Raw genomic sequence first — 53,093 nt, forward strand, 5'->3', positions numbered from 1 at the left:
GCGCGAAAAGCGGCATCTGATCGTGGTAATTTTTGACGTTCTTCGCGTGGGACGGCATGATCATCTTCATGAAGTCCTTGGCCACGCGATAACCAGCATCGCCCTCGACAAGCACCTCGTCGATATCGCGATTATAGAGGTCGCGGATCGAGCGCTTGATGAGGTTGCCTTCCTCGTAGATCGGAGCTGGCGCGATCGATCTCAGCGTCAGCGCGCGGATCTCTTCCCACATGCGCTGAAGGTATTCGTAGTCGCGCTTGATCTCGGTCTTGGTGCGCTTTGCCCCAGCCGTCCGGACGATGAGCCCGGCACCGCGCGGCACCTCGATCGAGTTTGCAATCTCCTTGAGCTTCTTGCGGTCGGCCGCATTGGTAATCTTGCGGCTGATCCCGCCGCCACGCGCCGTGTTGGGCATGAGCACGCAATAGCGACCTGCGAGCGACAGATAGGTCGTCAGCGCCGCTCCCTTGTTGCCTCGCTCTTCCTTGACGACCTGCACCAGAAGGATCTGGCGAACCTTGATGACTTCTTGGATCTTGTACTTCTTCGCGCGTGGCTTCCGGCGCGGGCGAACCTCATCGACGACGTCGTCGTCCGCAACGGACTCGATCGAGGAATCCCGCTCGGATGCGTCGTCTGCCGCGTCATAGGGCTTCTCGTCCTCATCGCCATGACGCGATTCATCGTCATCTTCCTCGCCCTGCACAAGATCGACGACATCCATGCCGGGGATCCCTTCGACCACGGCCATCGTGCGCGCTGCCGCATCGATATCTGCCTCGCTGGCCGCGATGTCGTCGGACACGGCCTCCGCGTCGGTTGACGACGCTTCGGTCGAGGTCTTGGCATCGTCGGAGACAGTTTCGGCGGCCTTCGACCGGTTCCGCGAGCGCGAACGCTTTCGCGGTTGCTCCTCTTCCTCGCGCTCAGCTTCGGCCTCGGCAGCCTCTTCGGCAAGCAGCGCCTCGCGATCCGCGATCGGGATTTGATAATAATCGGGGTGGATTTCCGAGAAAGCCAAAAAGCCGTGGCGGTTGCCGCCGTAATCGACGAAGGCTGCCTGGAGCGAGGGTTCGACCCGCGTCACCTTGGCGAGGTAGATGTTCCCCGCAAGCTGACGCCGGTTCTCGGATTCGAAGTCGAATTCCTCGACCTTGTTTCCATCAACGACGACCACGCGAGTCTCCTCCGCGTGGGTGGCGTCGATAAGCATCTTCTTTGCCATATATCCAATTTCCGCAATCCTGGCGGTGCGGCGCAGCCAATTGGCGGCGCGGTCGATCCGGCGAATTGTCTTATTGCGGCGACGGCGCTCGGTCGTCCGACGCTGCACGCGCAGCCGAGGCTGTCCAACGTTTGCAGGTCTGTCAACGGCATGCGGCGCATCGCATTTCATCTCCGACAGGCAGGCCGCGCCCGACTGTCTCTAAGGGTCCGGACAGGCATAGCCTTTGCCGGATTTGGAAGGGGCCTCGGCCCCGATCTGCATGACCGGCACATCCCTGAGGTGCGGCCGACCAGCGAAATCAAGCAGCCGAAGCTCTATCCTTTCGGATCCTCACCCCGGCTCCGCCCAGCATAGAGGAGTTTGCGATCCCATTACAATCGGATTATGTCTTCGGTATGACGCAACCTTGGATTGATTCCGAGGCCTGCGTTCGTCAGCCGCCGAGATAGTCCGACCTGCTCAAGCCGTATTTTGCCATCTTCTCGTTCAGTGTACGACGTGGAAGGCAAAGCTCGTCCATGACAGCAACGATGGAGCCGCGATGACGTCGCATCGTATTGTCGATCAGCATCCTTTCGAACGCCTCGACATATTCCTTGAGCGGCTTGCCCTCTGTCGTCATGCCGGGTTCGTCCGTTTCTTCGTCGGCCATCAGAAGCGACGAGATCTTGCCCGACCCTCGGCGGTTCTGCATCACCGCGCGTTCGGCCACGTTGGTGAGCTGCCGGATATTGCCGGGCCACGGTGCCTGGAGAAGCTGCGCGGCCTCCTGCGCACTGATTTCGGGCGCGTCGCAGCCATATTCCTCTGCCGCCTGCTCCGAGAACCGTGCAAAAAGGGTCAAGATATCCTCACCCCGCGCCCTCAATGGTGGCAGAGTGATCTTCATCGCGGCAAGGCGGTAATAGAGGTCCGGCCGAAGTACGTCCTCGACGGTGCGCCCCTGGGCCGAGAGGTTCGAGATGGCAATAATGCGCGTTTCGGCAGGCGTACCCTGCTCGTTCATCCAGGTCAGCAGCCGCGCCTGAAGAGCACCCGGCAGCGCGTCGATATCCTCGAGGACGAGCGTCCCCCCACGGGCCTGCTCGAGCAGCGGTATATCCTCACCGCCTGCACCAAAAAGCCGTCCCGACAACGTTTCCTCATCCTGACCGGCGCAGGAGAAAAGCACGAACTTGCGACCCGTTTTGGCACCCACGGCGTGCAGCGCGTGGGCGACAAGCGTCTTTCCGGTGCCCGTTTCGCCATCGATGAGGACATGACCATCCGCCTGGCCGAGATCGAGAATATCCTCCCGCAGGCGTTCCATGACAGGCGAGGACCCGACCAGCTTTCGCATGATGCCCGTGCCGTCGCTGAGTTCGCGGCGAAGCGCACGGTTGTCGAGCGTCAGCCGCCGGCGCGAGATCGCGCGCTTCACGAGATCGGTCATCCGCTCGGGGTTAAAGGGTTTCTCCAAAAAATCGAACGCACCGACACGCATTGCCTCGACCGCCATCGGCACGTCGCCGTGCCCGGTGATCATGATGACCGGCAACGCGGAATCAGCTGCCATGAGCCGCTTGAGAAACGCCATTCCGTCCATACCCGGCATCTTGATGTCGCTGACCACCACGCCGGCATAGTCAGTCGGCAACGTCTTCAGCGCCTCTTCGGCCGAGCCAAAGGTTTCGGTTTCATAACCCGACAGGGCCAGCCACTGGCTGATCGACTGCCGCATGTCGTGTTCGTCATCAACGATCGCGATCTTCATCTGTGCTGCCATCCACTCTTCCCCCTCATTCCGCAGCCTCCTGCATATCGCTTCGGATCGGCAGGGACATCTCGAAAACGGCACCGCCGTCACGGGCGTTCCGCGCGGTCAGCCGTCCGCCTAGATCCGCAACGATGCCTGACGAGATTGCGAGCCCAAGCCCTGTGCCGTCGCCCGCAGCCTTCGTCGTGTAGAACGGCTCGAAGAGGGATTCGAGATCCTTGATGCCCGTGCCGTTGTCACGGACGGTCAGCACTGCGTTATCACCCGCCGACAGGATCAGTTCGATCCGGGGATCCGGCGTGTCCTTCGTCGCGTCGATCGCGTTCCTGAGAAGGTTGACGATGACCTGCTCGACCCGGATGCGGTCGGCCACCACTGGAACCGGAGCACCCGGAACGGAGCGCGAAATCGCCACGTCACGCGCCTTGAGCTGCGGTTCCATCATGGCAAGCGCAGCACTCAGCGAATTGCGCAGGTCGAGCGTTTCGAACGCATCGCCCCCCTTGCGCGCATAGCTTTTGAGCTGACGGGTGATCGCACCCATCCGTTCGATCAGGTCGTCGATCCGGTGGAACGAAGCCAACGCCTCGTCGGGACGCTTGCGCTGGACGAGAAGCCGGGCACCCGCAAGGTAGGTCTTCATCGCCGCGAGCGGCTGGTTCAGTTCATGGCTGACCGAAGCCGACATCTCTCCCAGAACAGCAAGCTTCGATGTTTGTGCGACGGTCTGCTCGGCCACTTCTAGGTTCTTTTCGGCCTTTTCACGCTCGGCAATTTCCCGCTGCAAGGCCACATTGAGGGCGCGAAGATCCGCCGACTCCCGCTGGAAAAAATTCGACCTGCTCGCTGCACGACGGCTGGCCCAGAACGACCCGGCCGCAATCAGCAACGCGAATCCCATGATCTCCAGCGCGAGCACTCCGTTCACGCGCTCCCGCACGGAAGCCGAAGTCGTGAAACTGGTCATACGCCAGCCTTGGAACGGGATCCGGGTAGATTGCCGCATCACCGCCTCGCCTGCGACATAGGCGTCAGCCGGAAGCGCAGTCCAGTCGTTGGTGGCTTGGATCGCCCGCTCGATCGCACCTGTGGCCGAACGACGGGCAAGAGCCTCGTCCTCGCTCAGGCCGCGCCATCTCGATTCAGTGGCGAGAATGATCTGACCCTCGCTGTTCGTCACCAGTACGGCGTCCGAGAACCCCGCCCAGCTGCTTTCGAACTGACGCAAATCGACACCCACGACGATGACACCCGTCAGCGCGCCGCCGACCTCGATCCGGCGGGAATACGAAAATGCGAAGGCCCCGCTTTCGCGCTGAACAAGCGAAAAGACCGTCCCGTCATTTCGCAAGGCATCTACGAAATACGGCTCTTGCCTGTGGTTCGACCCCAACCGCTCCCGGTCGGTGGCGGCCACGGCGCGTCCGTCACGGTCAAGCAGCATCAGGGATTGCGCGCCGATCTCGTCGAGATACGAAATCAGCCGTTGTGTCGTCTGGGAATATTCCTGGGACGTCAGCGCGCCGATCAACGCCGGGTCGCGGCTCAGCAGAAGCGGTACGACACTCGCGCGCTGAAGGGCACTCATCAGGTTGCCGGAATACAGGGCGAGACGCACCTCGGCCCGGTTACGTGTGCTTTCGGTGAAACGCTCGGTTAGCAGGGTGTTCGTCACCCAGACGACGCTCAGCGCCACGATCACGGCGAAAGCCGCGGCGACACGCCAGGGCCATCGCCGCGGAGGCGACGGATCGGGGATGATCGGCGGCTTCATGCGCAGAGGCTAAGCGCGGCAGGCCCTTCCGACAAGTTCATGCATCCGCAAAGCTCTGACAAAGCGCATCGAACAAGATGCGGCCGTCGGTGCCACCAAGGGCGGGATCAGCCGCGCGTTCGGGATGCGGCATCATGCCGAGTATGCGCCCGTTCTCGCTGAGCACGCCGGCAATGTCGTTCTGCGATCCATTCGGATTTGCAGCATAGGCGAACGCAATGCGGCCGTCCCGCTCGAGTCGGTCGAGCGTGTCGCGGTCGGCCACATAATTGCCGTCGTGATGGGCGATCGGAATGTCGATGATCTGCCGCTCGCGATAGCCTCGCGTGAAATCGCTTTCGTGATTGCGCACGACGAGCGGCACAGTCCGACAGATGTATTTGAGCTGCCGGTTACGCATCAGCGCGCCCGGCAGCAGACCGGTCTCGGTAAGGATCTGAAAGCCGTTACAGATGCCTAGGACATAACCACCCGCCGCCCCGTGAGCCACGACGGCGTCGACGACAGGAGACCGTGCCGCGATCGCCCCGCAACGCAGGTAATCCCCGAAGGAGAAGCCTCCCGGAAGGCAGACGAGATCGACCCCGGAGGGCAGTTCGCGATCCTTGTGCCAGACCATCTCGACAGATGCGCCCGCCTGCCGCAGTGCCACCGCAAGATCGCGGTCGCAGTTCGACCCGGGAAAGACAATGACGGCTGCCTTCATGGCGAAGCTCTCCTCAAGCGAAACCCGAGACCATCGCCTCGGCATCTGCCCAGTTGGTCAAGCGATGAGAGACCTGATCGCCACGATTGTGCGGAGCGTCAAAGCAGATGCCAGTACCGCCGAAGCCCGTGAAATGGCGCGGTGAATCGTCGATGAGAAGGTCGGCGGCGATTACGCTCTTGTCGCCGCAGAGCACGATGTTCATCGGCGAAATATCAGGAAAGTGCCGTGCGAGCCAAGCGATCTTGTGCGGGCAGGATGCAGGATATTCCATCGCGGCAGTCGCGACGAAAATTTCGTGGTCCTGCGCCAATGCGGCGATTCCCTCTTGCGCACCCTGCACAACGGCCAGATCCGCGAAGAAGAGCCCCCGCTGCATCTCGCTTTCGACCTGGGCCGCATCTTCGCTGCCCGCGAGATCCGAAAGATGCCGCCCCGCGATCTCCTCCTCGCTCCACGTGTAACCGCGTGCGGCGAAAAGCGCGAGCTTCGCGGCATGAGTGTCGGCCATGACCTCATCCATATCGATGGCAATCCGCATTTCAAAGGATCTCCACGCGATAGCTCTCGATGACGGTATTGGCGAGAAGGCGCTCGCACATCTCATCGATGCGGGCGGTATCTGTCCCATCCTCAAGATCGAGTTCGATGACCTTGCCCTGCCGCACACCGCGCGCCTCGGTGAAACCGAGCGCGCCCAGCGCATGGCGTACGGCCTCGCCCTGTGGATCGAGAACGCCGTCTTTCAGCATGACGTGCACACGTGCCTTCATCGCGCGGCCCCCTGCTTCATCTGTCAAAAAATACTCAAATCCCGCGGCCGAACGACCGCAGGCCGTCAGTTGATCAAGGTGGGCTTCGTCGCGTGAGTGACGTTCGAGGGCAGAACGCCCAGCCGCCGCGCCACCTCCGTATAAGCATCGGCAAGATTTCCGAGGTCGCGACGGAAGACATCCTTGTCTAGCTTCTGTCCCGTCTCGAGATCCCAGAGCCTGCACGAATCGGGGCTGATCTCGTCGGCGATGACGAGACGCTGGAAATCACCGTCCCAGATACGCCCGATCTCGATCTTGAAATCAACGAGCTTGATGCCGACGCCGAGCATGATGCCCGACATGAAATCGTTCACCCGAAGCGCGAGCGAAATCATGTCGTCGAGATCCTGCTGCGAGGCCCAGCCAAAAGCCAGGATATGCTCCTCGCTCACCAGCGGATCCCCGAGCTTGTCATCCTTGAGACAGAATTCCACGATCGGCCGCGGCAGCGCCGTCCCTTCGGCAAGTCCAAGGCGCGTCGACATGGAGCCGGCGGCGAAGTTGCGCACGATGACCTCGAGCGGGATGATCTCGACCTGTCGGATCAGTTGCTCGCGCATGTTGATCCGCTTGATGAAGTGCGTGGGCACTCCGATCTGGGCAAGGCCCTTCATGAAGAACTCGCTCAGGCGGTTGTTCAGCACGCCCTTGCCGTCGATCGTTGCCTTCTTCTCGGCATTGAAGGCCGTGGCGTCGTCCTTGAAATACTGGACGAACGTACCGGGCTCGGGACCCTCGTAGAGGATCTTGGCCTTGCCTTCGTAGATTTTCTTGCGCCGTGCCATGATGTCTCCTGACGGGCGCGACCGCGCGCGCCTTCTCGTCCCGCCTATAGGCGAAAGCCCTGCCCTTGCCAAGAAGGCCCTCTTGGCGGGCCGGACCCCACGCCACATATCAGTAACGAACCAGCAAGGAGAATCTCGCGATATGAGCGACATGAAAGACAGGCGCGACGCCTTCGAAAGCAAGTACGCCCATGATGCGGAAATGCAGTTCCGTGCAGAGGCGCGGCGCAACCGCCTTCTCGGAGTCTGGGCTGCCGAGAAGCTCGGCAAGAACGGAGCCGAAGCCGAGGCCTACGCGAAAGAGGTCGTAAAGGCCGATTTCGAAGAGGCAGGTGAGGAAGACGTCTACCGCAAGGTGAAGGGCGATCTGGACGACAAGGTCTCGGAGGCGGAACTGCGCGAGAAGATGGACGCGCTCATGATTCAGGCCAAGGCCGAACTCGCCGACATGGCCTGACGCCGGCGCGCGATGGCGCATGATGATCATGAAACATCCGCATTTGCGCGCATGATAGAGACGTGGCAGACCCCGCGCGACCGAAGGAGACCCAAAGAGATGCCCCAAGACGCACTGACGAAGATGCTCGAGGCCCGAGAATGGATTCTAGCCGACGGCGCGACCGGGACCAATCTCTTCAATATGGGGCTGCAATCCGGCGATGCGCCGGAGCTCTGGAATGTCGATCATCCCGAGCGGATCCGCGATCTCTACCGCGGTCCGGTGGAGGCAGGAAGCGACCTGTTTCTTACCAACACGTTCGGCGGCAATGCCTCGCGGTTGAAACTGCACGACGCGCAGGATCGCGTCCGCGAACTCAATCGCGCAGGTGCGGAGATCGCACGCGAGGTCGCGGATGCGCAGTCGCGTCCGGTCGTCGTAGCGGGCAGCGTCGGACCCACCGGTGACATCTTCGTCCCGATGGGAACACTGACCCACGAAGTTGCGGTCGAGATGTTTCACGAACAGGCCGAGGGGCTGAAGGAGGGCGGGGCTGATATTCTCTGGGTCGAGACGGTCTCGTCACCGGAAGAGTACCGTGCGGCCTCGGAAGGGGCGGCGCTTGCGGACATGCCATGGTGCGGCACGATGAGCTTCGACACGGCCGGCCGCACGATGATGGGTGTGACGAGCGCGGACATGGTCACGCTCGTCGGCAAGATGAAGGAGCACCCTCCGGTGGCCTTCGGAGCGAATTGCGGTGTCGGGGCCTCCGACCTGCTGCGCACAGTTCTGGGTTTTGCCGCGCAATCGCCCGACCGGCCGATCATCGCGAAGGGCAATGCGGGTATCCCTAAATACGTGGATGGTCACATTCACTATAACGGCACGCCCGAACTCATGGCCGATTACGCCGTGATGGCGCGGGATGCCGGCGCGCGTATCATCGGCGGTTGTTGCGGCACAACTTCCGAACATCTGCGCCATATGCGCGAGGCGCTCGAGACTAAGGCAAAGGGGCCCGCCCCAGACCTTGCCGAGATCGAAGCGAAGATGGGCGGATTTTCCTCTCCCAGCGATGGCACCGGTGACGTTGCAGGTCCGGTACGTCAACGCCGGGGGCGCAGGCGCGGTTGACGCGTCAGGAGATGCGGAAGGACGCGGTGAAGGGCAAATGGTCCGAAACGCGATCTCGAAACGCCTCCCGGCCCATCTCCATCGTCCAGTGCATCGGAAAGAGACGGAGCGTTCCACGGATATAACGCGTGGAATATGTCCGGCTGATCGCGAAACCGTCCAGAAGGTTGGCCCGCCCGAGATCGAGAATATGAGAGAACCTGTCCTGCAGATCCCAGCTCGATACGAAATCCATCACGTCGTCGCCGCCGAGATGATGGAAATTGCTGACGTCCTGCCCGGGGATCATGTTGAAGTCGCCCATCATCAGAATAGCTCGGCGGGACTGACCCTCCGCAGTGCGATAGGCTTCGACATAAGCGCCGATCGCGCGGCATTGCGTGTCGCGCAGCGCCTGTTCGGCCGCGCCGCGACCGGATTTGAGATGCAATCCCAGCACATGAGCCGAAAAGCCCCCGATACGTGTATCAAACGCAAGGGCGCGGCGCCCCTTCTCGTACTTTCCCTCGGTGCCAGGGATCAGCCTTGCATTCTCGACGGTCACGCCCGATTTGGCCAGAATTCCGATATGCAGCCCATGGGGCTGCGCCACGAAGACGGGGAGGTAATCGACCCCCTGCTCTGCGAGGCCTTTGGCGAGCGCATCGAGATGGCTTTCGCCATAGAGTTCGACGAGCACGACCATCTCAGCATCGAGGAACGCGAGCCCCGCCACCTGCCGAGCAAGGCGGTCGGGCGAGACGTACTGGTACCCGGCGAGATTCCAGACCGCGACGCGGGCCACGCTGTGGGCAAAGCTGACCATGTCGTTGCCTATCATAAAGCACACCGCGCGGCACCGAATATCTGCTCAGAACAGCGAGGGCTGGCGTTCCGTACCGAGCGGCACCTCGAAGAGGTCGCATCTGAGCGGATCCAGATGTTCATCGAGGCCGAGACGCCGGACGGCGAGGTCGAAGCGCTTGGCCAGAAGCGCGGCATAGACCCCTTCCCCGCGCATCCTCAATCCCCATTCCGCGGAATACGTTTTGCCGCCATGCATCTCGCGCAGGCGGGCGAGCACCTTTTCCTTTCGGTGCGGTGCGTGCCGTTCGAGCCATTCCTCGAAAAGTCCCGCGACCTCGTAGGGCAAACGAAGCATGACCCAAGACGCGGCGACCGCCCCTGCATCGCGCGCGGCCTCGAGGATACGTTCGAGTTCGGAGTCAGTCAGGCCCGGGATCATCGGCGACGCCATGACCCGGACCTGGATGCCCGCTCGGGCAAGACGCTCGATCGTCTTCAATCGACGCACCGGAGATGGGACTCGGGGCTCGAGGTTGCGCGCGAGCTGCGCGTCGAGCGTCGTCACCGAGATGCCGACGCGTACGAGTTCTCTCTCCGCCAGTTCCGACAAGATATCGATATCACGCTCGACCAACGATCCCTTGGTCGCGATGGTCAGCGGATGTCGGTGGGCCTGCAACACCTCCAGGATGCCGCGCATGATGCGCCGTTCGCGCTCAATCGGTTGGTAGGGATCGGTGTTCGTCCCAAGGGCGATCGGCGCGACTTTGTACCCCTTTTGGCCAAGCTCCCGCGCAAGGATGCGTGGCGCGTCGGGCCGTGCGACGAGCTTCGTCTCGAAGTCGAGTCCCGGAGAAAGTCCCAGAAAACCATGGGTCGGCCGCGCGAAACAGTAGATGCAGCCATGCTCGCAACCGCGATATGGATTTATCGAACGGTCGAAGCCGATATCCGGCGAGGTGTTTCGCGTGATGACGCTGCGCGGAACGTCCTCCCGCACCTCGGTCCTGAGAAGCGGCAGATCCGCATCGGGCGACCAACCGTCATCCTCGGCCACGCGGACAAGCGTATCGAACCGCGTTTCCGGGTTCGAGGCGGCGGCACGGGCGCGGCTGCGATGTCTGGGCGGGGCGGGTCGGTCCATACCCGAAGAATAGAACGAATTGAGAACATTTGCCAAGTCCGCCATCGGCACCATCTCGGTGGGAAGTCGCGGACGAAATCCGGCGCGCGGAACCCGCGCGCCCAAGAAGGAGTGCAAGTCCATGTCCGATGATCAGGACGACATCATCCTGTCGGAGCTCGATGACGACGAGCTCGTCCAGCAGATGCAGGACGACCTTTACGACGGCATGAAGGAAGAGATCGAGGAATCCGTGAACATCCTGCTCGAACGCGGGTGGCAGCCATACGATATCCTGACAAAGGCGCTCGTCTCCGGCATGACGATCGTCGGCAACGATTTCCGCGACGGCATCCTCTTCGTGCCGGAAGTTCTTCTCGCTGCGGGGGCGATGAAGGGCGGAATGGGGATCTTGAAGCCTCTTCTGACCGAGACCGGCGCGCCCAAGATGGGCAAGATGGTGATCGGCACCGTGAAGGGCGATATCCACGATATCGGCAAGAACCTCGTCGGAATGATGATGGAAGGAGCGGGCTTCGAGATCGTCGATCTGGGCATCAACAATCCCGCCGAAGATTACATCGAGGCGCTGAAGCGCGAGAAGGCAGAGATCCTCGGCATGTCTGCGCTACTGACGACCACGATGCCATACATGAAAGTGGTCATAGACTTGCTCAAAGAGCAGGGGATCCGCGACGATTACATCGTGCTGGTGGGCGGGGCACCTCTCAATGAGGAATTCGGCCGTGCGATCGGTGCCGATGCCTATTGCCGAGACGCGGCCGTCGCGGTGGAAACTGCAAAGGCGCAGGTGGCACGTCGACACAACAAGGTCGGGGGCGAGGCGGCCACTTGATGCCGCCCTTCCCCGCGCCGACATGATGGATACCCTTAAGGAGACGGGACATGCCCCTCGACAAGTTCGTTATGATTCTCGTCATCGTGATTATCGGGGGCGGCATTACTGTTGCGATCGCTGCGGCAGTTCAGGCTAACATCGCGCCTCCGGTCCGTCTTGCCGCGTTGATCCCGGGGGTCCTCGCGACGTATATTGTGCTGCATTTCATGGCTCGACGTGCTGCCAATCGCGACGACGACCGCCAAGGCCGGACACCGCGCTGATGCCGGTCGTTAGGATCGATACCGCACCGTGCCGGGTAATCGACAAGACGCTTGGCCCGTCACTTGGTTCGACCGTAAGGGCTAGGCACGTATCCAGCGACATTGCCGCACCCCTTTGCAACGTCGCAATTGGAAAGATCAGGCAATACGCGGAGCATTCGGCCGACGTGCAAAGGCGAACATTCGACCGGATGGTCACAGGTACAAGGCGACGCGGTGCAAATGCGATCGTGTATGCCCGGTTCGAAACGTCGCAAATTTCTTTGAAGGTAGAAGAAGGCTACGGCAGGCCGGTCAGGTCGAACTGATCCGATGTCTCTGCCCTCCTCCGACATACTGACCCATGAGGGGGCAGCGCCCGATGGCAACGGACGGGTGCTGATCCTTGCCTGCGGTGCCCTTGCGCGCGAGATCGCGGCGCTCATACGATTGAACGACTGGCACCACATGGATCTCGCATGCCTGCCCGCGATCCTGCACAATCACCCGGATCGCATTCCAGGTGCCGTCGGCGAGGCTGTGGAGCACCACCGTGCGACTTATGACCGGATCTTCGTGGCCTACGGTGATTGCGGAACCGCCGGCACGCTAGCAGGTACCTGCGACGACCTCGGGGTCGAGATGATCCCCGCCCCGCATTGCTATGCCTTCTTCGAGGGGACCGAGACATTCCAATCGCGCAGCGCGCACGAGTTCACTGCCTTTTACCTCACCGATTTCCTGGCCCGCCAGTTCGACGCCTTCGTGATCCGCCCGCTGGGCCTCGACCGTCATCCTGAACTGCGCGACGCCTATTTCGGCCATTATACCAAACTCGTCTATCTGGCGCAGACCGAAGATCCGGACCTGACCGATCACGCACGGGAGGCAGCTTTCCGCCTCGGCCTCGACTTCGAGAGACGGCTTACGGGTTACGGCGATCTTGGCCCGGCTCTCGCCCGTCAGGCGTAACGCTCAGCCGGCATGTGCCGTGACGGCGCGGATCCGTTCGACCATCGCACGCAATCCGTTCGATCGCTGCGACGACAGATGGTCGTCCAGTCCCAAACGGTGCAAAGCTCCTTCGGCATCCACGGCCGGGACCTCGCCCACCGGCCGCCCCGCATAAAGCGCATGCAAGACGGCGATCAGACCTTTCACGATCATCGCATCGCTGTCCCCACCAAAATCGAAGCGCCCGTTCTCGATCCGCGGTACCAGCCAGACCTGGCTCGCGCAGCCCTCGACCTTCGTCGCCGGGCTTTTCGACGCGTCGTCGAGCGGTGGGAAATCCCGTCCCATCTCGATCACGTGGCGATACCGATCCTCCCAATCGTCGAGGAAGTCGAAGGTCTCGGCAATCTCGTCGAACTCGGCTTGGGCCATGATCGTCTCCTTCGGGGGGCGCGGTCGGGTTTGACCTAGGCAATCGGCCGGAGCCGCGCAAGACAGGCCGGACTTTTCAAGCGGGTCGCCTTGGGATAGGGCCTGACGGGAACGCATGCGGCGAAGCGGACCGGTCGGGAGCGCGATATGGGCAGGAAGATTGTGATGGCGGCGCTTCTGGTCGTAGCGACCGCCGCATGCGAGCGGGAAGCCGATCGGCAGAGGCTCGCAACCGAACCGCAAGCCGTTGCGATCGATCCGCGGCCGCTCATCGCCGAGATCGTCTCGGTCGCGGCCGAGCCTGCTCCGAGCGGCGTCATCCTCCGTGCCACGGGCCGTGCGCCAGTGCAGGGCTACTACCAGGGCGCACTGCTGCCGGTGCCGAGCGCGCCTGGATCGCTTACCTTCCAGTTCCGTGCCGCACAGCCGACCGAGGCCGGAAGGGTATCGACCCCTCGCTCTCGCGAAGTGACTGTCGCCCTTGCCCTCGATACCGAGGAACTCGCCGGAATTTCCGAGTTGAGGGTCAGCGGCGCGACGAACGCGCTCGCCGTACGGCGCTGAGCGGACCCGCTCAGAGCTCGAAGACCACCACGTCGTTGCCCTGCGCCTTCAGACCGACGCGTCCTTCGCACATCCGGATCGCATCGCGTCCGAAGACCTTCTTGCGCCACCCCGAAAGGGCCTGAACCTCGCGCCCGCCGGCCGCGATCGTGTCGAGATCGGCCGAGGTCGCGATCAGCTTCTGCGCGACGCCTGCCGTTTCCGCCTTGGCCTTCAGAAGCACGCGCAGCAGATCGGCAAGCGCGGGGTTCACCTGCAGCTTGTCGCGAACGTTGTCCGTCTCGGGAAAATCCTTAGGATCCACCTCGAGCCCCGCTTGCACGGCAGCGAGAATTCCGTCGGCGATCTCGCCTTTGCGGGCTTCGCGCAGGAGAAGCCTCGACCGCGCGAGATCCTTCTCTGATGACGGTTTGGTCGATGCAAGTTCGATCAGCGCGTCGTCCTTGTAAACACGGCTGCGCGGCACGTTACGGGCTTGCGCATATTCCTCGCGGAACGCGGCGAGCTCTCTCAGAATGGCCATGAACCGGCCCGACTGCGTGCGCGTCTTGACCCGTCGCCAAGCGTCACGGGGCGCAATGCGATAGGTTTCAGGATCGGTAAGAACCGACAGCTCCTCCTCGACCCATTCGGTGCGGCCGGATCGCGCAAGCTCGGCCGAAAGATGTTCATAGATATCACGAAGATGAGTCACGTCCGCCAAGGCGTAGGATTTCTGCGCATCCGTCAGGGGACGCCGCGACCAGTCGGTAAAGCGGCTGGACTTGTCGATGTTGCCCTTGGCGATCTTGCGGACCAGCGTCTCGTAACCAACCTGTTCGCCAAAGCCGCAGACCATTGCGGCGACCTGCGTATCGAACAGGGGTGCAGGGATCACGCCACCCTCGATGCAAAAGATTTCAAGATCCTGACGGGCGGCATGGAAGACCTTCACGACGCTTTCGTCGCGGAAGAGGTCGTAGATCGGATCGAGAGAGAGGCCCTCCACGAGTGGATCGACCAGAACCGCGTCTTCCTCGTCATTTCCCGGGATCGCAAGCTGGATCAGGCAGAGCTTGGAGTAGTAGGTCCGCTCGCGCAGGAATTCGGTATCGACGGTGACGTAGGGGGCAGTGGCAGCGCGGGCGCAGAAATTTGCAAGCGCTTCGGTCGTGGTGATCGTCATCATGTGGCTTGCGTCATCCTTCCGTTGAGGGGATCGCCCCTGAATCCCGGCGGTGATATGCCGATGCGGCCGGGTTGAAAAGCGTCAGGGAATGTGAAGCGGGTCACGACACCCTTCGGCCACGCGGCGCAGGACAGCTGGATAGAGCCGATGCTCCGCCTGCAAGACGCGCGCAGCGAGAGTTGCGGCATCGTCGTCCGGTTGAACCGCAACGCGCGCTTGCCCGAGGACCGGCCCGTCGTCGAGTTCCGCCGTCACCTCGTGAACCGTACAGCCCGCCACTGTGTCGCCGGCCGCGATCGCGCGGGCATGTGTGTCCAGACCCCGATATTTCGGCAGGAGCGATGGATGGATATTGAGCATTCGTCCCTGCCAGAGATCGATGAAGGGCGGCGTTAGGATCCGCATGAAGCCCGCGAGGCAGATCAGATCGGGCTGCGCCGCGGCGAGGCGCTCGTGCAATGCCGCCTCGAACGCTCCGCGATCGCCGGCGAAATCGCGATGATCGACGCATGCGGTGGGAATGCCGCGGGCAGAGGCGCGGTCGAGCCCACCGGCCCCGGGCTTGTTCGACAGGACAAGACACGGCCGCGCCGGATGATCGCCGGTCATGCTATCGGCGAGCGCCACCATGTTCGACCCTCCGCCCGACAGCAGGATCGCGACGCGCAACGTCACGCGAGGGTGCCGTCGTAGCTCACGCCCTCGCCGGGCAGCACCATGCCGAGCGCCACGACCCGCTCTCCTGCTTCATGAAGAAGGGTCGCGATCTGCTCCGCGCGATCCTGCGCAACGACGACGACCATGCCGATGCCGCAATTGAACGTCTTGAGCATTTCAGATGTCTCGATCCCGCCGGCATACGCAAGCCATGAGAAGACCGGCGGCATCTTCCATGCACCGAGATCGATCCGCGCGCCGAGCCCTGCCGGCAGAACGCGCGGCAGGTTCTCGGTCAGCCCCCCGCCGGTGATATGTGCGAGCGCGTGTACGCCACCCGCCCGAACCGCCGAAAGGACCGGCGTGACATAGAGCCGCGTGGGTACGAGCAGCCCCTCGCCCAAGGTTCCCTCCCCGAACGGGCTCTGATCCGACCAATCGAGATCTGCCCGCTCCGTCACGCGGCGCACGAGCGAGAAACCGTTGGAATGAACCCCATCCGACGCAAGGCCGAGCAGGACGTCCCCTTCGGACACGTCCGACGGCAGTTCCGATCCGCGCTCCATCGCCCCGACGGCGAAGCCCGCAAGGTCGAAATCACCGCCCGCATACATGCCTGGCATTTCGGCCGTCTCACCACCGATGAGGCCGGTATTCGCACGACGACACCCTTCTGCAATGCCCTCGATGACACGGGCGGCCCGATCCATGTCGAGCTTTCCAGTCGCGAAATAGTCGAGAAAGAACAACGGCTCCGCGCCTTGACAGACAAGGTCGTTGACGCACATTGCGACAAGATCGATGCCCACGCCCTCAAGCCTGTCGGTGTCGATGGCGAGCCTGAGCTTGGTGCCGACGCCATCGGTCGCCGCGACGAGGACCGGATCGAGAAAGCCTGCCGCTCGCGGATCGAACAGTGCGCCGAAGCCGCCCAGACCCGACATCATGCCGGCGCGGGCCGTCGCTTTGGCGGCGGGCTTGATCCGATCGACAAGTTCGTTACCCGCGCCGATATCGACGCCAGCTTCGGCATAGGTCAGTCCCCGCTTCTCATCGCTCATCTGCCGGTATCCCTTGCCGCCCCACGATTGCGCGGTGCGATAGCCCAAACGCGTGGGTGCCGCAACGTCCGTGGAACCGGTCCGCCGTTCGGCTGTTTTCCGCCCATGACACTCAATGCGTTCCTCTTTGCCTTGACCTCTTTCATGATGCCCGATCCGCACGTCGGACCAGTGGAGCCGGATATTCGGGCAATGGCCGAGATCGACGGCGACATCGCGACGTTCACGACCGAAGAACGCCGCAAGCTCGATGTGCTGCAACAGGTTCTCGGCACCTCGCCTGTCGGCCAGCCAGCCTCTTGACGGATCCAACCCCTCTGATACGTCCCTGCATCGGCGGGCCTGTAGCTCAATTGGTTAGAGCAGAGCGCTCATAACGCTTTGGTTGGGGGTTCAAGTCCCTCCGGGCCTACCAAACGCCATGATTACTCCTTGCTTCTCAGTTGCTTGGACTGATTTGTGGCGAACCTAGCGGGATGGTTCGTCAATTTCCGTTCCGGATTTACCCCGCCCGGAAGACTGGCGATCGCTGAGTCTGCTTTGGCGTGCCGACCGAACCGATCGCAGTATTTCTGCGCCTCGCGGATATCCCGATGCCCACTCACGGCCATCACCTTGAAGACATCGCCCTCCACCTCGGCGATGCGGCGACAGATGGCCTTCCTGAGCCCGTGAGATGAGCAAAGGGGCAATCCTGCTTTGTCGCACCATTTCCGCATCGAACTCCCGAGGCCGCTTGGCGTCCGGCTCTTGCCGTTCGCGGTTTCGAGAAAGGTGAAAGCGTCCGTACGGACATGGCGGAGCGTCTCGGCAAGATAGGGATGGATGGTGATGCTCACCTCCACGCCATCAGGGTTCAGCTTCGTCTTTCGACGACGATAGGCGAGCCGTCCATCGCGAACGTTCCCTCGACCGAGCTGCACTGCGTCGCATTTCGCGGCCCCCGTGTAGAGCATCAGCGTCATTGCAAGATGCGCGGGCGTCCCGATTCGGTGGATCTCGTAAAAGCGCTGGATCTCGGCCTCGTCCCACGCGTGGAACCCGTCAGGATTGGTCGGGAACCGCTTAACGCCCCGCACGGGGTTGTCAGTGCGCCATTCCAACTCGATTGCGAGGTCCATAAGCTGCGCGAGCCGCTTTAGCGTCTTGTTCGCCCTCTGCGGTGTGCTCGCCAGTTCGGCTTTGATGGCCAGCACATGGCGACGCTGCATCTGAGAAGCCCGCTTGAGCCCGTGCTTCTTTCGCAACGGCTCAATGATTGCACGGTAATCTGCCGCGGTGCTGCCTGCGACCGTAGGCAGATGGAGCTGATAAAACTTCACGACGAGATCGGCGAACGTGCCGGGCATCGTGTGCGACACCCCTACCCCGTCCCGCGCTCTTGCGGAGTAGCCGTTCACCGCGTCGGCATAGCGGCGCTGGAACTCTTCGCTGCCCCATTCGGTGCCAAGTTCGGCAGTGAAACCCTTCACCCGGTATCGCCAGCGGCGTTTGCCGTGGCGGTCTTGGTACGACTTTGCATAAGGGAATCGACTGTTCTTCATCTTAATCCCAGTCATTGACCTTATCGAGCTTTCCCGGCTCTCCGATGAGCACGACGATCTTTCCGTCACGGTCAATCTCGACACGCCCCACTGGCAACCCCGCCGCGACAACGCCTTTCGCGGCGCGAGTTATGTCAGCTTGCCGAAAAATAGACGCACGGCCGGCCATCATTTCGGCCTCGCTTCGAGAAAACGACCAATTTCTTGGATAGTATGAAGAGAAAACCAGCGAACACTTTCTAGGTCGCCAGTCCTTATAGGATGACCATCTCCCTCCAATCGGATCTTTTCACTTTCTGATATCGTGCGACCATCATAATGGTATCCACCGCTAGGGGCATAATACTGCTCCTCAAAATACTTCCAGTCATCAGCGTTCACGCCGCTAACCCTAAATCTTGTTATTTCATCCGGTAACTCGAAAGAAACAAAAAGCCGCTTCACGCTCGTTTCTGAAGGCTTTACGACTTCATCAGCGAATTGAGCCTCACCACCCCAAAGCAAGAACCCTTCTAATACATCTAGCGCAGAATGCGCCGACGGAAGCAGTTTCACGCTTGGAACATCAAGCCCCCTTAGTTCCCATTTTGGAGATTCTGGATCTTCTCCAGGGTTGAAATCGTACTTTGCCACCGGTGCCCAATCGGTAAGGTAATGATTGAATCCACGGGAAGATGTGGCGCGATTAATAAAGGCTGGTGCTTCTTTGATCATCGTCGAGCCACAGATGGCATAGATTAAAGTCGCAGCATCGCGATGCGTCACCCTAGCAGCACTGCGGCCGCGACCGCCCTTTGTTACAAGTCCGGCCTCCCGCAAAACCCGCCAAGTCGTTGCTGCTTCGACATCATCGATACCAAGCGTCACCGCGACTTTCTTCTGCAGTTCACCTGGACTAGCCATCTGATCCTCCTCGAGCTCATTGGATATGTAATCCAATGGAACGCATTGCGCAACCCCCATCGGATACGAAACCCAATGGAGGTGTGATTTGTCCGATTTGCACCATCTCTGGATCGAGCTTAATCCTGCTAAGAGAAATCAGCGCGACCTCGATCCGATTTAAGGCATACTCGCAACCGGTTGAGATGGCATTCTAATCGTCGTCGGGGTTCTCACGACATGTCATAGCAATCAGCTCGACCATGCTCTGCGCGCGTTCGATCTCGTCCATCGCGCCGGGAAGAGAATCGTGGGTATCGGTCATGTGTCGGCCTCCTTCGGTTCCTGCTTTTCCTCCATTCGTTCGCATTGTTCGACAAGCTCGCCAGCCATGCGCCCAGCTAGTTCAAGGACAATATCTATCCCTCGTTGTTCAAGCGGTGCGCCATCGCGATCGTTCTCATGGGCGAGCCGAGCGACGTTGATCAGCCCCCAGACCTGATATCCGAGAGTCGCTGCGGTCTGCTCTTTCCCCGCACTCATTGGTTTGCCCTCCCAAGGGGAAGATTTACCTGGTCGAGACCGAGCGACAGCTTGTCGGCCAAGTCCTCCGCATAATTGCAGAGAAACACCCTGCCTTCTGGGCAGGCTTCTTCATTGTCGAGGTGTGTCACGATCCCCATGACGGCATGAAGGCGCGTCGCAAGGCATTGCATATCGCTGACGTGTTTCAGCAGTGCGGGCATAGCTTCTGCATTCCCCGCAGCGAGGTTTCGATAGTCCATTGCCGGTTTCTCCTGGCTGAGGTATCAATACTTAATGTTGATACTGACGGACCCGATATCCGTCAACAGGAAATGTTGATATGAACCCAGCTCAATGCCGCGCAGCTCGCGCAATGATCTCGATGACACAGCCTAAGCTGGCTAAATCCGCGAGCCTCGGGCTTTCAACTGTTGTGGATTTTGAACGCGAGAGACGGCAGGTTTCCGATCAGGCGATCGCTGCCATGCGCGCCGCCCTTGAAGGGGCCGGTATAGAGTTCATTGATACGAACGGCGGCGGCGCAGGCGTCCGGCTTAGTAAATAGATAAGAGGTTGAGATGACTACTCGTCCGACCGAAACGGTGATAAGAAGAGCGATAAGGGCAGCACGGAAAGAAGGCGGGTGCATTGTCCAGATTTGTGATGATCGTGTTCTTATAATTCCACAAGAAGAGATTGAGCATACGCCCGTTAATCCAGCCGACCTTGTTCAATGGTGAGGAAATTCTGTGAGTAATCCATATGGCACGTTTCACGTTGTTTTCTATGAACCGAATCCCGGAGGGGCATACGATCCCGCAGAATTGCGTGATCTTGATATCGAGGCAGCTATAACTATCCCTTCTGTCGGTGACTACGTGTATGATACCCGGGCAGGCAAATTGCCGATTGCCTATAAAGTAAAGTCTCGGCATTTTGATCCTGCGGGCGGCCGGGTAGGAGTAGTGATCGAGCAAGTGGATCAGGTCGAGAATAGTCCGTTTCTTTGATGGCGAGACCCCCGTCCCCATCCATGCCCACAGAGAAGCAGATCAGAGATGCGCATCGCATCGTAACTGAGTTGTATCCCGACGCGCGTATAACTCACGTCGGACCAAGCGGCATTACGTTTGACCATGGAGAGAAGACCGAGCTAAATGGCTGGTAGAACACTGCCTTCGCCCCAACAGTGAGGGAAGTCACGCTAAAGCCGTCCAAGTTAATTGTGAGAGGATATTGAGAAATGACTGATAGGCGACAGATTGATGGCACAGTGCGCGTGGAACAAGAATCAGTTCTTGCAGCCACCGCCTACCGAATGGCCCAAGATATCTGGAATTCGAGCCGGGAAAAATCGCCACGGATCGATGACCATGAGTTTTTTGATCTGGTGAAAAAGTGCCAGCGCTCGCTCAGAGGCCTTTGAGTAAATTGGATCTACCCCATCGCCAGATCAAACATATCCGGCGTAAGCGTCTGCCCTGACCCACGGGGCAGGACCTTCTGCCCGTCCTGCCCCTCGCGCTGATAGGTTCGCTCCATCCAAACGGCATCCATCGCCGTGATGATTTCGACATGGTGCGGCTCAAGCGGCGTCCGCGTGAGCTGGCACCATACGGCGATCTCGGAATAGGCGATCGGGTTCGGCCCGTTGGCCCCGCACGATCGGGCGCGGGATAGCGCGCTGAACGCATTCCAGATGATCGCGGAGCCTTCCGGCAGGCGGGCGGTGCCACCGGCCAGGCGCACGCGCAAAGCGGCGCAGAGACGGCGTTGCAGGCCTTCCATCAACGCGCCCTCCGGTGCGTATTGGCCCGCGTGGCGTTCACCTTGCCCGGCAACGCGCGATCCCGTTCGGCGTTGTTCCGCTGGATGGCCTGCGCCTGCTGCACGCGGATCTGGGCGACGATCTCCCCCCGATCGGACAGCATGAGATTGCCCCCGACGACTTCGATCTTCTGAGCGCTTCCTGCGCTGCCAGTGCGCGCGCTGTCGCGAAGCGCCGCCTGCGCCTGGGGGACGTTCAGCACGCCACCGGATTGCGAAGGGACGAAGACCTCGGAGCGCGCCGTCCGCTCGTTGACGAGATAAGGCGATCCCCCGCGCACCGGGCCGCCCGTTGCCCGTCCCGTCAGCGCGCCTCCGATTATCCCGAAGACGCCGCCCGGATCTCCGAAGCCCAGCATGGCCTTGCTGAACTGCATCCGCGCCATCTCCATCAGAAGCCCGGACAGGGAATCCTTTGCACTGGCAGAGCCGTCGAGAATAGACCCGAATAGATCCGTCATCCGATCGGCCCCGCGCAGCGCGTTTTCCTCGATCAGGCGCAGCTTGTCGGCGGCGCTCTCGGCCCGCATTCCCGCTTCCGTGTAGGACAGCGCCAGGGCGTCAATCTCGGCCGTGAGCGATGGCGTGATCGCCTTGCCCGATGCCTGCGCTTCGTAGAGAAGCTCGGCCCGCTTCCGGGCGTATTCCAGCGCATCGCCTACATCGCGGCCGGATTGCGCGAGGGCCAGGAGTTCGACCGCCTCGCCTTCGAGCCTTGCCATGTCGGAGCGCGTTCGTTCGATCTCGCGCTGATAATCCGAGATTTGAGCGCTGCCCCCACCGCCGCCGCCGGACGATCTGCCACCCCCGCTGGCAGGCTCGGGGGGATTATACCCGAAGTCTATGTCGATCGGCCGGCCCTTGGGACGGGGCGAGGTCGCGCCTTCCTCGGGCCAGTTGCGTTGCTGCCAGTCCTCGAAGCTGCCGCCCCTGTCGCGGGGATCGCCGCCGCGCCCGCTGCCGCTTGTAGGCAGGGTGGAGCGGAACGCCCGCGCCTCGGCCGATGCCGCCGCGAGAGCCGTGGCGATCCGGTCAATGTTCGAGATGACGCCGCCGAACTGTGCCGCATCCACGTCGCTCAGGCCGCCCAGAAGATCCCGCGCCTCGCCGATGACTTCGCCGATCTTCTCCTCGAACGCATCCGCCTCGGTCGCGCCGTTCTTGAAGGCCGTCATCTCGCGGTCGATCTCGACGAGGAGGTCGGCCAGCTCGCGGGCCGTGTCCACGTCCTGCAGATCCATCAGCCTCACGCCCGTAGGTCCGGTCGCCGCGTTGATCGCCGCGAAGAGCCCTTCATAGGCGGAGGCGATATCCTCCACGTCATCCGAGACGCCGATCGAGCCTGCCGCGTCCGCGACCTTGGCAACCGCATCGGCGAGCCCCACGACGATGGACTTCGTGAGCGACGAGATCCGTTGACCGACTTCAGCAAACTTGCGGTCAAGCTCCACCGCCTTGGCGATGGCCTCGTCATCCATCACCGCGCCCAGCTCGTGCGCGCGGCTCACCAGGCCCCGGATGCCGCTCTCGCCCTGCGACAGCAGCTCGACGAAGCGCTCGCCGCCGGTGCCGCCGAAGACCTCATCCGCCACCCGGATCTGCGCGGCGCGGTCGAGATCCTCCATGCGCCCGATCAGGTCGAGGAATAGCTCTTGCGGTTCTTTGAGGCGGCGCGCCAAGTCACGGGCACCGTAGCCCAGCCGGTTGAACGCCTCGGCGGCCGATCCCCCGCCCGTCTCGATGAACTCGTCGGCCCGAAGCTGCAATTCCTTGAGCCCGTCCGTAAGCTGGTCCACCTCGATCCGGTTCGTCTCCGCCACGAATTTCAGTTCCTGGAACGCCTGCACGCTCACGCCCGCGCGTCGGGCCTGCGCGTCGAGGTCGGCGAGGCTGCGGATTGCCTGCGATGCCCCCTTCGTCAGTGCGCCCACGCCGGTCACCACGGCCCCGATCGCGAAGGCCTTGCCCATTGCTCCGATGCGGCTCGTGGTCGAAGCGAGCGCCTGGTTGATGCGGCCCGTGGACCGCACCATGTCCCGCTCCATCGACCGCGTGGCGCTTTGCGAACGCTGTTGCAGGTTACGATAGGTGCCGGTGCCCTGCCGCTCGGCCTTCGCCATGTTGCGCTCGAAGTCCCGGATACGGGCCTCCAGCGCGACGATCAGGCGTTCATCATCCATGGGTAATCCTCACGCTGTATAGAGATCATCGGTGAACCAGTCGGCTTCGGTCACGAGGCCGGTCTCGTCGGCGGCGCAGCGGGCCACGGCCATCGCGGTGGCAACGGCCCCGTCGATCTTGTCGCCCGACTTGCCCTTGTGGAACGATCGGTTCCCCGCCGGGTCGATCCGAAGCTGGATGTTCGAGAAGTTCCAGCGCAGGACCGGGTGCCCGCCATGCACGAAGGTGCGGGCGAGGATGGCGCGCTCCAGCTCCTTCACCGCAGGGGCCATCGTCACCCATCCCTGCCGGAACTCGGTCACTGGGAAGCCATCATCGTTGAGATTGCCCATCATGTGCCGCCCGTAGGTCGGATCGAAGGCGATCTCGCGCACGTTGAAGCGGGCGCAAAGCTCGCGGATATGCTCCTCAACGGCCCTCAGATCGACCGTATTGCCGGGCGTCGGGATGATGAAGCCTTCCTCGGCCCATGTGACGTAATCGACGCCGTGCAGCTCGCCCCGGCCGCGCAGGTTGTCCTCGGGGCAGAAGAAGAACGCCGCGACCTGGTATCCGTCATCGCCATCTCGCCAGCACGCGACGACCGCCGTCAGGTCCTCGTTCTTCGACAGGTCCACCCCGATGAAGCAAGGGGCCTGCACCATATCAAGCTCTTTGAGATCCACCTCCCTCGTGCCGTCGTCATAGACGTGCATCTCGACGAAGGGCGAGGTCGATTGGTCGAGCCAGCGATTGAGGTTGAACTGCATGAAGCTGTCGCGATCGGCGGGTGAGTTCTCGGCCTTCATCGCCTTGTCCCGGAAGGCCGCGAGGTCGGGATAGCCATGCCTGAGCCCGGGATTGGTCGCGTGCCAGACTTCTTCGTCCTGCCAGTCGTCGCCCGGCTCGGCCATGAAGATCACCGGAAGCGTTGCGGGATCGTCCACCTCGCCTTTCTGGACCTTGAGGGCATAGCTTACCTGTTGCCATGCGAGGTTTTCCTGCCCGCGCCCGGAGGTCGAGGCGATGATCATCAGCGTGCCCGGCACTTTCACGAGGGCGGAATCGAGCGCCTCCCATTGGCGCAGCCCGGCCCGGCCTTCCCATGCGTGCAACTCGTCGGCGATGACGACATTCGGCGTCTTGCCGTGCAGGACCTTCCCCTCGGCCGCGACCGCCTGATACCGGACTCCGTGCGCCTTGAACGCGATGCGCGAGACGTAATCGCGGATGCTGAGATGCTTCTGCAATCGCCTGTCGTGCTGCACGATCAGGCTGGCCTCGTTGTAGAGTTCCTTGGCCTGCTCATGTGCCGCCGCTGCCGATACGATTAGCCCGCCCGGCTCGCGTTCGGGGCCGATCAGATGCAGAAGCGTCAGCCCCGCGCCAAGGCTCGTCTTGCGATTGCCGCGCGGCAGGAGAAGGACCACGCGGCGCACCACGCGCGTGCCGTCCTCGTGGCGCGGCCCGTATATGCGGCGCACGATACGTTCCTGCCACGGGTCGAGCTGGAACGGGTGGCCCAAGGCGGGGTTCTTCGGATGCTTGAGACGGCGCAGCCATTTGACCGCCCGCTCGCCGTAGCCCATCGGGTCCGGGATCTCCGATCCGTCGTCAATCCAGCTCGGCGAGATCATCGTCGTCCTCCTCGTCGCGGATGGCGGGGCGGGACCGGGATACGGGTGTCAGGCCCATCTCGGCGGCAAGAAGGCGGGCGCGGGTCATCGCGTCGGACTGTATGCCCACGGCAGGATTGCGCTTCATCGCGCCGTCCACGCCAATCACGTGCCCATGCGCCTGCAAGTAGCGCTCCATCTCGCGTACGGTCCCGATGGCGATGCAGTAATTTTCCAGCCCGCCAAGATCGGCGTCGGTCAGGATGCGGCGCTCGGACAGGATCGGCATGACGCGGCACCATTCGGCGCGGGCATCGGACGACAGCCAGTCCGGTGCGGCAAGCTCGCCAATCGCGGCGGGGTCAGTTTGAAGGTGCGGCTTCGTTCCCTTCATGGCGCATCCCCGGAGGCCACGCATCGGATCTCCAACCCGGTGCGGCGGCCGATCGAGATGATCTCCTCGATATCGAATACGTCACCATCGAAGGCGATGCGGTCGTCGTGGCGCAGATGCCGATAGAGCCGCGTGCGGAAGACGATGGTCGTCTCGTCCGTTTCCCCGGAACGGCGCAGGAACTCTTCCGTGGAACGCTCGACCACTTCCCCGCGCAGGGTCGCGATTCGGTTCCAAGTGAAGACGGGCGTCCCGGCTGCGTTGACGCTGTTGCTCCCCCGCTCGACATGCAGGACGTGGATCATGTTCCCGGCCTTCATGGCGCCAGCTCCTCCACGAGGATCTCGACCGTCAGCACGCCGTGCGCCGTCTCGCCATCGGGATCGGACAGGGCGCGCATCTGCGTCACCCGCGTCTGCACCGCATGCAGCTCGGGACCGAGATCGAGGCGGCCGGGCAGGATCGCGGCACGCATCGCGCCCATGATCCGCTTGACGCCCTCGCGCGATTGCGACCGCTGCCAGATGTGGAGCGTATGCGTCACGCGGCTGCGCCGATGGTCGAGGTCGATCTCGCTCACGTCTATCACCTGCGCCTCGCCCATGACAATTCCGGGCGTGGGCGCGGGGCGTGCGTTGCGGTCGAGAATGGCGTCGGGCGGTACGTCAACGGTCACGTCAGGCGAGGCAACGAGGCGGGCGCGGAGCGCGATCTGGACTGCAAGATCAATCATCGAGCCTCCCGGATCGCCTTAAGGATGGCGCGCTTGATGCGGCGTTGTGCCTTCGGCGCGGCAATGCGAAAGCCGGGCCAGAAGAACGGCTGCGCGGCGGAATGGCGGGTCCCGTACTCGACGAGATGCGGATAGCGCACGTCGCTATTGCCCACGGTCACCGCGACCTGGTTCTCGGGCACGAGGTTCGCCCCACCCGGTTGCGAATAGGGCGGCGTCGAGAAGCCTCCGAGGGTGACCGTGACCGATCCGACAAGATCTCCGGTATCCTCGGGCGCAAGGCTCTCGATCGTTTCGGCCACCTCATAGCCCCCTTGCGCGAGCGCGGGCTGCACCGCATCGCGCGCGGCCTTCGGGATGGCCCGCATCCGGTTCTGGAAGCTGGCGAGCCCCTTTCCCATCAGAAGCTCCACTCGCGATATTCGGTGATGATCTCGCGCGTGCCGAATGGCAGATCATGCGCCTTGTCGGACACTGCTTCGCGGTTCTCGTACCACCAGGCCGCCAGTTGCAGAATGGCCTCCTTAAGCGGTCCCGGTACCTTGGACGCTTCGTCAAACCGCTCTATCAGGCCGTAGCCCAGAAGACGTTCGACATGCTCATTGGCCGCGACAAGGAGGCGATAGAGGATCGCGTCATCGTAGCTTCCAACATCTGGCGTGAAGGCGAGATAATCCCGCAGATCCTCAAGCCCCAAGACATATTCCGTAATCGGATTCATGATTAGCTCGCGTTGACGCGGACCACGTTCGAGTTGACCCAGAGCGAGGCGTTGAGCTTCATCACGTTGTTCGCCGTGTCGAGGGCTTCGGACGCGCTTCCCACCTTGGCGATGAAGTACCGCTCGGAAGGCGATCCCCCGGGGGATGCATCGTTGAACTCGATCTTAAAGGCATAATCGTGGGGCGTTTTTTCCGCCGCCAGAAGCGCCTGCTGGCCGGGGTCGGAGTAATCGATGCCGGTCACCACCTCCATCGGAGGGGCGTTGCGGGTGCCTTTGAAGCGGCGGGTCCGGTTCGATCCAATCGACGTAAAGGAGATCTCGGTTGCTTCATCGCCAAGCGTACCGAGCGACTCGACGTGTTTGATCTGCGTCCAGGAGCCGGAGAAGTCGGCGAGGGTGAAGTCCTCGGATTTGTCGTCGGTGACGGGACCAATGAAGAGCTTGCTTCCGGCGGTCGCGAAGATAGGCATTTCAGTTACCTCTTGAGGGTGCGGCGCTCGTCGCGTTGCTTCGCGCCGGAATGGCAGGGGGTGCAGAGGGGCTGCCAGTTGGCCCGGTCCCAGAAGAGATCCCGGTCGCCCCGATGCGGTTCGATGTGATCAACCACCGCCGCGAGATCCCCGCAGCGGCGGCAGAATGGATGCTTGGCGAGGAAGGCCGCGCGGGCCTTCTGCCATGTCCCCGAATAGCCCCGCGCGCTCGAACTCGGCCGGGTGCGGTCGAACCGGGCCTTTCGCTCGGCTGTACGCTTGCGCTCGCACGGGCACGCTGTCTCGGTCGGGACGCGGTAGCCGCAGGCGCAGAGGCGCGGGGGTTTCGAGGGCATTGGCTCATCACGCCATCAGGTACTTGCGGAAGCGCGCGGGCTGGATCACCCGGCCGCCCACCCGGCGCACGGCGTGGATGCGGGTCGCGTCCTTCGTCGCAAGCAGGTACGGGTTCACGAGGACGCTCATCGCGAGGCGATCGACGATCCGGTATCCCTCGAAGTCCCCGAAGACGATCGGCGTCGTGCCGGTGCCCACGTCGTCCATGTCGGGCATCTCCACCACGGGACGGCCAAGGATCGTCTCGGGCTGCCCGACCTGGAAGCTCGGCTGCCAGAGATAGCGCCCGTCGCCATCCTTGAGGTTGCGGATCGCGCCCAGCGTGGTGCCGTTCATCGCCCAGGTGGCGCGATTGCGGTACATCGCCGGAAGCTCGTACATCATCGTGACAAGCTCGTCCGGGGAGACGGTCAGGCCCGCGCCCTCGAAGGTCGGGATATCCGCATTCGTCAGGATGCCCTCGGGCTGGTTGCCGCCCGTGCCGTAGAGGAACGCCGCGCCTTCCTTCTTCCCGAAGTCCTCGGCCAGCGCCATCCGCACCTCGGATTCGGCGGTCCCGGCGCTGTCGGCCAGAAGCTCGTTCGAGATATCGACGAAGGTCGCGAGCTTGTGCGGCGTCACCTCGATCTGGCCGAAGGGAATGGTCGATTCCGGCTCGGTTTCCAGCTCGTCGATCCATTGTGCGTTCGTCATGCCGGTGCGCTTGGGATACTTAATCGACTTCGAGGCGATGCTGCGGACGCTCGCGATGGATCGCACGGGCGAGTATTCGACGAGATCGCGGATCATCTCCGAAGAGATCTCCTCGGGGGCGAGGAAGCCGCCTTCACCATCGTTCGCCTCGTTCAGCGCCTTCAGTTCGGCATCGGGTGCGCCGCTGCCCTTGCGGAGGTAGATCGCGAAGGATTTGCGCTCCTCGCTCGGCTCGACGGCCTCACGCTCGCCCGTGGCGCGGTTGGCCTTGGCTTCGAGCTTGTCGAGGCGGTCGGCGAGCTTCGACGTGTCGGCCTTCTTCTCGACTTCACCGATGCGCTCTTCGACGCTCTTCTGCAGGTCGGCGAGGCCCTTCGTGACGATATCCGTGGGGTCGGCGTCTTCGGCTTCCTTGCGGGTGATGGCCGTGCTGCCGCGCAGCTCGGAGGGTTTCGTGATCTTCATGTGTTACCTCTTGGAGATCTGCGCCGCGGCGCGTTGGAGTTGTTCGGCGAGCGCGAGCGCGCGCACCGCAGACTTGGCCGATGCCACGCGGGCACCGGGATGCATGGGAATGGTCACGAGGCTGGCTTCGAGAAGCTCAAGCTCGGAGATCGTCCGGCCGCCGCCCTTCCGGGGGGGCCGCCTTCTTCGTCAGGAAGCCGATGGAGATGCCCCGCACGGCCCCGGAGCGGACCAGCGCACGTACCTCGCGGGCACGGGGCACCTCTTCCACGAGAAGCCGCCCCTTCAGCCGCAGGCCGTCCTCGGCCTCGTCTGCGCTGTCCCATGTACCGATCGGATCGTTCTGGTCGTGCCCGAAGAGCATGGGAAGCGGCAGGGCGGCATTGGAAAACGCGCCCTTCGTGATCCAGTCGCCGATCCGGTCGCCCGCGTTGAACGGCCAAGCGATGCCGTCGATCGATCCATCGGCATCGGCGTGGATCTTCGTCTCGACATAGACGCGCTCCATCAGACGGCCCTCCGGTGCGCGGCGCGGTCGGAGGCGAAGGCGTCGATCTGCGCTTCCACCCAAGTCGCTGCCTTGATCAGCCGCAGGACGTTGCCATGCGAGAAGGCGACGGGCTCGCCATCTTCCTGGCATTCCCACGCGAGAACGCAGGCGGCGAGGCTGTCACGGCGGGCACGCTCGCGTTGCTCGGCCGGGACGCGGCCCTCGTGGTCTGCCATCTCGGCGAGGTCGTCGGCCAGCTTGAGGCGGGCGCGTGCCTGTGTCTCGCTGTCGGGACCGGCGACCTTGAGGCGGATGCCGGTCGGCTTGCCCTCGATCGGATCGGCGAGGTCGAACCATGCGCCGCGATCCTGGTCGGCCGTGAAGCTGCGGATATCGTCGAGCTGCATCAGATCACACCCGCCCAATCGCCAGACTGTTTAAGCGTGCCAAGCGATTTGCCCTGGTCGAGGATCAGGACACGGGCATCGCCGAAAGCCTCCTGAATCTCAGCTTTCAGTTCACCCTTGGCCTTCTCGCCAATCGGGTGCGGTACATAGACGACGAGGACATCCTTGCCGCCTACGGTCACAGTTTCATTCTGCATCGCTGTCTCCCGGCGCGGCGGCCTTGGTCTGGATGTTGGGATTGCGGAAAGCCTCGCCGCCTGCACGGGGCGCGAGGCCCAGCCATGAGCGGCCCTCGTTCGGGTTGATGACTTGGCTGGCGATCAGGCTGTTGATCACGGTGGATCGGGTCGAGAGATCGGCGCGGGTCAGGTCATCGCGATCGAACCGGATCACGTGATCGGCCCGCTCGTCCTCGGTGAAGAGCGCCCGGCGCAGAGCGGCCTCGGTCGCGCGAAGCCACGGCTCAAGCGTGTAGCTCAGGAACTCACGGCCCATCTGCTCGGTGTTGCTCCACGTCGCGCGGTCGTGGTCGAAGAGCATGGACGGAGGAACGCGGAAGGCGCGGGCGATTTCGAGGATCTGGAACTTGCGGTTTTCGAGGAACTGCGCGTCGGTCGAGGAGAAGGTGAACGGCTCGAACTCGGCCCCGTCATAGAGGATGGCGGTCTGTCCGTTGGCGTCCTGGCCCTCGTGCGTCGAGCGCCATGCGGCACGCGCGGCCTTGATCGAGGCTTCCCCCATGCCCTTCGGGAACTTGAGCGCGCCGGACGGCCGGGCACCGCGCCCAAAGAGCTTTGAGGCGTGGCGATCGAGGGCCATTGCTGTGCCGATTGCCTCGCGGGCCAGCGACAGCGGCGCACGTCCGAAGGGGCTGCGAAGATGCACGACGTTGCCGGTCTGGACCGGGCGCGCGTCGATCTTGAAGACGGGCTCGCCGGTTACCGTGTTGAACTGCACGTCGATGATGCCGCGACGATACCGCACCAGCTCCATGATGCGCCCGTCGCCGGTACGGTTCACGAAAGCGGTGCCGCCCTTGTCGTCGCTCAGGGCGTCGATCACGAGATCCCGGACCAACTCGAAACCGCCGGTCCAGTCGTTTGCGTCGAGGGTCAGGAAGCGCAGGGCGGGATGATCAGGCAAAGGCGTCTCGGTCCCGTCCGCCTCGATCCGCTTCACGCTCACGTCGAGGGTGGCAACGGCCTCGGAGATGACGCGGATCGCCGAAGAGACGGCCGGGACGCGCAGGGCCGCGTCGGGCGTGACGGCATGCCCGCCGGTCGCGGTGGGCGTGATGCCGAAGATCGCGAAGAGATCATCGCCGGGTTCGGCGAGCCCCTTCGTCTCGGTGTCGATCTGTTGCTTGCGCGTGAAAGGCCACATGAGGGGATAATGGCCTGCATGCCGCGCCCCGTGCAGATAGCAGGGCGTGGCAAGTCATTGGTTTCCGTGGGTTATCGTGACCTGCGAAAATCCCAATTCGTGCGAATATCGAGCCGTGGACCCCGCGCCGGTCCCCCATGGGCTCGGAAAGTCGAAGACCACCCCCCGGTCACTCACCCGCTATCCGACCAGCCGCCCTGCTATATGCTTCTCCCCGTTCTCGCTTTCCAACTGCCAGAACGGTTACAGTTACAGTTTTGTCTGATACTTCGTACACCAGCCGGACACCGGGCCGTTTAAGCTTAATCTTATAGCGATCGCTTGAACCGCTCAACTTAGCCGAAGACACCCTCGGCTCAACAAGGCGCTCTTTTAGCCGTGCCTTCAGGTTCTTACGCACCGTGTCATCTAAAGCCCGCCATTCTTTAAGAGCTTTAGCGTGAAAGCTTAGCTCATAGGTCATCAAGCGAAACGCGAACGAACGGGCCATCAGCACGTTCGTCTGCAATCGCGTTTAGCTGAGCGTCTTCGATGGCATCGACAAGGGAAAATCTGGACACCTTAATGAACCCACGACTGCGCGCAGAAGTGACCCGACCAGACCGAGAGTCACGCCGCTCGGTGATCGTTCTAACTTGAACAAGCTCAGTCATCGCCATTCTCCCGTGTATGCCATTCGGACACACCAAACGTGTATCTCTACATAGCCCTAGCAGCTTAACGAAGCAAGAACACACCTAAACGGTCAAGAAAACCTGCTCTTAGCGAGCCGAACCTGCTAGTTCCTCCATATCGTCAAGGCCGTCTCGAACCGCATTCATCGCCGCTTCGATCACGAGCGCCTTGGCGTCGCTCAGGAAGCGGAACTCCTTTGTCGGGCTCCACAACCTCAGTTCCCCTTTGTTCCTGACGAGTTGCAACCCATCGATCCGCATAGGCCACATTAGGACGCCGAAGGTTGCCAGCAGTTCGGCATCGCCGGTAAGCCGTCGCGGCGGAACGCACATCGACATTTCGAGGATCTTCGGGGGGTTGTTCGTCTCAGTCATGCTTTCGTCCTCATCCATTGCGCCAGTTCGGTGCGTGTTGCGAAGTATCCGCCACCTGGCGGGTGATAGATCGGCACGTCATCCCGCTTGGCGAGACGGCGCGTCTTGTCCACGCTCACGCCCAGGGCGTTGGCGATTGTCGTCAGGCCCCAGAGCTTTTCCGGGCCTCTCGTCAGCGCGTCGAAGCGCTCTGCTGTAAGTTTCTGCTGCTCGTTCATTCTCTTGCCTCTTCGTTAGACATACTCCTGCCACCCGCTACCTGCCCCCGATATACAGGGCAGGTCCCGACGCCTCCTTGCTTCGTATCCACGCGATGCCCTGTCTGCTCTCGCAACGGGGGCCAGCCGCCTGCCCGCTGGCTTCTCACCAGCCCCGTCCTTTGCAGTCTTGCTCGGGTACGGTCCCCGATCGGTCACGGTCGCTCTTTCGACCTGCACCCGCCGGTGGGTTTGTTGTCGCGTTTCTGGCAGGGGCTAGTCGGAGCCGCTTCCTGCCGGGTCGGGTGATTTCCCCGAAGCATCATTCCCCGCTGATATGCCCAGCGGTCAGAAGCACGGGCGGCGGGCGATCCTTTGTCCGATATGCCCCGGTCTGGCCGGGTATGCTCGTCCGATGGATCGCCTCATTGCCTGTTACGCCGCAGCCGCCCGGAAGCGACGCAACAGGCAATCACTCGACCAGAATGATCTCGTCTTCCTCCTTGTCTGCGGTAAACAGTTCGGCGACGAGACGGCGCATGGTGCCCATCTGCTTGTCGCTCGGATTCCAGTTCCGACGTCTCGACTGGCGCACAATGGAGGCCGCAAAGCCTCTCACCCATTCGTTGCTCGCGTGTCGCTGGACGGTCGGCATGTGATAAAGAAGCTCGTCGAGGGTGCGCTCGGTCATGCCGCTGCCCTCCCTTGCACATGGGCAAGGAAGGCGGCTTGATCGCGTGGTCGCATCGCCTCGAAGCTCGCAAGGGCGTAGGCTTTCAGTTCCCACCGGTTGGCGACGGAAGCCCAGAAGCGCGCATCGTCCATCGGGGCGAGGAAAGGCGGCAGGGGCGACCCCGCCGATCCGATCAACGCCTTGGCCGTTGCCTGCGCGTCGTCCGCGTCGAGGCTCGACAGCGCGGCGAAGGCGAGCGCGATCCGATCCCGCCGCGTCAGCCCCAGCGCAATCCCCTTGGCCCACTCGGCAGTTGCCACAGCGGGGCGGTTGCGAGTAGAAAGGCAGGGAAGCTCGTCAGCTTTGTTATTGACCCCGGATGCGGTTGCCGCCGCGCCGGGGTTTTCCTTTGCGACCCCGGGCGGATATTGGTTCGCCAGTGGGCTATTTTCCGTAATGTTTCCAACCGCCGGAAGTCGAGGGTTCGCCAACGCAACCCCTTGAACAGTCGGGGGAGTAGTTTGCCCTCCGGGCCTACCAACGGACGATCAGCCACTTTCGCTGGCGAGCGTGACGTCCTTAATTGCCTGCATCGCCACGTATGTTGACGTTTGCGCCACATGCGGCAACACCGAGATCCTCGTTGCGAGAAGCTCGCGATAACGCGTCATGTCGGCGGTACGGACCTTCAGCAGATAATCGAAGTTCCCCGCGATGAGATGGCATTGCTCGATCTCCGGTATCTGCCGGACGGCCACATTGAACGCGTCGAGAGCCGATTCGCGCGTATCGGTTAATTTGACCTCAACGAAGGCCACGTGCTCGCGGCGCAGTCGTACCGGATCGATTAGGGCACGGTAGCCAAGGATCACGCCGCTCTGTTCGAGCCGTTTCAGCCGCGTCTGCACGGGGCTTTTCGATAATCCGACGCGTGCGGCAAGTTCGGTGACGCTGATCCGGCCGTCGGCTCCGAGGATGTCGAGAATTGCCAGGTCGAATCTGTCGAACGTCTCGCCGGTCATTCACATGGTCCTTACTGGGGATTTCGGACGATCCGACCGCCTGAAACCCGGTATGCAGTCGGTCCGGCCGAGAGATCTCGGTTAATGTAGTCCGAAAGATCAGGAGATTGCCATGCCCAGCGCCATGTCCCTGCCCCCCGGGATGCTCCCCCTCTCGCCCTATCCCGATCCTGACGAGATCCTCGATCGCCTCGTCGCCGATGCCGAGCTTTCCGAGGCCGATCGGAAGGCGATCCATCTGCGCGCGACCGAGCTCGTCCGGGCGATCCGGGACGATGCACGGCCCGGTATGATGGAGGTCTTCCTTGCCGAATACGGCCTTTCGACCGACGAGGGCATCGCCCTCATGTGCCTCGCCGAGGCGCTTCTGCGCGTGCCCGACGCGCCGACGATCGATGCGCTTATCGAAGACAAGATCGCGCCCGGCGACTGGGGTACGCATATGGGGCATTCCACCTCGTCGCTCGTCAACGCCTCGACGTGGGCGCTGATGCTGACGGGACGTGTGCTCGACGAAAAGCGGCCAAGCCCGGTCCGCGCGCTGCGTGGGGCAGTCAAGCGCCTGGGCGAGCCGGTGATCCGCCACGCAACCGGCCGCGCGATGCGCGAGATGGGCCGGCAATTCGTCCTTGGCCAGGACATGGAAAAGGCGATGGAACGCGCCGAGAAACAGCAGGCCAAGGGATATACCTATTCCTACGACATGCTGGGCGAGGCCGCGCGCACTTTTCCCGACGCGCAGCGCTATCGAGACGCCTACGACGACGCCATCGAGAAGATCGCCGATGCTGCCAAGCATGACAGCATCGCGAAGAATCCCGGCATCTCCGTCAAGCTCTCCGCGCTTCATCCACGCTACGAACTCGCCCAGCACGAGCGCATCGTCGAGGAACTCGTGCCGATCGTCAGCGACCTCGCGGCCAAGGCCGCGCGCATGGGCATCGGGTTCAATATCGACGCGGAGGAAGCCGACCGTCTGACACTTTCGCTGCAGGTGATCGAGCGCGTGCTGCGCGACCGTCGGCTCGAAGGCTGGAACGGCTTCGGCGTCGTCGTGCAGGCCTACGGCCCCCGCGCGGGATCCGTCATTGACTGGCTCGCGGCACGGGCCGAAAGTCTTGACCGCAAGATCATGGTCCGGCTCGTCAAGGGTGCCTACTGGGATACGGAAGTGAAGCTCTCTCAGGTTGAGGGGCTCGAGCGGTTCCCGGTATTCACTCGCAAGACCGCGACAGATGTGAGCTATCTTGGGAATGCGCGAAAGCTTCTGGCCCGGCGTGCGCATCTCTATCCGCAATTTGCAACGCACAACGCGCATACCGTCGCGGCCGTGCTGCACATGGCAAACGACGTCGGTGCAAGCACCGATGAGTACGAATTCCAGCGCCTGCACGGCATGGGCGAAGCTCTGCACGACATCGTCATGACCAAGCACGGGACGCGATGCCGGATCTATGCACCCGTCGGTGCACATCGCGACCTCCTCGCCTATCTCGTTCGCCGCCTGCTCGAGAACGGCGCGAACAGCAGCTTCGTCAACCAGATCGTTGATCGCGATGTACCACCCGAAAAGGTCGCATCCGATCCGTACGAAGCGCTCGGATACGATGCGCCGGTGCTGCCGGGCACCGACCTTTTCATGCCCGAGCGCCGAAATTCAAAGGGGTGGGACCTTGCCGCTGCCGAACATCTGGCCGAGATCGATGCCGCACGCGCGCCATTCGCGGACCATATCTGGGAAGTCGAACCGCTCATTGCCGGGGCGACCGATCCCGGCCCCGCCCAGGACCGACAGAACCCTGCGCGCCCCGATGACATGCCCGTCCGCACCCGTGTCACCAGCGAGGCGGACATCGCTTCGGCCATCGATACCGCCCGGCCCTGGGATGCCAGCTCCGAAGACCGCGCGCGGGTCCTCAACGTGGCAGCCGATCTCTACGAGGAGAATTTCGGCGAGATTTTCGCGATCCTCGCGAGAGAGGCAGGCAAGACGCTTGCCGATGCGCTGGCCGAACTGCGCGAGGCGGTCGACTTCCTGCGGTATTATGCGGCGCGCATATCGGATCTGAAGGAAGGACCGCTCGGGACGTTCACCTGCATTTCTCCCTGGAACTTCCCGCTCGCGATATTCACCGGACAGGTGGCGGCGGGTCTCACTGCCGGAAACGCAGTGCTCGCGAAGCCCGCCGAGCAGACGCCCGGAATCGCCTATCTCGCCGTCACGCTGATGCACCGTGCGGGCGTTCCGAAGACAGCCTTGCAGTTCCTGCCTGGCGGCGGCGAGGTCGGAGCCGCGCTGACGAGTGACGCGCGCATCGCAGGCGTGGCCTTCACCGGCTCGACGAAGACCGCACGGCACATCAAGCAGGCCATGGCCGAAAATTGCGCGCCGGGCGCGCCCCTGATCGCAGAGACGGGCGGCCTCAACGCCATGATCGTCGACAGCACGGCCCTGCCGGAACAGGCGGTACGGGACATCGTCCAATCCGCCTTCCAATCCGCCGGCCAGCGCTGTTCGGCTTTGCGCTGCCTCTATATCCAGGAGGATATCGCCAAGGACTTCCTGAAGATGCTGAAGGGTGCGATGGACGCTTTCCGGCTCGACGATCCGTGGAAGCTTCACGCCGATAGCGGACCGCTCATCGACGCGGCCGCGCACGATCAGATCGCGGATTACGTTTCACGTGCCCGCAAGGACGGCCGCCTGATCCATCAGATCGCCTCCCCGGACGAGGGGCATTTCCTCTCTCCCTGCCTCATTCGCGTCTCGGGAATCGAAGCGATCGAGCGCGAGGTCTTCGGGCCGGTCCTCCATGTCGCGACCTTCAAGGCATCTCAGATCGACCGCGTGGTCGACGCGATCAACGGCACGGGCTACGGCCTGACCTTCGGTCTGCACACCCGGATCGACGACCGCGTGCAGCACGTGACCGAGCGGATCGCGGCCGGCAATCTCTACGTCAACCGCAACCAGATCGGTGCGATCGTGGGGTCGCAGCCCTTCGGGGGCGAAGGTCTCTCGGGCACCGGTCCAAAGGCGGGCGGTCCGTTCTATCTTCCGCGCTTCGCGAAGGCGGTGACACCCGACCGCGCCCCGGAAACCGTGCGGAACATGCCGGGACCCACGGGTGAATCGAACCGGTTGTCGCTCGCCCCCCGACCCGCGATCCTTTGCCTCGGACCGAGCGATGCCGATCGACGGGCACAGGTCGCCGCTGTCGAGGCGTTGGGCGGTATCGCTCGCCCGCTGAGCGAGCTTCCCGACCTCAGGACCGAGCGTATCTTCGGCTCTGCCATCTGGTGGGGAGACGAGGAAACAGCACGTCGCCTCGCGACGGAGCTGGCCGAGCGGGACGGACCGCTGCTGCGACTGGTGACCGGGCCAGTCACCGTGCCCGACGTGATGCACGAACGGCATCTCTGCGTCGACACGACGGCGTCGGGCGGGAACGCGGCCCTGCTCGCGCAGGTGGACGAGGACGACCCCCATCGCCATGCGGCGGAGTGAGCGGCACGCTTGACCGGTCTGGGGTCCGCGGCTAAGCGGCCCCCATGTTCCCGATCCGCGATCATAACCCGTCGAGCGGCCTGCCTTGGGTCACTCTCACGCTTATCGCGGTCAACGTCGTGGTTTTCTTCGCGACGATGCCCCTGATGGAAACGCCCGGCACGGCGGCCGCATTTCTCGAACGCTACGCCGTCGTGCCGGCGATTTCCGCGCCGCTGAGCTACGTGACATCGCAATTCCTGCATGGCGGCCTGCTGCATCTGGCGGGGAACATGTGGTTCCTCTGGCTCTACGGCGACAATCTCGAGGACGAGATGGGGCCGCTGCCTTTCCTGGGGTTCTATCTTCTTTCGGGTGTGGTCGCGGCGATCGCACAGACATTGTCGGCTCCCGGATCGACGATTCCGATGGTCGGTGCCTCGGGCGCGATCGCGGGGGTGATGGGCGGCTACCTCCTTCTCTTCCCGAAGGCGCGTATCGACATTCTCGTGATCTTCGTGATCTTCTTCCGGATCTTCCCCATCCCCGCCTGGATCGTCCTCGGGATCTGGTTCGCGATCCAGATCCTTTCGGGCGCTGCCATGCCCGCAGACATGGGTGGCGTGGCCTATTGGGCGCATGCCGGCGGGTTCTTGGGAGGTCTCGTCCTCACGCTACCGCTCTGGTGGCGACGTGGCGGGACGCGGTTCTGGAACGCCACGCAAGGGCATCCGCCCCACCCCGAGGCACGCTACGGAACGCGCAGGTCGCCGATCCCGAAGGTAGGACGTCGCCGATAGCGCAATGTCAGGTGTTGCGGATGACCTTCGCGAAGCCGTCGAAGATCGCGGAATTGGCGGCAATGATGGTCCGCGACCCAAAGACATCATCGGCCTCTCCGATAGGCTCGACGAGCCCCCCGGCCTCGCGCACGAGCAGCATGCCCGCCGCAACGTCCCACGAATGGATTCCGCGCTCCCAGTAGCCGTCGAAACGCCCTGCGGCGACATAGGCCAGGTCGAGCGCTGCTGCACCGAACCGCCGGACACCCGCTGTCGCCGGAACGAGCCGTCCGAGATCCTGAATCACCGCCGGAAGCTCGGGTCGTCCGCCGAAGGGGATACCGGTTGCGAAGATCGACTCGATCAAACGGTGACGGTCGGACACCCGCAGCCGCGAGGAATTGAGGAATGCGCCACCACCCTTCTCGGCGAAGAACATCTCGTCCTTGGCTGCGTCATAGACGACCGCTGCCACGATCTCGCCCTTGTGCTCGAGCGCAATGGAAATCGCCCAATGCGGCAGGCCGTGAAGGTAGTTCGTCGTCCCGTCGAGGGGATCGACGATCCAGCGGCGCGTCGGGTCCTTTCCCTCGACCTCGTCCGTCTCCTCGCCGAGCCAGCCGTAATTCGGCCGTTCGCCCAGCAGCATTTCCCGAAGGGTGTTCTCGGCCGCGATGTCGGCGCGGCTGACGAAATCGCCGGCCCCCTTCGAGGATACCTGCAGGTTCTCGACCTCGCGGAAATCCTTGACGAGACCGCGCGCGGCCTTGCGTGCGGCCTTGATCATGATGTTGAGATTGGCGCTTCCCGACATGGCCTTTGCCCTTCCGCTCGCGATTGAGGCCCCGCGCATACGTGAGGCGGGACAGATTGCCAAGGCCCGTCCGGTGGCTGACGGCTCAGGCGGGCATCGATCCGCGCGCATGACCCTGCAGTTTGACCGGTTCCGTCCGTGCCAGCCCGAGGAGATGTGCCATGAACGGTGTGGTGGTTTCACCCGCGCGCGTCGCTGCATAAAGGCGCCGGGTCACGCCCGTCTCGGTCAACGGCCGCGTCACGTATTCTCCTTGCGATCCGCGATCGCGCAGCACCCAATCCGGCAGGACGGCGACGCCGCGCATTGAGGCCACGAGCATCAGGATCACGGCCGTCAGCTCGACTTGGCGGATCTCGGCAGGCTCCACCCCGGCGGGCGTCAGAAGCGCGTTGAAGACGTCGAGACGCGTGCGGTCCACCGGATAGGTGATGAGCGTCTGGTCGCGGAAATCCTCGGCCACGACGAAGGACTTTTCCGCCAGGGGATGACGGGCGGCCGCGACGAAGGTCGGCTCGTAATCGAAAAGCGGCGTGAAATCGATGCCGGGCAGATCGTCCGGGTCGGACGACACGACAAGGTCCACCTCTTCGCGCATGAGCGCGGGCAAGGCACCGAATGCAAGGCCGGGGCGGATGTCGACATCGACGTCAGGCCAGGCTCGGCGAAATCTTTCGAGAACGGGAAGAAGCCATTCAAAACAGGCATGGCATTCGATCGCGATGTGGAGTCTGCCCGCCTTCCCGTCCTGCAGCCCCTGGAACTCCGCCTCGAGGGCCGCAAGCTCGGGCAGGATCCGCTCGGCCGCACGGAGGAGTCGCATCCCGGCCCCCGAAAGCTTCATGGGTTTCGAACGCCGTACGAAAAGTTCGACGCCGACCTGATCCTCAAGGCCCTTCACCTGATGCGACAACGCGCTCTGCGTTATGTTGAGCCGCTGGGCCGCACGCGCCAGTCCGCCCTCTTCGTGGATGGCCTTGATCGTGCGCAGATGGCGGAACTCGATATGCATGATGACGTTCGGCTCATGATCGTCTTGAAGGTTATGAACTTGTCTCACGGCCCGGGCCGTGGAACAAGGCCGCAGCAAATCCGGACCCTTCCCATGGCCAGACCCACTTATTCCTTCGAATTCTTTCCGCCGAAATCGCTCGAGGCGTCATTTCGGCTGTGGGACACGATCCATGCACTTGCACCGCTCGATCCGGCCTTCGTATCGGTCACCTACGGCGCTGGCGGCACGACGCGCGAGCTGACGCACGAGGCGGTCACGACGATCGGAAAGACGACTGGCCTCAGGGTTGCGGCACACCTGACCTGCGTGAATGCCACACGTGACGAGACGCTCGCCATCGCCCGCGGATATGCCGATGCGGGCGTGACCGACATTGTCGCGCTCAGGGGCGACATGCCGGGCGGTGCCCCGTTCGAAGCCCATCCAGGCGGGTTCGCCAATTCGGTCGAACTGGTCGAGGCGTTGCATGCGACGGGGGACTTCACCCTGCATGTCGGGGCTTATCCCGACCGCCATCCCGATGCCACGACTGACAGTTCGGATGTCGAGCACCTAAAGCGCAAGGTCGATGCCGGCGCGAAAACCGCCATCACGCAGTTCTTTTTCGACACCGAGACTTATTTCCGTTTCCGCGATCGCTGTGTCGCGGCGGGTATCGACGCGCCGATCATCCCGGGCATCCTGCCGATCGAGAACTGGAAAGGCGTCAGGAAATTCGCCGCATCGTGCGGCACGCCGATTCCGGCCGAGCTCGACACGGCCTTCGCAGAAGCCGAGCGTGATAGCAGTTCCGACGAACTGTCTAAGCGGCTCGCGACGGAAATGTGCGAAACGCTGATCGCGGGCGGGGTCGAGCATTTGCATTTCTACACGCTCAACAAGCCTCATCTGACACGAGACGTGATCGCCTCGCTCGGCCTTGCGCCGCGTAGCGCACTCGACCACGTCGCCTGAACGCGCATGACCTTTGCTTCCTCACCCGCGGATCTTGCCGGACTGGACAAGATGCGGGAGATGTCGGGGCTCGATTTCATGCAGGCAATGCTCAGCGGTGAGATTTCCGAACCGCCAATTGCCCAAGGATGCAACTTTTCGCTCGAAAGCGTCGATGAGGGCAAGGTCGTCTTCAGGGGCACGCCAGGCTTTTCGCACATGAACCCGATGGGCGGTGTCCATGGCGGCTGGTACGCCACGATCCTCGACTCGGCCCTCGGCTGCGCAGTGATGACGCGTGTGCCAGCGGGCAGCACCTACACCACGCTTGAGTTCAAGGTGAACCTCACCCGCGCGCTTCCCGCCGAGACCGAGGTCCGGGCGATCGGCCTCGTGGCCCATGCCGGACGCTCCACCGGCGTCGCCACGGCCGAGCTGAGGGGCGTGTCCGACGACCGCCTCTACGCCACCGCTTCGACCACCTGCCTCGTCATGGCGCTTCCCATCGGCTGAGCCGTCCCAACTGCCTCTTCCTGTCGGCGCGCGATTTGGCTATCCCGAGCCTCGAAATTCGAGGAAGGATCGCCGCAATGTCCATGGAAAAATCGTTCGACGCCGCCGCGCGCGAGCCCGAGATCGCCGCCGCATGGGAAAAGGCAGGATGCTTCGTAGCCGGTGCCAATGCCAAGCCGGGGGCGTCCGCCTTCTCGATCCTCCTGCCGCCGCCGAACGTGACGGGCTTCCTTCATGCGGGCCACGGTTTCAACCACACGCTCATGGATATTCTTACCCGCTGGCACCGGATGAAGGGCGACGACACGCTCTGGCAGCCGGGGCTCGATCATGCGGGCATCGCGACCCAGCTTGTCGTCGAACGACAGCTTTCCGAACAGGGGATCAAGCGGGCCGACCTCGGGCGCGACGATTTCGTGGCGAAGGTCTGGGAATGGAAGGCCAAGTCCGGCGGCACCATCGTCGAGCAGGACAAGCGGCTCGGTTGTTCGATGGACTGGTCGCGCGAAGCCTTCACCATGCAGGGTGCGCCGGGCGACCCCTCGCCCGAGGACGGGCCGAACTTCCACGACGCCGTCATCCGCGTCTTCGTCGACATGTACGAGAACGGCCACATCTATCGCGGCAAGCGCCTCGTCAACTGGGATCCGCATTTCGAGACGGCGATTTCGGACCTCGAAGTCGAGAATACAGAAGTCCCGGGTTACATGTGGCACTTCAAGTATCCCCTCGCAGGTGGTGCCACCTATACCTACGTCGAGAAGGACGAGGACGGGAATGTCCTCTTCGAGGAAGAGCGTGACTACATCTCGATCGCCACGACCCGCCCCGAGACGATGCTGGGTGACGGCGCGGTCGCGGTTCATCCCGACGACCCCCGCTATGCCCCCATCGTGGGGCAACTCTGCGAGATCCCGGTCGGCCCCAAAGAACATCGCCGGCTGATTCCGATCATCACGGACGAATACCCCGATCTCAAATTCGGCTCGGGCGCGGTCAAGATCACCGGCGCACACGACTTCAACGATTACGAAGTCGCGAAGCGCGGCGGCATTCCGATGTATCGCCTGATGGATACGAAGGGCCGTATGCGCGACGACGGTGCCCCCTATGCCGAAGCCACCGGGATCGCGATGGCAGTCGCGCAGGGCGAGCGCAGCCTGTCGGAGGCCGAGGCCGATGCCGTCAACCTCGTTCCGGACGACCTGCGCGGGCTCGACAGGTTCGAGGCCCGCAACCGCGTGGTCGAGCAGATCACCTCCGAGGGGCTCGCCGTCATGGTCCCCCCGACCGACCCGCGCCTGGGTGAGCCCGCCAAGCCCACCGCCCCCGAGGAGGGTGGCGAGCCCCGCGTGGACGAACTCACGCCGCTCGTGGAATCGAAGCCCATCATGCAGCCGTTCGGCGACCGCTCCAAAGTGGTGATCGAGCCCATGCTGACGGATCAATGGTTCGTCGACACGTCGCGCATCGTCGGCCCCGCCCTCGACGCCGTGCGGTCGGGCGAGGTGAAGATCATCCCCGAAAGCGGTGAAAAAACCTACTATAATTGGCTCGAGAACATCGAGCCCTGGTGTATCTCGCGCCAACTCTGGTGGGGGCACCGAATTCCTGTCTGGTTCGACGACGATGGCAACCAGTTCTGTGCGGCAAACGAAAGCGAGGCGCGCGCCAAAGCCGGTGACGACCGCACGCTGACCCAGGACCCCGACGTGCTCGACACGTGGTTCTCCTCCGGCCTCTGGCCCATCGGGACGCTCGGCTGGGCCGATGACAGCAGCGAGTTCATGGACCGCTACTTCCCGACTTCGGTACTCATCACCGGGTCGGACATCCTCTTCTTCTGGGTCGCCAGAATGATGATGATGCAATACGCGGTCGTCGGCCAGAAACCCTTCGACACCGTCTATCTTCACGGGCTCGTTCGCGACGCCAAAGGGCAGAAGATGTCGAAGTCGATTGGCAACGTGGTCGATCCCCTCGATCTCGTGGACCGTTACGGCGCGGATGCCTACCGCTTCAACAACGCCGCAATGGCGACGGCGACGGGGACCATCAGGCTCGACGAGAAACGCATCGAAGGCTACCGGAATTTCACGACGAAGCTCTGGAACGCCTTCCGCTTCGCCGAGATGAACGACGCGCTCGCGACCCGTGCGGGCGACGTTCCGAAGCCGTCCGCGACGGTCAACAAATGGATCATCGGCGAGGTCTCGAAGACACGCGAGGAACTGGACGCGGCGCTCGAGGCATTCCGGTTCAACGATGCGGCCGACATCCTCTATCGCTTCGTCTGGGGCGTCGTCTGTGACTGGTATGTCGAGTTCTCCAAGCCTCTCTTCGGTTCCGATGATGCGGAGATCATCGCCGAGACAAAGGCCACCATGGCCTGGGTACTGGACCAGTGCTTGCTGATGCTGCACCCGATGATGCCCTTCGTCACCGAAGAGCTCTGGGAAGGCCCCGACATGCTCGCCGTCAGTGATTGGCCCACTTGCGCCACCGCCGATCTCGTGGACGAGGCGGCGGCGGACGAGATCGACTGGGTCATCTCGCTGATCGAGGCGATCCGCTCGGTCCGGGGCGAGCTCAACGTGCCGGCGGGACTTCAGGTCGAACTGCTGCAGATCGAACTGGACGAAGCCGGACGCCGCGCATGGGATCGCAACGCCGCAATGATCCAGCGGATGGCACGGATCGATCGCCTGTCCGAAGCGCCTCAGCCGCCTAAGGGTGCGCTCGCCATCTCCGTGCGCGGCGGGTCGTTCGCCTTGCCGCTGGCCGACATCGTCGATGTCGACGCCGAGAAGGCCCGGCTGGCGAAGAGCCTCGGCAAGCTCGAAAAGGATCTGGGCGGCCTCAACGGTCGGCTGAAGAACCCCAAGTTCCTCGCATCCGCACCCGACGAGGTGGTGACCGAGACGCGCGAACTCCTCGCCGCAAAGGAAGAGGAGAAGATCCGCCTCGAGACGGCTCAGGCACGGCTCGCCGAGATATGAGCGGGCCCCGCCTCACGCCCCTGGCCGAGAGCCTGCCGGCGACCGTACCCTTCGTCGGGCCCGAAACTCAGGAGCGTGCGGCGGGACGGGCCTTCCGCGCGCGGCTCGGTGCAAACGAATTGACCTTCGGACCGAGCCCGCGTGCAATCGCGGCGATGGCGGATGCCGCGCGGGATGCCTGGATGTATCCCGACCCCGAATGTCACGATCTGAAACACGCGCTTGCCGCACATCACGGTATCGATCCGCATCACATCGTCATCGGATCTGGCATCGATGGCCTTCTGGGATCGACCGTCCGCCTTACGGTCGGACCGGGCGACGCTGTGGTCACGTCCGACGGGGCCTATCCGACCTTCAACTACCACGTGACCGGCTTCGGCGGCAGGCTGCACAAGGTGCCGTATCGCGAGGACCGAGAGGATCTCGACGCGCTCATCGAGACCGCATACGCAGTCGATGCAAAGCTGATCTACCTGTCGAACCCGGACAATCCGATGGGATCATGGTTCAGCCCGGAAGAGATCGAGCACTTCATAGGTCGCATCCCGGATGGCACGCTCCTGCTCCTCGACGAGGCTTACGCGGAATGCGCCGACATCGCGACCGCCCCGCCGCTCGTCCCCGATCATCCGAACGTCTTGCGGCTGAGGACCTTTTCCAAGGCCTACGGCATGGCGGGCGCGCGTGTGGGCTATGCCATCGGGGCCGGACCGTTGATCGCGGCCTACGACAAGGTGCGCGACCATTTCGGGGTTTCACGGATCTCGCAGGCGGGCGCGATCGCGGCACTCGCGGACACGGAGCACTTGAAGCTGACCGTGAACAACATCGCCCAAAGCGTTGAAGCCATTTCCGAAATCGGGCACAGGAACGGATTGATCCCACTCCGGACCGCGACCAATTTCGTGACGCTCGATTGCGGACGCGATGGCGATCATGCCCGCGCGCTGCTGGTGGAACTCGGGCGGCGCGGGATCTTCGTGCGGATGCCCGGGGTCGCCCCTCTCGATCGCTGCATCCGTGTCACCTGCGGCCCGGCCCCGGCGATGGAGATCCTCGCCGAGGCACTGCCCGACGCCCTTCGCGCGATCCTCTAGGCTTCGGCGCAGATCGCGGCAGCCGCGTCGAGCGCACCGGGGCCGAACGGAATATCGAGCGCCGTCATTCCCGCCTGGATCACACCCAGCACTCCCAGCATCATATGCGCGTTGATGTGTCCCATGTGCCCTACCCGGAAATACCCGGCGGCGGCATAGGTCCCGGGTTCCGCCATGCCGATCCCGATGCCGAGCGTCACGCCCGCCTTGTGCTCGCACCAGGCCCGCAGGCGATCGGCGCGATCCTCGCCTAGTTTGGCCGAGGTCACGGCGTGGCTGCGATAGGCCGGATCCGCAACGTTGAGCTGCATCGGCCCGCCAGCCCCCCAGGCATCGAAGGCCGACCAGAGTGCACGGGCCAGGGTCTCGTGCCGGCCGATGACGTTCTCGATCCCCTCGCCGTGGATCATGTCGAGCGCCGCGCGCAGCCCGTAGAGGTGATGCGTCGGAGCGGTGCCGGTGAAGTACATGTAGAAGGCCTCGGGATCCGTACGCGTCCGCCAGTCCCAGTAATGCGTGACGAATTTTGCAGTCTCGCGCGCGCGATCGGCCTTGTCGTTGTAGAAGACGAAGCCGATCCCCGGCGGCGTCATAAGGCCCTTCTGACAGGCGGCGATCGTGACGTCGACGCCCCAGGCATCCATCTCGAACGGATCGCAGGCAAGCGAGGCGATGCAATCGGCCATGAGGAGCGCCGGATGCCCCAGATCGTCGAGCACCTTTCTCAGCGCCGCGATGTCGTTCCGGATACCTGTCGAGGTATCAACATAGACGACCGGAAGCGCCTTGATCCGATGCTCGGTATCCGCCGCCAGCACCTCGGAGACGCGGTCCGGATCGATCGGGGACTGCTTTCCGAAATCGAGCATCTCGACTTCGGCCCCGAGCCGGGTCGCAACCTCGGACCATCCGTGCGCGAAACGCCCCGTCGCGGGAAACAGGAGCTTGTCGCCCGGAGACAGGATATTCGCCAGCGCGGCCTCCCAGATACCGTGGCCGTTGGCGATGAAGATCGCGGCATGCGCGCTCGTGCCCGCGATACGCTTCAGATCCTCCACGATCCCCGGAACCATCTCGGTCAACTCGCCCGCGTATATGTTCGGCGAGGCCCGATGCATCGCGCGCTGCACCGCGTCGGGGATCACGGACGGACCGGGAATTGCGAGATAGGGATGGCCGTGGGCAAGCGACATGGAACGATCCTTCGGACAACAGTGCTTCGCCGGTGGCCTACGACCGCCGGACCACGGCGTCAATCTCGCGCCGCTTCCCCCTTGCGCCGATCCGCGTTAAGGCCACCGTCGAGATGGCCCGAGGACCGAAGCCCCTTTCGCCGGATGCGCGCGCGCTCCTGATGCGGCTCTGGCGCGACTACGTGCGCCGGCACTGGCCCTGGCTTGCCGGTGCCTTCGTGCTGATGGCGCTCGAGGGCGGCAGCCTCGGCGCGCTCAGCTATCTGCTACAACCGATGTTCGACCTCGTCTTCGTCGAGGGCGACGGCAGTGCGATATGGTGGGTCGGCGGCGGCATCATGGCACTCTTCGTGCTCCGTGCGATCACGGGTGTGCTGCAGCGCACGCTTCTCACGCGCGTGGCACAGCTGACGTCGACGCGCATGCAGATCGACCTTCTTTCGCACATGATGACGCTCGATACGCGGTTCTTCTCGTCAAACCCGCCCGGTGCATTGATCGAACGGGTTCAGGGCGACACGCTTGCCGTGCAGAACGTTTGGCAGGTTCTGATCTCGGGGCTCGGCCGGGACATCGTCGCGCTCGTATCGCTTTTCGTCGTGGCGCTCGGCATCGATGCAGGGTGGACACTGGCGGCCGTGATCGGCGTGCCCCTCCTGATCCTCCCCTCGATCGTCCTTCAACGCTATGTGCGCAAGAAGACCCGGGCGATGCGCGCGACCTCGTTCAAGCGGGCGACGCGGCTCGACGAGATCTTTCACGGCATCAACGCGATCAAGCTCAACGGCATGGAAGGTCACCAGATCGGGCGTTTCGACGATTTGGTCAGCGACATCGTGCAGGTTCAGATCAAGACTGCCGCGGGGCGGGCGATGCTGCCCGGCCTCATCGACATCGTGACGGGTATCGGCTTCTTCGGAGTGCTCGTCCTCGGCGGACAGGACATCATCTCGGGCGAAAAGACGGTGGGCGAGTTCATGTCCTTCTTCACCGCCATGGCACTCGCCTTTCAGCCGTTGCGCCGGATCGGTGCGGTGGCGGGCGTGACGCAGGTGGCGGCCGCCTCGCTCGACAACATCTACACGATCTTCGACATGCGCCCGTCGATCCGCTCGGGCACGCTTTCTGCCATCGGCTCAATTCCACCGGACGTTTCGTTGCGAAACGTCTCGTTCTCCTACGACGACACCGACGTGCTGAAGGGCGCGAGCCTCGATGCCCAAGCTGGGCTGACCACCGCGCTCGTCGGGGCGTCCGGAGCCGGAAAGAGCACCGTCTTCAATCTTCTCACCCGTCTGATCGAACCCGCCTCGGGCGCGGTCACGATTGACGGGCGGGACGTGAAGGAGTTCGATCTCGATGCGCTTCGCGGGCTTTTCTCGGTGGTGACGCAAGACGCTCTGCTTTTTGACGAGACGATCCGCGACAACATCCTCCTCGGTCGGACCGACATATCCGAGGCCCGTCTGCGCGAGGTGATCGAAGCGGCGCATGTCGCCGATTTCGCCGATGCACTGCCCGAGGGCCTCGAAACGCAGGCGGGACCGCGGGGATCGAACCTTTCGGGCGGTCAGAGACAGCGCGTGGCGATCGCCCGGGCGCTTCTGCGTGATACGCCGATTCTTCTCCTCGACGAGGCGACCTCGGCGCTCGACGCGCAATCAGAGGCGCTGATCCAGCAAGCTCTCGAACGGCTGAGCCGCGGGCGCACGACGATCGTGATCGCGCACCGCCTCGCGACGATCCGGGATGCGCACCATATCATCGTCATGGACGAGGGCCGCGTCGTCGATCAGGGCACCCACGAAGAGCTCATTGCGCGCGGCGGTCTCTACGCGCAGCTCTACAAGCTGCAATTCAGCGAAGACGGAGGTTCCGATGAAAGATCCACGCAAGGTTCTGGCACTGACGGGGGCGGACCGGGTCGCGTTCCTGCAGGATCTGACGACGAATGACGTGACGCGTCCCGGCACGCTCGTCTATTCCGCACTTCTCACGCCGCAAGGCAAATATCTGGCCGATTTCTTCGTCTCCAACCGCGCGGATGCACTATTGATCGACGTCGCGGAAGATCTGGCCGATGCCCTCGCGCAGCGGCTGTCGATGTACCGCCTGCGCCGTGATGTCGCGATCGAGATTACCGACAATCCCGTCGGACGTGGCACAAGTGAGGCACCCGATGGCGCGCTGGCGGATCCGCGCCATGCCGCGATGGGCTGGCGTGCGATCGGTCACGGGGCAGCCGATGACGGCACCGATTGGGACGCACTGCGCGTGGAACATCTGGTCCCGCGATCGGGGGTCGAACTTCGCCCGAACGAAAGTTACCCGCTGGAGTTCGGTCTCGACCGTCTTCACGGCATCGACTTTCGCAAGGGCTGCTATGTCGGACAGGAAGTGACCGCCCGGATGAAGCACAAGACCGAGTTGAAGAAGGGGCTTGCCCGTGTCCGGATAGACGGCCCGGCCGAACCCGGAACCGAGATCACCGCTGGAGAGAAGTCCGCCGGAACACTCTTCACCCGCTCGGGCGACCGCGCGCTCGCCTGGTTGCGCTACGACCGCGCCGAGGGCGAGATGCGGGCGGGGGACGCCGTCATCGTTCGCGATGCTTGATCTCGGGGCTCGGGTCGCGGCACTCACGGGGCTGGGCGTCTTCTCCGTCAGCCCTCTCTCGGGGGGCGACATCGCTCAGGTCGCGCGCATCACGCTCGAAGACGGCCGCTGCGTTATCGCGAAGTCGGGCGGCCCGTCGATGACAGAGGCACGGATGCTCCGCGCCATCGCCGCAACGGGCTGCGCTGCGCCAGAGGTTCTGGAAGTAGCGGAAGACATCCTCATCATGTCCGACCTTGCCGAAGGCAGCGGCTCCGACGAAGCCTGGGCTAAGGCCGGGGCTGCCGTCGCGCAACTTCACGCCAACGAGGGCGAGAGCTACGGCTGGGACGAGCCAACCGCCTTCGGGAACGCTCCCTGCCCGGCCGATCGTTCGGATGATTGGCCCACCTTCTGGGCCCAGAACCGTCTCCTCGCCTGGCCGGGCTCACTGCCCTCGGAGATCGCGCAACGGGTCGAAGCATTGGCCCCCCGCGTGGATGATCTCCTGCCGGAAACTCCCCGGGCAAGCCTGCTTCACGGTGATCTCTGGCGCGGCAATCTGCTGCTCGACGGCAGGTACTTTTCGGGGCTCATCGATCCGGCCTGCTATTACGGCGACGCGGAGGTCGATCTCGCGGCGCTCACCCTTTTCGCATCGCCACCGCCTTCCTTCTGGGAAGCATACGGAAAGCTGGATCGAGGGTGGGAGAAGCGTCGCGCGCTCTATCAGCTCTGGCCCGCTCTCGTACATCTGCGGCTCTTCGGGGCGGGCTATCGCGAAATGGTCGAGACGCGCCTCACCGCCCTCGGGGCCTGAGGCGCGATTCGATGGTGCTCAGGCGCGCTCGGAATATTCCATCGTCTCGGTGTTGACGACGATGTCCTCGTCCTGGCCCACGAACGGCGGCACCATGACCTTCACACCATTGTCGAGGACGGCAGGCTTGAAGCTGTTGGCAGCGGTCTGGCCCTTCACCACCGGCTCCGTCTCGACGACCTTGCAGACGACCTTCTGCGGCAGCGTCGCGTTCAGCGCCTCAGCCTCGTAATACTCGATCTGGATCGTCATGCCGTCCTGCAGGAACGGACGCCGCTCGCCGAGAATCTCGGCCGGAAGTTCGATCTGCTCGTAGGTTTCACTGTCCATGAACGTCAGCATTCCGTCCTGTTCGTAGAGGAATTGCTGGTCCTTCTGTTCGAGCCGAACGCGGTCGACCTTGTCCGCCGACCGAAACCGTTCGTTGAGCTTCGAACCGTTCCTGAGGTTGCGCAATTCAACCTGAGCGAAAGCGCCGCCCTTGCCGGGTTTCACATGGTCGACCTTCACAGCAGCCCAGAGCCCGCCGTTGTGATCGAGCACGTTGCCCGGCCTGATCTCGTTTCCGTTGATTTTTGCCATGTGTCCGAACCGTGACGATTGGTTGATGAAATGTTGACGGACCCTATATCTATCCCCTCGGGAGCGCGCAACATAGCCTATCTCGCGGTCCGAGCCCTCGACCCATGCGCGATGCGCATATGTGGTATTCTGTTTTGGGGTGCCAAACTGCGGCGTGATGGTCCATAAGACCCCTCATGCCGGAATTGCAAGAATAACAAGGATCGTCAAATGACCGACTTCGTTGACGGAACCGCATTCAACCATGAGCAGGGCAACCGCGCGCGCAAGCTTTTTGCCGCCGTGGTCCTCGCCGCGCTGGACGATGCGATCGCCGATGACAAGAAATACGGCAATGGCCCGGAGCAGATCGCTCGTTGGGCTCGCTCGCGCGATGGGCGCGAAGTTCTGAGTTGTGCGGGCATCGACCCGAATGAGCGTGTGGTCGAAGGCCTCATGGGATTTGTCGGCAAGGGCGTACGGACTTCCGTGGCGCTCAGCCGCGAGGAAAGCGAGCGGCGCAACGCCGCGCAGGCCGAAGCCGCCTGATTCACCTTCGCTTCAACGTGAAGGCAGAGAGCGCCGCGGATCTTTCCACGGCGCTTTTTTTGTCGTCGTCTTCTTCAGCCCAAACGGCGAGCTCAAACCGCCATCACGGTCAGTCGAGATCGCCCGCAGCAATTGCCCGCATGATCTCGCGTCGGACGAGACGACGCATGTTCCGCGTGATCCTCTCCCCCATCGCGCCCTGCAATTCCTCGCGAACGAGATCCGAAACCATATCGCGCAGAGCATTTTCGTCGATCGCGGTCACGTCTTGGCGTGCGCGGCCTTGACCGGAACCATGTTCCATGGCTGATCCCGTTTCACGGGCGGATTGGGCAGCGACCACCGCCTCCAGCTCCGCGATGCGATCCTCGAGGCTGCGCTGGTCCGGGGCCGCCTCGTTCGCCGGTTCTGTCAGGACGAGTGGCCCTTCCTCTGAAACGCGCTGATCGGATGTCAGCACGAGTCGCGGAAGCGTCTTCTCCGAAACCAGTCTGCGGATCGAATGGAGGACGCTTTCGATGTCGGTCTGACCGGCTGGATCGGACATGGACTTCCCTCGTGGATCTGGCCGCGAGCGAACCCGGCCCGGTAGCGACGGAACCCGCTTCGCGTCAGTTCCGGCCGATCGCGCGCAGGATGGAATCGAGCTTTTCACCCTGCGGAGAGACTTCACGCAGCGGGGCGTTTCGCACGGCATTGTAATAGGCTTCCGGGTCATAGGTAACCACGGGAAGATCGAGATGTTCGACCGTCATGAGCCCCATCCCGGAGAGGAGCTGATACGCGGCGTTGATCTCGGAGATCTGGGCCGAGATGAGGTTCGCCCGGGCGTCCTGCAGATCCTGCTCGGCGTCGAGGATGTCGAGCGTCGTACGCGTGCCGAACCGCACCTCTTCCTGAACCGATTCGAAGGCGAGCCGCGCGGCTGATACCTCGAGCCCGCCGGCTTCGATCCGTGCGCGGGCCACCTCGAGCAGCGCCCAGGCCTGCGCAACCTGCTGCAGCACGTTGTCGGTCGCAATATGGAGGTCGGCAAAGGATTCGTCGCGGTTCGCGATCGCCTGCCGATACAGCGAACTCAATCGCCCGCCGGTGTAGATCGGTCCGCTCATCTGCACGCCAACCGACGCGCTTTCTTCGAAATCGTCGGCGACGTTAAGGTTCGCGCTGCCGCTGATCGAGGGCCGGAACGACGCCTTGGCCTGCGAAACGTTGAGTTCGGATACGGTCACCAGACGCATGGCCCGCAGGATGTCGGGATGCGATTTGCGCGCGACGTCCTGCGCGGCGGCAAGCGTGGCAGGCAGCGGCGGAAGGTTCCGAATTTCGGCGAGCGCGCCTGGAAGTTGACCCACGAAGCGCACGTAATTCGCCCGGGCCTGCTCCAGATCGCCGAGGGCGGCAGCAAGACCGGATCGCGCCGACGCCAGGCCGGCTTCGGCGACGGACACGTCGGTACGGGTCACCTCGCCCACCTCGAACCGGTCGCGCGCGGCGCGCAACTGCTCGGAGATGAGCTCGACGTTGCTTTCGCGAAGGTTCACGAATGCGATGGATTCGCGCACGCCCAGATACGCCTGCACGGCATTCAGGAGGACCTGCTGCTCGGCCCCGATCAGCCCCTGCCGCGTGGCA

The 53,093-nt window shown here is 63.1% G+C and carries 65 protein-coding genes and 1 tRNA gene (2 of these 66 only partly in view); 22 read left to right on the top strand and 44 right to left on the bottom strand.

The genetic code is table 11. The features are described 5' to 3' along the window. The 7 genes from RVY76_RS08475 to purC form a co-directional block, all read right to left on the bottom strand. On the bottom strand, nt 1-1,225 hold the 5' portion of the coding sequence (locus tag RVY76_RS08475; RefSeq protein WP_317373444.1) for an Rne/Rng family ribonuclease. It extends 1,340 nt beyond the left edge of the window; 1,225 of the gene's 2,565 nt are visible here — the first part of the coding sequence; the start codon lies at nt 1,223-1,225; the stop codon falls past the left edge of the window. Between the two features lie 436 nt (nt 1,226-1,661). Next, nucleotides 1,662-2,993: a sigma-54 dependent transcriptional regulator gene (locus tag RVY76_RS08480; RefSeq protein WP_317376738.1), complete on the bottom strand. Its 1,332-nt coding sequence runs from the start codon at nt 2,991-2,993 to the stop codon at nt 1,662-1,664. A gap of 13 nt (nt 2,994-3,006) precedes the next feature. Next, entirely contained in the window at nt 3,007-4,758 is a 1,752-nt protein-coding gene (locus RVY76_RS08485; RefSeq protein WP_317373445.1) for an ATP-binding protein, read from the bottom strand. A 37-nt stretch (nt 4,759-4,795) separates the two neighbouring features. After that, nucleotides 4,796-5,464, bottom strand: coding sequence for a phosphoribosylformylglycinamidine synthase subunit PurQ (gene purQ / locus RVY76_RS08490; RefSeq protein WP_317373446.1), 669 nt, complete (start codon nt 5,462-5,464; stop codon nt 4,796-4,798). 13 nt (nt 5,465-5,477) lie between these two features. After that, the gene (locus RVY76_RS08495) at nt 5,478-6,095 is read right to left on the bottom strand and encodes a 5' nucleotidase, NT5C type (RefSeq protein ID WP_317373447.1); all 618 of its coding nucleotides are present in this window, start codon (nt 6,093-6,095) and stop codon (nt 5,478-5,480) included. Then, complete coding sequence (gene purS, locus RVY76_RS08500) at nt 6,007-6,237, bottom strand: phosphoribosylformylglycinamidine synthase subunit PurS (protein WP_317373448.1); 231 nt, start codon at nt 6,235-6,237, stop codon at nt 6,007-6,009. Before purS ends, RVY76_RS08495 begins: the two co-directional genes overlap by 89 nt. Before the next feature lie 65 nt (nt 6,238-6,302). Continuing rightward, entirely contained in the window at nt 6,303-7,064 is a 762-nt protein-coding gene (purC, locus tag RVY76_RS08505) for a phosphoribosylaminoimidazolesuccinocarboxamide synthase (protein WP_317373449.1), read from the bottom strand. 142 nt (nt 7,065-7,206) lie between these two features. Between purC and RVY76_RS08510 the strand changes: the two genes are divergently transcribed. Then, nucleotides 7,207-7,521, top strand: a complete 315-nt coding sequence (locus RVY76_RS08510) for a DUF1476 domain-containing protein (RefSeq protein WP_317373450.1) — start codon at nt 7,207-7,209, stop codon at nt 7,519-7,521. Between the two features lie 99 nt (nt 7,522-7,620). Then, complete coding sequence (bmt, locus tag RVY76_RS08515) at nt 7,621-8,640, top strand: betaine--homocysteine S-methyltransferase (protein ID WP_317373451.1); 1,020 nt, start codon at nt 7,621-7,623, stop codon at nt 8,638-8,640. 4 nt (nt 8,641-8,644) lie between these two features. Here bmt and RVY76_RS08520 read toward each other — a convergent pair whose 3' ends face one another. Further along, a complete protein-coding gene (locus tag RVY76_RS08520; protein WP_317373452.1) occupies nt 8,645-9,445 on the bottom strand; it encodes a GMP synthase in 801 nt (266 codons plus the stop codon). Nucleotides 9,446-9,490: 45 nt separating this feature from the next. After that, nucleotides 9,491-10,570 (bottom strand): PA0069 family radical SAM protein, encoded by a 1,080-nt coding sequence (locus RVY76_RS08525; protein WP_317376739.1) that lies wholly within the window; start codon nt 10,568-10,570, stop codon nt 9,491-9,493. A 121-nt stretch (nt 10,571-10,691) separates the two neighbouring features. Between RVY76_RS08525 and RVY76_RS08530 the strand changes: the two genes are divergently transcribed. The 4 genes from RVY76_RS08530 to RVY76_RS08540 are packed head-to-tail and all read left to right on the top strand — an operon-like array spanning nt 10,692 to nt 12,622. Beyond that, nucleotides 10,692-11,405, top strand: coding sequence for a B12-binding domain-containing protein (locus RVY76_RS08530; protein ID WP_317373453.1), 714 nt, complete (start codon nt 10,692-10,694; stop codon nt 11,403-11,405). Between the two features lie 50 nt (nt 11,406-11,455). Further along, the gene (locus RVY76_RS08535; protein ID WP_317373454.1) at nt 11,456-11,671 is read left to right on the top strand and encodes a hypothetical protein; all 216 of its coding nucleotides are present in this window, start codon (nt 11,456-11,458) and stop codon (nt 11,669-11,671) included. Then, complete coding sequence (locus RVY76_RS18710; protein WP_410795986.1) at nt 11,671-11,979, top strand: heavy metal-binding domain-containing protein; 309 nt, start codon at nt 11,671-11,673, stop codon at nt 11,977-11,979. The genes RVY76_RS08535 and RVY76_RS18710 overlap by 1 nt, the downstream gene beginning before the upstream one ends. A gap of 4 nt (nt 11,980-11,983) precedes the next feature. Then, nucleotides 11,984-12,622: a DUF1638 domain-containing protein gene (locus RVY76_RS08540; RefSeq protein ID WP_317373455.1), complete on the top strand. Its 639-nt coding sequence runs from the start codon at nt 11,984-11,986 to the stop codon at nt 12,620-12,622. A gap of 3 nt (nt 12,623-12,625) precedes the next feature. Here the strand turns inward: RVY76_RS08540 and RVY76_RS08545 are convergent, their stop codons facing one another. Beyond that, complete coding sequence (locus tag RVY76_RS08545) at nt 12,626-13,036, bottom strand: SufE family protein (RefSeq protein WP_317373456.1); 411 nt, start codon at nt 13,034-13,036, stop codon at nt 12,626-12,628. A gap of 147 nt (nt 13,037-13,183) precedes the next feature. Here RVY76_RS08545 and RVY76_RS08550 point away from each other — a divergent pair, with 147 nt between their 5' ends. Beyond that, nucleotides 13,184-13,600 carry a hypothetical protein gene (locus RVY76_RS08550; RefSeq protein WP_317373457.1) on the top strand — a complete coding sequence of 139 codons (417 nt, stop codon included), beginning with the start codon at nt 13,184-13,186 and terminating at the stop codon, nt 13,598-13,600. A gap of 10 nt (nt 13,601-13,610) precedes the next feature. Here RVY76_RS08550 and rnd read toward each other — a convergent pair whose 3' ends face one another. The 3 genes from rnd to purM form a co-directional block, all read right to left on the bottom strand. Next, the gene (gene rnd, locus RVY76_RS08555; RefSeq protein ID WP_317373458.1) at nt 13,611-14,768 is read right to left on the bottom strand and encodes a ribonuclease D; all 1,158 of its coding nucleotides are present in this window, start codon (nt 14,766-14,768) and stop codon (nt 13,611-13,613) included. Between the two features lie 81 nt (nt 14,769-14,849). After that, nucleotides 14,850-15,443, bottom strand: coding sequence for a phosphoribosylglycinamide formyltransferase (gene purN, locus RVY76_RS08560; protein WP_317373459.1), 594 nt, complete (start codon nt 15,441-15,443; stop codon nt 14,850-14,852). After that, entirely contained in the window at nt 15,440-16,486 is a 1,047-nt protein-coding gene (gene purM, locus RVY76_RS08565; protein ID WP_317373460.1) for a phosphoribosylformylglycinamidine cyclo-ligase, read from the bottom strand. Before purM ends, purN begins: the two co-directional genes overlap by 4 nt. 105 nt (nt 16,487-16,591) lie before the next feature. Between purM and RVY76_RS08570 the strand changes: the two genes are divergently transcribed. Together RVY76_RS08570 and RVY76_RS08575 are read left to right on the top strand one after the other, a co-directional pair. Then, nucleotides 16,592-16,789, top strand: a complete 198-nt coding sequence (locus RVY76_RS08570; RefSeq protein WP_317373461.1) for a hypothetical protein — start codon at nt 16,592-16,594, stop codon at nt 16,787-16,789. Between the two features lie 35 nt (nt 16,790-16,824). Next, nucleotides 16,825-16,901: transfer RNA gene (locus RVY76_RS08575), tRNA-Ile, on the top strand. A 10-nt stretch (nt 16,902-16,911) separates the two neighbouring features. Here the strand turns inward: RVY76_RS08575 and RVY76_RS08580 are convergent. The 4 genes from RVY76_RS08580 to RVY76_RS08595 all read right to left on the bottom strand — a co-directional run bounded on the left by RVY76_RS08580 (nt 16,912) and on the right by RVY76_RS08595 (nt 19,697). Then, nucleotides 16,912-18,030: a site-specific integrase gene (locus tag RVY76_RS08580; RefSeq protein ID WP_317373462.1), complete on the bottom strand. Its 1,119-nt coding sequence runs from the start codon at nt 18,028-18,030 to the stop codon at nt 16,912-16,914. 168 nt (nt 18,031-18,198) lie between these two features. Continuing rightward, nucleotides 18,199-18,933 (bottom strand): hypothetical protein, encoded by a 735-nt coding sequence (locus tag RVY76_RS08585; RefSeq protein WP_317373463.1) that lies wholly within the window; start codon nt 18,931-18,933, stop codon nt 18,199-18,201. A 300-nt stretch (nt 18,934-19,233) separates the two neighbouring features. Continuing rightward, on the bottom strand, nt 19,234-19,455 hold the full coding sequence (locus tag RVY76_RS08590) for a hypothetical protein (protein WP_317373464.1): 222 nt from the start codon (nt 19,453-19,455) through the stop codon (nt 19,234-19,236). Further along, nucleotides 19,452-19,697, bottom strand: a complete 246-nt coding sequence (locus tag RVY76_RS08595) for a hypothetical protein (RefSeq protein ID WP_317373465.1) — start codon at nt 19,695-19,697, stop codon at nt 19,452-19,454. Before RVY76_RS08595 ends, RVY76_RS08590 begins: the two co-directional genes overlap by 4 nt. 122 nt (nt 19,698-19,819) lie before the next feature. Here RVY76_RS08595 and RVY76_RS08600 point away from each other — a divergent pair, with 122 nt between their 5' ends. The 3 genes from RVY76_RS08600 (at nt 19,820) to RVY76_RS08610 (ending at nt 20,863) form a co-directional block, all read left to right on the top strand. Beyond that, nucleotides 19,820-20,002, top strand: a complete 183-nt coding sequence (locus RVY76_RS08600) for a transcriptional regulator (RefSeq protein WP_317373466.1) — start codon at nt 19,820-19,822, stop codon at nt 20,000-20,002. A gap of 184 nt (nt 20,003-20,186) precedes the next feature. Beyond that, a complete protein-coding gene (locus RVY76_RS08605; RefSeq protein ID WP_317373467.1) occupies nt 20,187-20,447 on the top strand; it encodes a hypothetical protein in 261 nt (86 codons plus the stop codon). A gap of 233 nt (nt 20,448-20,680) precedes the next feature. Beyond that, nucleotides 20,681-20,863 (top strand): hypothetical protein, encoded by a 183-nt coding sequence (locus tag RVY76_RS08610; protein WP_317373468.1) that lies wholly within the window; start codon nt 20,681-20,683, stop codon nt 20,861-20,863. A gap of 11 nt (nt 20,864-20,874) precedes the next feature. Here the strand turns inward: RVY76_RS08610 and RVY76_RS08615 are convergent, their stop codons facing one another. The 21 genes from RVY76_RS08615 to RVY76_RS08715 form a co-directional block, all read right to left on the bottom strand. Next, nucleotides 20,875-21,225 (bottom strand): hypothetical protein, encoded by a 351-nt coding sequence (locus tag RVY76_RS08615; protein WP_317373469.1) that lies wholly within the window; start codon nt 21,223-21,225, stop codon nt 20,875-20,877. Further along, complete coding sequence (locus tag RVY76_RS08620) at nt 21,225-23,444, bottom strand: hypothetical protein (RefSeq protein ID WP_317373470.1); 2,220 nt, start codon at nt 23,442-23,444, stop codon at nt 21,225-21,227. The genes RVY76_RS08615 and RVY76_RS08620 overlap by 1 nt, the downstream gene beginning before the upstream one ends. Before the next feature lie 9 nt (nt 23,445-23,453). Further along, nucleotides 23,454-25,061, bottom strand: coding sequence for a terminase large subunit (locus tag RVY76_RS08625; protein ID WP_317373471.1), 1,608 nt, complete (start codon nt 25,059-25,061; stop codon nt 23,454-23,456). Next, nucleotides 25,039-25,434, bottom strand: a complete 396-nt coding sequence (locus tag RVY76_RS08630; protein WP_317373472.1) for a phage terminase small subunit P27 family — start codon at nt 25,432-25,434, stop codon at nt 25,039-25,041. The genes RVY76_RS08625 and RVY76_RS08630 overlap by 23 nt, the downstream gene beginning before the upstream one ends. Then, nucleotides 25,431-25,754, bottom strand: coding sequence for a phage head closure protein (locus RVY76_RS08635; protein ID WP_317373473.1), 324 nt, complete (start codon nt 25,752-25,754; stop codon nt 25,431-25,433). Before RVY76_RS08635 ends, RVY76_RS08630 begins: the two co-directional genes overlap by 4 nt. Next, nucleotides 25,751-26,167, bottom strand: a complete 417-nt coding sequence (locus RVY76_RS08640) for a DUF3168 domain-containing protein (protein WP_317373474.1) — start codon at nt 26,165-26,167, stop codon at nt 25,751-25,753. Before RVY76_RS08640 ends, RVY76_RS08635 begins: the two co-directional genes overlap by 4 nt. After that, nucleotides 26,164-26,568 carry an HK97-gp10 family putative phage morphogenesis protein gene (locus tag RVY76_RS08645; protein WP_317373475.1) on the bottom strand — a complete coding sequence of 135 codons (405 nt, stop codon included), beginning with the start codon at nt 26,566-26,568 and terminating at the stop codon, nt 26,164-26,166. The genes RVY76_RS08640 and RVY76_RS08645 overlap by 4 nt, the downstream gene beginning before the upstream one ends. Beyond that, the gene (locus RVY76_RS08650) at nt 26,568-26,888 is read right to left on the bottom strand and encodes a head-tail connector protein (protein WP_317373476.1); all 321 of its coding nucleotides are present in this window, start codon (nt 26,886-26,888) and stop codon (nt 26,568-26,570) included. The genes RVY76_RS08645 and RVY76_RS08650 overlap by 1 nt, the downstream gene beginning before the upstream one ends. A 2-nt stretch (nt 26,889-26,890) precedes the next feature. Then, nucleotides 26,891-27,361, bottom strand: a complete 471-nt coding sequence (locus tag RVY76_RS08655) for a hypothetical protein (RefSeq protein ID WP_317373477.1) — start codon at nt 27,359-27,361, stop codon at nt 26,891-26,893. Nucleotides 27,362-27,366: 5 nt separating this feature from the next. Further along, nucleotides 27,367-27,717: an HNH endonuclease signature motif containing protein gene (locus RVY76_RS08660; RefSeq protein ID WP_317373478.1), complete on the bottom strand. Its 351-nt coding sequence runs from the start codon at nt 27,715-27,717 to the stop codon at nt 27,367-27,369. Nucleotides 27,718-27,724: 7 nt separating this feature from the next. Next, nucleotides 27,725-28,876, bottom strand: a complete 1,152-nt coding sequence (locus tag RVY76_RS08665; RefSeq protein ID WP_317373479.1) for a phage major capsid protein — start codon at nt 28,874-28,876, stop codon at nt 27,725-27,727. Nucleotides 28,877-29,012: 136 nt separating this feature from the next. After that, nucleotides 29,013-29,384, bottom strand: a complete 372-nt coding sequence (locus RVY76_RS08670; RefSeq protein WP_317373480.1) for an HK97 family phage prohead protease — start codon at nt 29,382-29,384, stop codon at nt 29,013-29,015. Continuing rightward, nucleotides 29,384-29,773, bottom strand: coding sequence for a hypothetical protein (locus RVY76_RS08675; protein ID WP_317373481.1), 390 nt, complete (start codon nt 29,771-29,773; stop codon nt 29,384-29,386). The genes RVY76_RS08670 and RVY76_RS08675 overlap by 1 nt, the downstream gene beginning before the upstream one ends. After that, nucleotides 29,773-29,970, bottom strand: a complete 198-nt coding sequence (locus RVY76_RS08680) for a hypothetical protein (protein WP_317373482.1) — start codon at nt 29,968-29,970, stop codon at nt 29,773-29,775. Before RVY76_RS08680 ends, RVY76_RS08675 begins: the two co-directional genes overlap by 1 nt. Further along, nucleotides 29,960-31,156 (bottom strand): phage portal protein, encoded by a 1,197-nt coding sequence (locus RVY76_RS08685; protein WP_317373483.1) that lies wholly within the window; start codon nt 31,154-31,156, stop codon nt 29,960-29,962. The genes RVY76_RS08680 and RVY76_RS08685 overlap by 11 nt, the downstream gene beginning before the upstream one ends. A 169-nt stretch (nt 31,157-31,325) precedes the next feature. Further along, nucleotides 31,326-31,646 (bottom strand): type II toxin-antitoxin system RelE/ParE family toxin, encoded by a 321-nt coding sequence (locus RVY76_RS08690; protein ID WP_317373484.1) that lies wholly within the window; start codon nt 31,644-31,646, stop codon nt 31,326-31,328. Nucleotides 31,647-31,917: 271 nt separating this feature from the next. Next, nucleotides 31,918-32,205 carry a hypothetical protein gene (locus RVY76_RS08695; RefSeq protein ID WP_317373485.1) on the bottom strand — a complete coding sequence of 96 codons (288 nt, stop codon included), beginning with the start codon at nt 32,203-32,205 and terminating at the stop codon, nt 31,918-31,920. After that, a complete protein-coding gene (locus RVY76_RS08700) occupies nt 32,202-32,423 on the bottom strand; it encodes a DNA-binding protein (protein WP_317373486.1) in 222 nt (73 codons plus the stop codon). The genes RVY76_RS08695 and RVY76_RS08700 overlap by 4 nt, the downstream gene beginning before the upstream one ends. A 451-nt stretch (nt 32,424-32,874) precedes the next feature. Continuing rightward, nucleotides 32,875-33,093, bottom strand: a complete 219-nt coding sequence (locus RVY76_RS08705) for a hypothetical protein (RefSeq protein ID WP_317373487.1) — start codon at nt 33,091-33,093, stop codon at nt 32,875-32,877. Continuing rightward, nucleotides 33,090-33,395 (bottom strand): hypothetical protein, encoded by a 306-nt coding sequence (locus tag RVY76_RS08710; RefSeq protein WP_317373488.1) that lies wholly within the window; start codon nt 33,393-33,395, stop codon nt 33,090-33,092. Before RVY76_RS08710 ends, RVY76_RS08705 begins: the two co-directional genes overlap by 4 nt. Before the next feature lie 228 nt (nt 33,396-33,623). Further along, entirely contained in the window at nt 33,624-34,097 is a 474-nt protein-coding gene (locus tag RVY76_RS08715) for an Lrp/AsnC family transcriptional regulator (RefSeq protein ID WP_317373489.1), read from the bottom strand. A gap of 112 nt (nt 34,098-34,209) precedes the next feature. Here RVY76_RS08715 and putA point away from each other — a divergent pair, with 112 nt between their 5' ends. Both putA and RVY76_RS08725 read left to right on the top strand, forming a co-directional pair. Then, a complete protein-coding gene (gene putA, locus RVY76_RS08720; protein ID WP_410795987.1) occupies nt 34,210-37,605 on the top strand; it encodes a bifunctional proline dehydrogenase/L-glutamate gamma-semialdehyde dehydrogenase PutA in 3,396 nt (1,131 codons plus the stop codon). 44 nt (nt 37,606-37,649) lie between these two features. After that, entirely contained in the window at nt 37,650-38,384 is a 735-nt protein-coding gene (locus RVY76_RS08725; protein ID WP_317373490.1) for a rhomboid family intramembrane serine protease, read from the top strand. A gap of 7 nt (nt 38,385-38,391) precedes the next feature. On the opposite strand, the gene RVY76_RS08730 is transcribed toward RVY76_RS08725, so the two are convergent. Both RVY76_RS08730 and RVY76_RS08735 read right to left on the bottom strand, forming a co-directional pair. After that, entirely contained in the window at nt 38,392-39,180 is a 789-nt protein-coding gene (locus tag RVY76_RS08730; RefSeq protein WP_317373491.1) for an inositol monophosphatase family protein, read from the bottom strand. A gap of 85 nt (nt 39,181-39,265) precedes the next feature. Continuing rightward, the gene (locus RVY76_RS08735) at nt 39,266-40,192 is read right to left on the bottom strand and encodes a LysR family transcriptional regulator (RefSeq protein WP_317376741.1); all 927 of its coding nucleotides are present in this window, start codon (nt 40,190-40,192) and stop codon (nt 39,266-39,268) included. Nucleotides 40,193-40,285: 93 nt separating this feature from the next. Here RVY76_RS08735 and metF point away from each other — a divergent pair, with 93 nt between their 5' ends. The 4 genes from metF to RVY76_RS08755 all read left to right on the top strand — a co-directional run bounded on the left by metF (nt 40,286) and on the right by RVY76_RS08755 (nt 45,740). Beyond that, nucleotides 40,286-41,149: a methylenetetrahydrofolate reductase [NAD(P)H] gene (gene metF, locus RVY76_RS08740; protein WP_317373492.1), complete on the top strand. Its 864-nt coding sequence runs from the start codon at nt 40,286-40,288 to the stop codon at nt 41,147-41,149. Nucleotides 41,150-41,155: 6 nt separating this feature from the next. Further along, nucleotides 41,156-41,641 carry a PaaI family thioesterase gene (locus RVY76_RS08745; RefSeq protein WP_317373493.1) on the top strand — a complete coding sequence of 162 codons (486 nt, stop codon included), beginning with the start codon at nt 41,156-41,158 and terminating at the stop codon, nt 41,639-41,641. Between the two features lie 77 nt (nt 41,642-41,718). Further along, complete coding sequence (locus tag RVY76_RS08750) at nt 41,719-44,640, top strand: valine--tRNA ligase (protein WP_317373494.1); 2,922 nt, start codon at nt 41,719-41,721, stop codon at nt 44,638-44,640. Further along, on the top strand, nt 44,637-45,740 hold the full coding sequence (locus RVY76_RS08755) for a pyridoxal phosphate-dependent aminotransferase (RefSeq protein ID WP_317373495.1): 1,104 nt from the start codon (nt 44,637-44,639) through the stop codon (nt 45,738-45,740). The genes RVY76_RS08750 and RVY76_RS08755 overlap by 4 nt, the downstream gene beginning before the upstream one ends. Here the strand turns inward: RVY76_RS08755 and RVY76_RS08760 are convergent. Next, nucleotides 45,737-46,933: a pyridoxal-phosphate-dependent aminotransferase family protein gene (locus RVY76_RS08760; protein ID WP_317373496.1), complete on the bottom strand. Its 1,197-nt coding sequence runs from the start codon at nt 46,931-46,933 to the stop codon at nt 45,737-45,739. The genes RVY76_RS08755 and RVY76_RS08760 overlap by 4 nt on opposite strands. Before the next feature lie 113 nt (nt 46,934-47,046). On the opposite strand from RVY76_RS08760, the gene RVY76_RS08765 reads away from it, so the two are divergent. The 3 genes from RVY76_RS08765 to RVY76_RS08775 are packed head-to-tail and all read left to right on the top strand — an operon-like array spanning nt 47,047 to nt 50,348. After that, complete coding sequence (locus RVY76_RS08765; protein WP_317373497.1) at nt 47,047-48,888, top strand: ABC transporter ATP-binding protein; 1,842 nt, start codon at nt 47,047-47,049, stop codon at nt 48,886-48,888. Then, a complete protein-coding gene (locus RVY76_RS08770; protein WP_317373498.1) occupies nt 48,812-49,549 on the top strand; it encodes a folate-binding protein in 738 nt (245 codons plus the stop codon). The genes RVY76_RS08765 and RVY76_RS08770 overlap by 77 nt, the downstream gene beginning before the upstream one ends. Further along, nucleotides 49,542-50,348, top strand: coding sequence for a fructosamine kinase family protein (locus RVY76_RS08775; RefSeq protein WP_317373499.1), 807 nt, complete (start codon nt 49,542-49,544; stop codon nt 50,346-50,348). Before RVY76_RS08770 ends, RVY76_RS08775 begins: the two co-directional genes overlap by 8 nt. An 18-nt stretch (nt 50,349-50,366) precedes the next feature. Here RVY76_RS08775 and efp read toward each other — a convergent pair whose 3' ends face one another. Continuing rightward, the gene (efp, locus tag RVY76_RS08780; protein ID WP_317373500.1) at nt 50,367-50,930 is read right to left on the bottom strand and encodes an elongation factor P; all 564 of its coding nucleotides are present in this window, start codon (nt 50,928-50,930) and stop codon (nt 50,367-50,369) included. A 210-nt stretch (nt 50,931-51,140) separates the two neighbouring features. On the opposite strand from efp, the gene RVY76_RS08785 reads away from it, so the two are divergent. Next, a complete protein-coding gene (locus RVY76_RS08785) occupies nt 51,141-51,458 on the top strand; it encodes a DUF6280 family protein (RefSeq protein WP_317373501.1) in 318 nt (105 codons plus the stop codon). Nucleotides 51,459-51,567: 109 nt separating this feature from the next. On the opposite strand, the gene RVY76_RS08790 is transcribed toward RVY76_RS08785, so the two are convergent. Continuing rightward, entirely contained in the window at nt 51,568-52,005 is a 438-nt protein-coding gene (locus RVY76_RS08790) for a hypothetical protein (protein ID WP_317373502.1), read from the bottom strand. Nucleotides 52,006-52,069: 64 nt separating this feature from the next. Beyond that, nucleotides 52,070-53,093, bottom strand: partial view of a TolC family outer membrane protein gene (locus RVY76_RS08795; protein ID WP_317373503.1) — the 3' portion only. It continues 413 nt past the right edge of the window; the window shows 1,024 of its 1,437 coding nt (coding positions 414-1,437); its start codon lies beyond the right edge, outside the window — the gene reads right to left on this strand; its stop codon occupies nt 52,070-52,072.

Source organism: Palleronia sp. LCG004, assembly GCF_032931615.1.
In the GTDB taxonomy this organism is placed as follows: domain Bacteria; phylum Pseudomonadota; class Alphaproteobacteria; order Rhodobacterales; family Rhodobacteraceae; genus Palleronia.

Excerpts from the sequence above, each read along its gene's own strand:
- RVY76_RS08480 (WP_317376738.1), bottom strand. The coding sequence starts at position 2,993 with ATGGCAGCACAGATGAAGATCGCGATCGTTGATGACGAACACGACATG.
- RVY76_RS08485 (WP_317373445.1), bottom strand. The coding sequence starts at position 4,758 with ATGAAGCCGCCGATCATCCCCGATCCGTCGCCTCCGCGGCGATGGCCC.
- purQ (WP_317373446.1), bottom strand. The coding sequence starts at position 5,464 with ATGAAGGCAGCCGTCATTGTCTTTCCCGGGTCGAACTGCGACCGCGAT.
- RVY76_RS08495 (WP_317373447.1), bottom strand. The coding sequence starts at position 6,095 with ATGGGACAGATACCGCCCGCATCGATGAGATGTGCGAGCGCCTTCTCG.
- purS (WP_317373448.1), bottom strand. The coding sequence starts at position 6,237 with ATGAAGGCACGTGTGCACGTCATGCTGAAAGACGGCGTTCTCGATCCA.
- purC (WP_317373449.1), bottom strand. The coding sequence starts at position 7,064 with ATGGCACGGCGCAAGAAAATCTACGAAGGCAAGGCCAAGATCCTCTAC.
- RVY76_RS08510 (WP_317373450.1), top strand. The coding sequence starts at position 7,207 with ATGAGCGACATGAAAGACAGGCGCGACGCCTTCGAAAGCAAGTACGCC.
- bmt (WP_317373451.1), top strand. The coding sequence starts at position 7,621 with ATGCCCCAAGACGCACTGACGAAGATGCTCGAGGCCCGAGAATGGATT.
- RVY76_RS08520 (WP_317373452.1), bottom strand. The coding sequence starts at position 9,445 with ATGGTCAGCTTTGCCCACAGCGTGGCCCGCGTCGCGGTCTGGAATCTC.
- RVY76_RS08525 (WP_317376739.1), bottom strand. The coding sequence starts at position 10,570 with ATGGACCGACCCGCCCCGCCCAGACATCGCAGCCGCGCCCGTGCCGCC.
- RVY76_RS08530 (WP_317373453.1), top strand. The coding sequence starts at position 10,692 with ATGTCCGATGATCAGGACGACATCATCCTGTCGGAGCTCGATGACGAC.
- RVY76_RS08535 (WP_317373454.1), top strand. The coding sequence starts at position 11,456 with ATGCCCCTCGACAAGTTCGTTATGATTCTCGTCATCGTGATTATCGGG.
- RVY76_RS18710 (WP_410795986.1), top strand. The coding sequence starts at position 11,671 with ATGCCGGTCGTTAGGATCGATACCGCACCGTGCCGGGTAATCGACAAG.
- RVY76_RS08540 (WP_317373455.1), top strand. The coding sequence starts at position 11,984 with ATGTCTCTGCCCTCCTCCGACATACTGACCCATGAGGGGGCAGCGCCC.
- RVY76_RS08545 (WP_317373456.1), bottom strand. The coding sequence starts at position 13,036 with ATGGCCCAAGCCGAGTTCGACGAGATTGCCGAGACCTTCGACTTCCTC.
- RVY76_RS08550 (WP_317373457.1), top strand. The coding sequence starts at position 13,184 with ATGGGCAGGAAGATTGTGATGGCGGCGCTTCTGGTCGTAGCGACCGCC.
- rnd (WP_317373458.1), bottom strand. The coding sequence starts at position 14,768 with ATGATGACGATCACCACGACCGAAGCGCTTGCAAATTTCTGCGCCCGC.
- purM (WP_317373460.1), bottom strand. The coding sequence starts at position 16,486 with ATGAGCGATGAGAAGCGGGGACTGACCTATGCCGAAGCTGGCGTCGAT.
- RVY76_RS08570 (WP_317373461.1), top strand. The coding sequence starts at position 16,592 with ATGACACTCAATGCGTTCCTCTTTGCCTTGACCTCTTTCATGATGCCC.
- RVY76_RS08580 (WP_317373462.1), bottom strand. The coding sequence starts at position 18,030 with ATGAAGAACAGTCGATTCCCTTATGCAAAGTCGTACCAAGACCGCCAC.
- RVY76_RS08585 (WP_317373463.1), bottom strand. The coding sequence starts at position 18,933 with ATGGCTAGTCCAGGTGAACTGCAGAAGAAAGTCGCGGTGACGCTTGGT.
- RVY76_RS08590 (WP_317373464.1), bottom strand. The coding sequence starts at position 19,455 with ATGAGTGCGGGGAAAGAGCAGACCGCAGCGACTCTCGGATATCAGGTC.
- RVY76_RS08595 (WP_317373465.1), bottom strand. The coding sequence starts at position 19,697 with ATGGACTATCGAAACCTCGCTGCGGGGAATGCAGAAGCTATGCCCGCA.
- RVY76_RS08600 (WP_317373466.1), top strand. The coding sequence starts at position 19,820 with ATGACACAGCCTAAGCTGGCTAAATCCGCGAGCCTCGGGCTTTCAACT.
- RVY76_RS08610 (WP_317373468.1), top strand. The coding sequence starts at position 20,681 with ATGACTGATAGGCGACAGATTGATGGCACAGTGCGCGTGGAACAAGAA.
- RVY76_RS08615 (WP_317373469.1), bottom strand. The coding sequence starts at position 21,225 with ATGGAAGGCCTGCAACGCCGTCTCTGCGCCGCTTTGCGCGTGCGCCTG.
- RVY76_RS08620 (WP_317373470.1), bottom strand. The coding sequence starts at position 23,444 with ATGGATGATGAACGCCTGATCGTCGCGCTGGAGGCCCGTATCCGGGAC.
- RVY76_RS08625 (WP_317373471.1), bottom strand. The coding sequence starts at position 25,061 with ATGATCTCGCCGAGCTGGATTGACGACGGATCGGAGATCCCGGACCCG.
- RVY76_RS08630 (WP_317373472.1), bottom strand. The coding sequence starts at position 25,434 with ATGAAGGGAACGAAGCCGCACCTTCAAACTGACCCCGCCGCGATTGGC.
- RVY76_RS08635 (WP_317373473.1), bottom strand. The coding sequence starts at position 25,754 with ATGAAGGCCGGGAACATGATCCACGTCCTGCATGTCGAGCGGGGGAGC.
- RVY76_RS08640 (WP_317373474.1), bottom strand. The coding sequence starts at position 26,167 with ATGATTGATCTTGCAGTCCAGATCGCGCTCCGCGCCCGCCTCGTTGCC.
- RVY76_RS08645 (WP_317373475.1), bottom strand. The coding sequence starts at position 26,568 with ATGGGAAAGGGGCTCGCCAGCTTCCAGAACCGGATGCGGGCCATCCCG.
- RVY76_RS08650 (WP_317373476.1), bottom strand. The coding sequence starts at position 26,888 with ATGAATCCGATTACGGAATATGTCTTGGGGCTTGAGGATCTGCGGGAT.
- RVY76_RS08655 (WP_317373477.1), bottom strand. The coding sequence starts at position 27,361 with ATGCCTATCTTCGCGACCGCCGGAAGCAAGCTCTTCATTGGTCCCGTC.
- RVY76_RS08660 (WP_317373478.1), bottom strand. The coding sequence starts at position 27,717 with ATGCCCTCGAAACCCCCGCGCCTCTGCGCCTGCGGCTACCGCGTCCCG.
- RVY76_RS08665 (WP_317373479.1), bottom strand. The coding sequence starts at position 28,876 with ATGAAGATCACGAAACCCTCCGAGCTGCGCGGCAGCACGGCCATCACC.
- RVY76_RS08670 (WP_317373480.1), bottom strand. The coding sequence starts at position 29,384 with ATGGAGCGCGTCTATGTCGAGACGAAGATCCACGCCGATGCCGATGGA.
- RVY76_RS08675 (WP_317373481.1), bottom strand. The coding sequence starts at position 29,773 with ATGCAGCTCGACGATATCCGCAGCTTCACGGCCGACCAGGATCGCGGC.
- RVY76_RS08680 (WP_317373482.1), bottom strand. The coding sequence starts at position 29,970 with ATGCAGAATGAAACTGTGACCGTAGGCGGCAAGGATGTCCTCGTCGTC.
- RVY76_RS08685 (WP_317373483.1), bottom strand. The coding sequence starts at position 31,156 with ATGTGGCCTTTCACGCGCAAGCAACAGATCGACACCGAGACGAAGGGG.
- RVY76_RS08690 (WP_317373484.1), bottom strand. The coding sequence starts at position 31,646 with ATGGCCCGTTCGTTCGCGTTTCGCTTGATGACCTATGAGCTAAGCTTT.
- RVY76_RS08695 (WP_317373485.1), bottom strand. The coding sequence starts at position 32,205 with ATGACTGAGACGAACAACCCCCCGAAGATCCTCGAAATGTCGATGTGC.
- RVY76_RS08700 (WP_317373486.1), bottom strand. The coding sequence starts at position 32,423 with ATGAACGAGCAGCAGAAACTTACAGCAGAGCGCTTCGACGCGCTGACG.
- RVY76_RS08705 (WP_317373487.1), bottom strand. The coding sequence starts at position 33,093 with ATGACCGAGCGCACCCTCGACGAGCTTCTTTATCACATGCCGACCGTC.
- RVY76_RS08715 (WP_317373489.1), bottom strand. The coding sequence starts at position 34,097 with ATGACCGGCGAGACGTTCGACAGATTCGACCTGGCAATTCTCGACATC.
- putA (WP_410795987.1), top strand. The coding sequence starts at position 34,210 with ATGCCCAGCGCCATGTCCCTGCCCCCCGGGATGCTCCCCCTCTCGCCC.
- RVY76_RS08725 (WP_317373490.1), top strand. The coding sequence starts at position 37,650 with ATGTTCCCGATCCGCGATCATAACCCGTCGAGCGGCCTGCCTTGGGTC.
- RVY76_RS08730 (WP_317373491.1), bottom strand. The coding sequence starts at position 39,180 with ATGTCGGGAAGCGCCAATCTCAACATCATGATCAAGGCCGCACGCAAG.
- RVY76_RS08735 (WP_317376741.1), bottom strand. The coding sequence starts at position 40,192 with ATGCATATCGAGTTCCGCCATCTGCGCACGATCAAGGCCATCCACGAA.
- metF (WP_317373492.1), top strand. The coding sequence starts at position 40,286 with ATGGCCAGACCCACTTATTCCTTCGAATTCTTTCCGCCGAAATCGCTC.
- RVY76_RS08745 (WP_317373493.1), top strand. The coding sequence starts at position 41,156 with ATGACCTTTGCTTCCTCACCCGCGGATCTTGCCGGACTGGACAAGATG.
- RVY76_RS08750 (WP_317373494.1), top strand. The coding sequence starts at position 41,719 with ATGTCCATGGAAAAATCGTTCGACGCCGCCGCGCGCGAGCCCGAGATC.
- RVY76_RS08755 (WP_317373495.1), top strand. The coding sequence starts at position 44,637 with ATGAGCGGGCCCCGCCTCACGCCCCTGGCCGAGAGCCTGCCGGCGACC.
- RVY76_RS08760 (WP_317373496.1), bottom strand. The coding sequence starts at position 46,933 with ATGTCGCTTGCCCACGGCCATCCCTATCTCGCAATTCCCGGTCCGTCC.
- RVY76_RS08765 (WP_317373497.1), top strand. The coding sequence starts at position 47,047 with ATGGCCCGAGGACCGAAGCCCCTTTCGCCGGATGCGCGCGCGCTCCTG.
- RVY76_RS08770 (WP_317373498.1), top strand. The coding sequence starts at position 48,812 with ATGAAAGATCCACGCAAGGTTCTGGCACTGACGGGGGCGGACCGGGTC.
- RVY76_RS08775 (WP_317373499.1), top strand. The coding sequence starts at position 49,542 with ATGCTTGATCTCGGGGCTCGGGTCGCGGCACTCACGGGGCTGGGCGTC.
- efp (WP_317373500.1), bottom strand. The coding sequence starts at position 50,930 with ATGGCAAAAATCAACGGAAACGAGATCAGGCCGGGCAACGTGCTCGAT.
- RVY76_RS08785 (WP_317373501.1), top strand. The coding sequence starts at position 51,141 with ATGACCGACTTCGTTGACGGAACCGCATTCAACCATGAGCAGGGCAAC.
- RVY76_RS08790 (WP_317373502.1), bottom strand. The coding sequence starts at position 52,005 with ATGTCCGATCCAGCCGGTCAGACCGACATCGAAAGCGTCCTCCATTCG.